The sequence below is a fragment of the Vibrio sp. TBV020 genome (genome assembly GCF_046056895.1).
In the GTDB taxonomy this organism is placed as follows: domain Bacteria; phylum Pseudomonadota; class Gammaproteobacteria; order Enterobacterales; family Vibrionaceae; genus Vibrio.
The window spans coordinates 57,672-115,342 of record NZ_JBEEAQ010000001.1 but is presented as its reverse complement, the minus strand read 5'-3'; the positions used below and the strand labels follow the sequence as shown (position 1 = coordinate 115,342).

General features: G+C 42.7%; 46 protein-coding genes (2 of these 46 cut by a window edge). 17 read left to right on the top strand and 29 right to left on the bottom strand.

Annotated features, from left to right (window positions below):
- From vxrA to AAFX28_RS00445, 5 genes are all read right to left on the bottom strand, one after another.
- Positions 1–1,118, bottom strand: the 5' portion of a protein-coding gene (gene vxrA / locus AAFX28_RS00465) for a sensor histidine kinase VxrA (protein WP_408686784.1). It extends 298 nt beyond the left edge of the window; only the first 1,118 of its 1,416 coding nucleotides appear in the window; the start codon lies at positions 1,116–1,118; the stop codon falls past the left edge of the window.
- 189 nt (positions 1,119–1,307) lie between these two features.
- Positions 1,308–2,702 (bottom strand): Re/Si-specific NAD(P)(+) transhydrogenase subunit beta, encoded by a 1,395-nt coding sequence (gene pntB / locus AAFX28_RS00460; RefSeq protein ID WP_408684648.1) that lies wholly within the window; start codon positions 2,700–2,702, stop codon positions 1,308–1,310.
- A 13-nt stretch (positions 2,703–2,715) separates the two neighbouring features.
- Positions 2,716–4,266 carry a Re/Si-specific NAD(P)(+) transhydrogenase subunit alpha gene (gene pntA / locus AAFX28_RS00455; protein ID WP_408684646.1) on the bottom strand — a complete coding sequence of 517 codons (1,551 nt, stop codon included), beginning with the start codon at positions 4,264–4,266 and terminating at the stop codon, positions 2,716–2,718.
- 297 nt (positions 4,267–4,563) lie between these two features.
- The gene (locus tag AAFX28_RS00450) at positions 4,564–4,842 is read right to left on the bottom strand and encodes an HlyU family transcriptional regulator (RefSeq protein WP_408684644.1); all 279 of its coding nucleotides are present in this window, start codon (positions 4,840–4,842) and stop codon (positions 4,564–4,566) included.
- A gap of 22 nt (positions 4,843–4,864) precedes the next feature.
- Positions 4,865–5,224 carry a late competence development ComFB family protein gene (locus AAFX28_RS00445; protein ID WP_408684643.1) on the bottom strand — a complete coding sequence of 120 codons (360 nt, stop codon included), beginning with the start codon at positions 5,222–5,224 and terminating at the stop codon, positions 4,865–4,867.
- Between the two features lie 220 nt (positions 5,225–5,444).
- Here AAFX28_RS00445 and AAFX28_RS00440 point away from each other — a divergent pair, with 220 nt between their 5' ends.
- The gene (locus tag AAFX28_RS00440; RefSeq protein ID WP_408684641.1) at positions 5,445–6,680 is read left to right on the top strand and encodes a GGDEF domain-containing protein; all 1,236 of its coding nucleotides are present in this window, start codon (positions 5,445–5,447) and stop codon (positions 6,678–6,680) included.
- Between the two features lie 2 nt (positions 6,681–6,682).
- Here AAFX28_RS00440 and AAFX28_RS00435 read toward each other — a convergent pair whose 3' ends face one another.
- Together AAFX28_RS00435 and AAFX28_RS00430 are read right to left on the bottom strand one after the other, a co-directional pair.
- Positions 6,683–7,672, bottom strand: a complete 990-nt coding sequence (locus AAFX28_RS00435; RefSeq protein ID WP_408684639.1) for a Solitary outer membrane autotransporter beta-barrel domain — start codon at positions 7,670–7,672, stop codon at positions 6,683–6,685.
- Positions 7,673–7,741: 69 nt separating this feature from the next.
- Positions 7,742–8,680 (bottom strand): diguanylate cyclase, encoded by a 939-nt coding sequence (locus AAFX28_RS00430; protein WP_408684637.1) that lies wholly within the window; start codon positions 8,678–8,680, stop codon positions 7,742–7,744.
- 208 nt (positions 8,681–8,888) lie between these two features.
- On the opposite strand from AAFX28_RS00430, the gene AAFX28_RS00425 reads away from it, so the two are divergent.
- On the top strand, positions 8,889–9,326 hold the full coding sequence (locus AAFX28_RS00425) for a DUF3069 domain-containing protein (protein ID WP_408684635.1): 438 nt from the start codon (positions 8,889–8,891) through the stop codon (positions 9,324–9,326).
- A gap of 58 nt (positions 9,327–9,384) precedes the next feature.
- Here the strand turns inward: AAFX28_RS00425 and modC are convergent, their stop codons facing one another.
- Genes modC through AAFX28_RS00405 form a run of 4 tightly spaced genes read right to left on the bottom strand, consistent with a single transcriptional unit; the run spans position 9,385 to position 13,414 of the window.
- A complete protein-coding gene (gene modC, locus AAFX28_RS00420; RefSeq protein WP_408684633.1) occupies positions 9,385–10,491 on the bottom strand; it encodes a molybdenum ABC transporter ATP-binding protein ModC in 1,107 nt (368 codons plus the stop codon).
- On the bottom strand, positions 10,488–11,186 hold the full coding sequence (modB, locus tag AAFX28_RS00415; protein ID WP_408684631.1) for a molybdate ABC transporter permease subunit: 699 nt from the start codon (positions 11,184–11,186) through the stop codon (positions 10,488–10,490). The genes modC and modB overlap by 4 nt, the downstream gene beginning before the upstream one ends.
- A gap of 6 nt (positions 11,187–11,192) precedes the next feature.
- Positions 11,193–11,894 carry a molybdate ABC transporter substrate-binding protein gene (gene modA, locus AAFX28_RS00410; RefSeq protein WP_408684630.1) on the bottom strand — a complete coding sequence of 234 codons (702 nt, stop codon included), beginning with the start codon at positions 11,892–11,894 and terminating at the stop codon, positions 11,193–11,195.
- Between the two features lie 50 nt (positions 11,895–11,944).
- On the bottom strand, positions 11,945–13,414 hold the full coding sequence (locus AAFX28_RS00405; protein WP_408684628.1) for a cobyric acid synthase: 1,470 nt from the start codon (positions 13,412–13,414) through the stop codon (positions 11,945–11,947).
- 173 nt (positions 13,415–13,587) lie between these two features.
- Here AAFX28_RS00405 and AAFX28_RS00400 point away from each other — a divergent pair, with 173 nt between their 5' ends.
- The 3 genes from AAFX28_RS00400 to AAFX28_RS00390 all read left to right on the top strand — a co-directional run bounded on the left by AAFX28_RS00400 (position 13,588) and on the right by AAFX28_RS00390 (position 16,619).
- Positions 13,588–13,962 carry a YgiW/YdeI family stress tolerance OB fold protein gene (locus tag AAFX28_RS00400; RefSeq protein ID WP_408684626.1) on the top strand — a complete coding sequence of 125 codons (375 nt, stop codon included), beginning with the start codon at positions 13,588–13,590 and terminating at the stop codon, positions 13,960–13,962.
- 94 nt (positions 13,963–14,056) lie between these two features.
- Positions 14,057–14,575 (top strand): hypothetical protein, encoded by a 519-nt coding sequence (locus AAFX28_RS00395; RefSeq protein WP_408684624.1) that lies wholly within the window; start codon positions 14,057–14,059, stop codon positions 14,573–14,575.
- A gap of 163 nt (positions 14,576–14,738) precedes the next feature.
- On the top strand, positions 14,739–16,619 hold the full coding sequence (locus AAFX28_RS00390) for a methyl-accepting chemotaxis protein (RefSeq protein WP_408684622.1): 1,881 nt from the start codon (positions 14,739–14,741) through the stop codon (positions 16,617–16,619).
- Between the two features lie 65 nt (positions 16,620–16,684).
- Here AAFX28_RS00390 and cra read toward each other — a convergent pair whose 3' ends face one another.
- The gene (cra, locus tag AAFX28_RS00385) at positions 16,685–17,662 is read right to left on the bottom strand and encodes a catabolite repressor/activator (protein WP_408684620.1); all 978 of its coding nucleotides are present in this window, start codon (positions 17,660–17,662) and stop codon (positions 16,685–16,687) included.
- Between the two features lie 304 nt (positions 17,663–17,966).
- Between cra and fruB the strand changes: the two genes are divergently transcribed.
- The 4 genes from fruB to AAFX28_RS00365 all read left to right on the top strand — a co-directional run bounded on the left by fruB (position 17,967) and on the right by AAFX28_RS00365 (position 23,924).
- Entirely contained in the window at positions 17,967–19,103 is a 1,137-nt protein-coding gene (gene fruB / locus AAFX28_RS00380) for a fused PTS fructose transporter subunit IIA/HPr protein (protein WP_408684618.1), read from the top strand.
- 9 nt (positions 19,104–19,112) lie between these two features.
- Positions 19,113–20,081 (top strand): 1-phosphofructokinase, encoded by a 969-nt coding sequence (gene pfkB / locus AAFX28_RS00375; protein WP_408684617.1) that lies wholly within the window; start codon positions 19,113–19,115, stop codon positions 20,079–20,081.
- 18 nt (positions 20,082–20,099) lie between these two features.
- Entirely contained in the window at positions 20,100–21,833 is a 1,734-nt protein-coding gene (gene fruA / locus AAFX28_RS00370; protein WP_408684615.1) for a PTS fructose transporter subunit IIBC, read from the top strand.
- Between the two features lie 189 nt (positions 21,834–22,022).
- A complete protein-coding gene (locus AAFX28_RS00365) occupies positions 22,023–23,924 on the top strand; it encodes a GGDEF domain-containing protein (RefSeq protein WP_408684613.1) in 1,902 nt (633 codons plus the stop codon).
- A 54-nt stretch (positions 23,925–23,978) separates the two neighbouring features.
- On the opposite strand, the gene AAFX28_RS00360 is transcribed toward AAFX28_RS00365, so the two are convergent.
- Positions 23,979–27,131: a chitinase C-terminal domain-containing protein gene (locus tag AAFX28_RS00360; RefSeq protein WP_408684612.1), complete on the bottom strand. Its 3,153-nt coding sequence runs from the start codon at positions 27,129–27,131 to the stop codon at positions 23,979–23,981.
- A gap of 406 nt (positions 27,132–27,537) precedes the next feature.
- Positions 27,538–28,419 carry an AraC family transcriptional regulator N-terminal domain-containing protein gene (locus AAFX28_RS00355; RefSeq protein WP_408684610.1) on the bottom strand — a complete coding sequence of 294 codons (882 nt, stop codon included), beginning with the start codon at positions 28,417–28,419 and terminating at the stop codon, positions 27,538–27,540.
- A gap of 131 nt (positions 28,420–28,550) precedes the next feature.
- Between AAFX28_RS00355 and AAFX28_RS00350 the strand changes: the two genes are divergently transcribed.
- Positions 28,551–29,699 (top strand): iron-containing alcohol dehydrogenase, encoded by a 1,149-nt coding sequence (locus AAFX28_RS00350; protein ID WP_408684608.1) that lies wholly within the window; start codon positions 28,551–28,553, stop codon positions 29,697–29,699.
- Positions 29,700–29,794: 95 nt separating this feature from the next.
- On the opposite strand, the gene AAFX28_RS00345 is transcribed toward AAFX28_RS00350, so the two are convergent.
- Entirely contained in the window at positions 29,795–30,322 is a 528-nt protein-coding gene (locus tag AAFX28_RS00345; protein WP_408684606.1) for a GNAT family N-acetyltransferase, read from the bottom strand.
- Between the two features lie 9 nt (positions 30,323–30,331).
- Complete coding sequence (gene torS / locus AAFX28_RS00340; protein WP_408684604.1) at positions 30,332–33,211, bottom strand: TMAO reductase system sensor histidine kinase/response regulator TorS; 2,880 nt, start codon at positions 33,209–33,211, stop codon at positions 30,332–30,334.
- Positions 33,212–33,291: 80 nt separating this feature from the next.
- On the opposite strand from torS, the gene torT reads away from it, so the two are divergent.
- Positions 33,292–34,302 carry a TMAO reductase system periplasmic protein TorT gene (gene torT, locus AAFX28_RS00335; RefSeq protein ID WP_408684602.1) on the top strand — a complete coding sequence of 337 codons (1,011 nt, stop codon included), beginning with the start codon at positions 33,292–33,294 and terminating at the stop codon, positions 34,300–34,302.
- 12 nt (positions 34,303–34,314) lie between these two features.
- Positions 34,315–34,770, top strand: coding sequence for a methylglyoxal synthase (locus AAFX28_RS00330; RefSeq protein ID WP_134834727.1), 456 nt, complete (start codon positions 34,315–34,317; stop codon positions 34,768–34,770).
- A 61-nt stretch (positions 34,771–34,831) separates the two neighbouring features.
- Here AAFX28_RS00330 and AAFX28_RS00325 read toward each other — a convergent pair whose 3' ends face one another.
- The 4 genes from AAFX28_RS00325 to AAFX28_RS00310 all read right to left on the bottom strand — a co-directional run bounded on the left by AAFX28_RS00325 (position 34,832) and on the right by AAFX28_RS00310 (position 40,739).
- Positions 34,832–37,891, bottom strand: coding sequence for an efflux RND transporter permease subunit (locus AAFX28_RS00325; RefSeq protein ID WP_408684600.1), 3,060 nt, complete (start codon positions 37,889–37,891; stop codon positions 34,832–34,834).
- An 11-nt stretch (positions 37,892–37,902) separates the two neighbouring features.
- The gene (locus AAFX28_RS00320; protein ID WP_408684598.1) at positions 37,903–39,000 is read right to left on the bottom strand and encodes an efflux RND transporter periplasmic adaptor subunit; all 1,098 of its coding nucleotides are present in this window, start codon (positions 38,998–39,000) and stop codon (positions 37,903–37,905) included.
- A gap of 440 nt (positions 39,001–39,440) precedes the next feature.
- The gene (locus AAFX28_RS00315; protein WP_408684597.1) at positions 39,441–40,094 is read right to left on the bottom strand and encodes an HAD-IA family hydrolase; all 654 of its coding nucleotides are present in this window, start codon (positions 40,092–40,094) and stop codon (positions 39,441–39,443) included.
- 138 nt (positions 40,095–40,232) lie between these two features.
- A complete protein-coding gene (locus AAFX28_RS00310; RefSeq protein ID WP_408684595.1) occupies positions 40,233–40,739 on the bottom strand; it encodes a flavodoxin in 507 nt (168 codons plus the stop codon).
- Between the two features lie 164 nt (positions 40,740–40,903).
- Here AAFX28_RS00310 and AAFX28_RS00305 point away from each other — a divergent pair, with 164 nt between their 5' ends.
- Complete coding sequence (locus AAFX28_RS00305) at positions 40,904–41,374, top strand: CreA family protein (RefSeq protein ID WP_408684593.1); 471 nt, start codon at positions 40,904–40,906, stop codon at positions 41,372–41,374.
- Positions 41,375–41,485: 111 nt separating this feature from the next.
- Positions 41,486–42,790 (top strand): inosine/guanosine kinase, encoded by a 1,305-nt coding sequence (locus tag AAFX28_RS00300; RefSeq protein WP_408684591.1) that lies wholly within the window; start codon positions 41,486–41,488, stop codon positions 42,788–42,790.
- Between the two features lie 40 nt (positions 42,791–42,830).
- On the opposite strand, the gene AAFX28_RS00295 is transcribed toward AAFX28_RS00300, so the two are convergent.
- A complete protein-coding gene (locus tag AAFX28_RS00295; protein WP_408684589.1) occupies positions 42,831–43,433 on the bottom strand; it encodes a beta-phosphoglucomutase family hydrolase in 603 nt (200 codons plus the stop codon).
- Positions 43,434–43,573: 140 nt separating this feature from the next.
- Between AAFX28_RS00295 and AAFX28_RS00290 the strand changes: the two genes are divergently transcribed.
- Entirely contained in the window at positions 43,574–45,334 is a 1,761-nt protein-coding gene (locus AAFX28_RS00290) for a methyl-accepting chemotaxis protein (protein WP_408684587.1), read from the top strand.
- 50 nt (positions 45,335–45,384) lie between these two features.
- Here AAFX28_RS00290 and AAFX28_RS00285 read toward each other — a convergent pair whose 3' ends face one another.
- From AAFX28_RS00285 to AAFX28_RS00275, 3 genes are all read right to left on the bottom strand, one after another.
- Complete coding sequence (locus AAFX28_RS00285; RefSeq protein WP_408684585.1) at positions 45,385–47,001, bottom strand: peptide ABC transporter substrate-binding protein; 1,617 nt, start codon at positions 46,999–47,001, stop codon at positions 45,385–45,387.
- A 124-nt stretch (positions 47,002–47,125) separates the two neighbouring features.
- A complete protein-coding gene (locus AAFX28_RS00280) occupies positions 47,126–48,163 on the bottom strand; it encodes a tetratricopeptide repeat protein (RefSeq protein ID WP_408684583.1) in 1,038 nt (345 codons plus the stop codon).
- 12 nt (positions 48,164–48,175) lie between these two features.
- A complete protein-coding gene (locus tag AAFX28_RS00275; RefSeq protein WP_408684582.1) occupies positions 48,176–49,492 on the bottom strand; it encodes an anaerobic sulfatase maturase in 1,317 nt (438 codons plus the stop codon).
- A 135-nt stretch (positions 49,493–49,627) separates the two neighbouring features.
- Here AAFX28_RS00275 and AAFX28_RS00270 point away from each other — a divergent pair, with 135 nt between their 5' ends.
- A complete protein-coding gene (locus AAFX28_RS00270) occupies positions 49,628–50,401 on the top strand; it encodes a formylglycine-generating enzyme family protein (protein WP_408684580.1) in 774 nt (257 codons plus the stop codon).
- Between the two features lie 113 nt (positions 50,402–50,514).
- Positions 50,515–52,146, top strand: a complete 1,632-nt coding sequence (locus AAFX28_RS00265; RefSeq protein ID WP_408686783.1) for an alkaline phosphatase family protein — start codon at positions 50,515–50,517, stop codon at positions 52,144–52,146.
- A gap of 53 nt (positions 52,147–52,199) precedes the next feature.
- Here the strand turns inward: AAFX28_RS00265 and AAFX28_RS00260 are convergent, their stop codons facing one another.
- From AAFX28_RS00260 to AAFX28_RS00240, 5 genes are all read right to left on the bottom strand, one after another.
- A complete protein-coding gene (locus AAFX28_RS00260) occupies positions 52,200–53,105 on the bottom strand; it encodes a LysR family transcriptional regulator (RefSeq protein WP_408684578.1) in 906 nt (301 codons plus the stop codon).
- A gap of 115 nt (positions 53,106–53,220) precedes the next feature.
- Positions 53,221–54,495 carry a hypothetical protein gene (locus AAFX28_RS00255; RefSeq protein WP_408684576.1) on the bottom strand — a complete coding sequence of 425 codons (1,275 nt, stop codon included), beginning with the start codon at positions 54,493–54,495 and terminating at the stop codon, positions 53,221–53,223.
- Positions 54,492–56,180 (bottom strand): vWA domain-containing protein, encoded by a 1,689-nt coding sequence (locus tag AAFX28_RS00250; protein WP_408686782.1) that lies wholly within the window; start codon positions 56,178–56,180, stop codon positions 54,492–54,494. The genes AAFX28_RS00255 and AAFX28_RS00250 overlap by 4 nt, the downstream gene beginning before the upstream one ends.
- On the bottom strand, positions 56,173–57,213 hold the full coding sequence (locus tag AAFX28_RS00245) for a vWA domain-containing protein (RefSeq protein WP_408684574.1): 1,041 nt from the start codon (positions 57,211–57,213) through the stop codon (positions 56,173–56,175). The genes AAFX28_RS00250 and AAFX28_RS00245 overlap by 8 nt, the downstream gene beginning before the upstream one ends.
- Positions 57,203–57,671 carry the 3' portion of a DUF4381 domain-containing protein gene (locus AAFX28_RS00240; RefSeq protein WP_408684572.1) on the bottom strand. 38 nt of this gene lie beyond the right edge of the window, so only the last 469 of its 507 coding nucleotides appear in the window; its start codon lies off the right edge, out of view; its stop codon occupies positions 57,203–57,205. Before AAFX28_RS00240 ends, AAFX28_RS00245 begins: the two co-directional genes overlap by 11 nt.

Here is a 57,671-nt window from a genome sequence, read left to right as displayed (position 1 = left end):
AACCAATATACATTAAGCTTGGCAGCAATATCTTCATTAATAACGAACTCGACATTGTTATTGAACTCTTCTTCAACCTTGAATTCTAACCATTCTTGAACGGAAGGAACCCAGTCGGTCGCTAGCGGCTTATTATCTGATTGAAGATAATCTTTGCTCGCTTCAGCAAGCTGTCGTAAACGTCTAGAATCTTCACACAAACGTCGGAATTCATCGTAAACTGTTTCAGGTAATTGCTCAAATTCACGTCTGAAGCCTTCTACCGTCAACGATAGACTTGCAATTGGCGTTCGTAGTTCGTGAGTCAGTATCTGCAAGATGAGCATTCTACTTTTCATCTCTTGGCGCTTCGTATTCCAGCGATATACTGACCAGCCTAACACCAGTAAGATGTTGGCAATCACAAGGGCTACCATGCTCATACGTAGAAGATCGGAATGGTCTTCTACGTCCCAACAAAGATTACCTCTTTGAACAAAACAACTATTGGACTCGCCGCGTAAGCTAAACGCGAGTCCCGCTGTTTCAATATTTTTTCTCCAGATATGCTCTGGAAATATTAAGTAGTTGTCACTCTGCCTTAGCCAAAGTTCATCGAGTTCTATGAACATACTTGAGCCAGAGATAAGTGCCACAATTGCGTCTTCGTTCATTCGTTGTAATCGACCTAGCAACGTCGAATCTGGCGCAAGTGACCTCTCTTTAATATGCATATATTGTTGCAAGTCATCTTTGCGTTCTGGGAACACCTCGACATAACGACTCGCGTAAGTGCCGCCACCAGGATGTATCAACGCGCTTCGAGCAAACCATTTATCGCTAAGTTTGTTCCCTTTACACATGGCTCGGGTGTAAACCAAAGGTTCGGTGATTAAGGGGCTTAGCGGCAGTTTACCGGTACAGTTTTTTGCCAGATGATAGAGCCTCTGAATATCACGTAGTGGATATGCGGAAGTTTGAGGCAACATTGATTCTGGAGTTAAAAGGCGCGTCGGATAATCTGATTGCAAGCTACGAATGTCATAGGACGCTGTAGCTTTTGCTTGATCAAAAAGATCGACAAACTGGTCAATACGCTCTGGTAATGACTCTGCATGCGCTTGACTACTTAGTAGCATCAACGAAATTGATAGCGTTTTTATCGTCGTTTTAATCAATGTAAAAATTCAATAAATCAGTGAGTTAGATTTAGAGTAAAACATTATGGCAAAAATATAAAATTGAAATGTGATATCAATGTCAGAAATGATAGCCAATAAACAAAAGAAGCCAGCGATTAAGCTGGCTTCTGAGTCGATATATAGAACTTATAACGCTTTAGAAATCGCGTCTACGCTCTCTTTGGCATCCCCGAAGAGCATTTGCGTGTTCTCTTTGAAGAATAATGGGTTTTGAACGCCCGCATAACCCGTATTCATTGAACGTTTGAATACGATGACATTTTTCGCATTCCAAACCTCAAGTACTGGCATACCAGCGATCGGGCTATTTGGATCTTCTAATGCTGCTGGGTTAACGGTATCGTTCGCACCGATTACCAAAACAGTATCCGTTTCACTAAAGTCATCATTGATTTCATCCATTTCAAGAACGATGTCATATGGGACTTTCGCTTCAGCAAGTAGTACGTTCATGTGCCCAGGCAAACGGCCAGCTACTGGGTGAATACCGAATCGAACCTCTACGCCTTGTGCTCGTAGTTTTTCAGTGATTTCGTGCACTGGATATTGAGCTTGAGCTACAGCCATGCCGTATCCAGGAGTGATGATCACTGATTTAGAGCCTTTTAGCATTTCTGCAACCTCATCAGCAGATGTTTCGCGATGCTCGCCCTGCTCTACATCATCAGAAATAATCACTTCCTGGCCAAAGCCACCTGCGATAACACTGATAAATGAGCGGTTCATTGCCTTACACATAATGTATGACAGAATCGCACCAGAAGAACCAACTAGAGCACCAGTTACGATGAGTAGATCGTTTGCAAGCATGAAACCTGCTGCCGCTGCTGCCCAACCCGAGTATGAGTTAAGCATTGAAACAACCACTGGCATATCTGCGCCGCCGATTGAAGCAACCAAGTGGTAACCAAAGGCAAATGCGATAAGCGTCATTACGATAAGGGCAAACATGCTACCGTCAGCTTTGACGAAGTAGATCATCAATAGCGTTGAAACTACGATGGCTGCTAAGTTCAACTTGTGTTTATGCGGTAGGTTTAGTGGTGATGATGAGATCACGCCACGTAACTTACCAAACGCAACAACTGAACCTGTAAATGTCACAGCACCGATGAATACACCTAGGAATACTTCCACTAAGTGAATCACGTGTGCAGCGTGCGCTTCTTGAGGGTTCAAAGCGGCTATCACTGGCGCATCGATATAGCTGTTGTAACCAACAAGTACTGCCGCCATACCAACAAAGCTGTGTAGAATAGCCACAAGCTCAGGCATTTCGGTCATTTCTACTTTTTTAGCGTAATGAATACCGATACCACCACCGATCACCATAGCGACAATGATCCAAACAAGGCCTTCTGAATCTGGACCAAAGATCGTAGCGATCAGTGCGATCGTCATACCAGCGATACCGTAATAGTTACCTGATCTCGCTGACTCTTGCTTAGACAATCCTGCTAAGCTCAAAATAAAGAATAATGCAGCAACAATATAAGCTGCTTGTACTAATCCTGCAGACATTCCCTGTTACTCCTTAGTCTTTACGGAACATTTCAAGCATACGCTTGGTCACGGTGAAACCACCGAATATGTTGATACTGGCGATAAGTACCGCGATGAAAGATAAGAATGAGACGACCCCATTTCCTTGACCTATTTGCAGTAATGCTCCAACCACGATAATGCCTGATATCGCATTTGTTACTGACATCAGCGGAGTATGCAAAGCATGAGTTACATTCCAAACAACGTAGTAACCAACAACACACGCAAGAACGAATACAGTGAAGTGAGATAAGAATGCTGCTGGAGCAACTGACGCGACCCAGCCGAAAGCGCTTAGACCAATAGCAAGTGCTGCAATTTTCTTGATTGGAGATACTGGCTCTTCAACTTTTGGCTCAGGTTTAACAGGTTGCGCTGCTGGCTTTTGTTCTGGCTGAGCGGATACTTGGATTGGAGGTGCAGGCCAAGTAACCTCACCTTCTTTAACTACTGTTACGCCGCGTAGAACGACATCTTCAAAGTCGATATTGATGTTTCCATCTTTTTCTTTGGTTAGTAGTTTTAGTAGGTTGACAATGTTTGTTGCGTAAAGCTGAGAGGATTGAGTCGGCAAACGACCAACCATATCTGTGTAGCCAACGATTTTAACGCCATTTTCCGTCGTGATAACCTGATCAGCTACCGTGTATTCGCAGTTACCACCGTTTGCGGCAGCAAGGTCAACAATAACACTGCCCGCTTTCATGCTATCTACCATCTCTTTGGTAATTAGCTTAGGTGCAGGTCGGCCCGGAATCAGCGCTGTGGTGATGATGATGTCGACATCTTTTGCTTGCTGTGCGTAAAGTTCAGCAGCCTTCTTGTTGAATTCGTCAGACATCTCTTTCGCGTAGCCGTCACCAGAACCTGAATCTTCTTTGAAGTCCACTTCTAAGAACTCAGCGCCCATTGATTGGACTTGCTCTTTTACTTCAGGGCGAACGTCGAATGCGCGAACAATAGCGCCTAAGCTACCCGCGGCACCAATAGCTGCGAGGCCTGCAACACCAGCACCTGCCACTAATACTTTTGCTGGTGGAACCTTACCAGCGGCAGTTATTTGACCCGTAAAGAATCGACCAAACTCGTGCGCAGCTTCAACAACAGCACGGTAACCCGCAATGTTCGCCATTGACGATAAAGCGTCTAAGGCTTGAGCTCGAGAAATACGTGGTACAGCATCCATCGCCATCACGTTAATGTTTTTGCTTGATAGCTGTTCCATCAACTCTGGGTTTTGTGCTGGCCAGATGAAACTGATAAGACTAGCCCCTTCTTTAATCAGAGAAATTTCATTACTCTCTTCAGAATACAAAGGCGCATTCACTTTTAAGATAAGATCGGATTGCCACACTTCATCAGTCGTTACAATCTTTGCTCCTGACGCTTCAAATGCTGAATTGTCAAAACTAGCTAGTTCCCCAGCCCCAGATTCGACTACTACGTCGAAACCCAACTTTAATAACTGCTCTACCGATTTTGGCGACGCAGCCACTCGCGTTTCTCCGGCGAGTATTTCTTTTGGCACACCAATTTGCATTAGCTATTCCTTGACTATTCGCAACAATGATTGTTCTGTTTTTATCCAACGGTTCGAGATACTTCAAGCATTTTGTAACAAAAACACAAAATATCATTACATATAACCATTGGTAATGAGTCAGCATGCTGATTATTCAGTTTTACTACAATGGATTACATATGTTGTAAGAGGTCTAACCAGAAGCGATAATTCATCATAAAAACAAAGAATTAGGTTCGTTAAATAAACAAAAGAGCCATCAGCATAACGACTAATGGCTCTTGAATTTATGATGTTTATCAAATTGAAAAGGATCTATTGAAAAATATTGTCGCCCATTTGGTCTATGAACATTTGTGCTTTTTTCAACATAAACTCATTGGCATCACTCTCACTTGGGAGAACGTCCGAGCGTATAAATCGGTGTGTCTTGGTTTCTTCACCGAACTGTTTAGTAATACGGCCGGCTATACGAAACTGCCCACCTTCAGCAAGAGCCTCTTGATAAATTAAGTATTCTTTATATTCCACAGGCTCAACTTCAACTTTTGGTTGCTCTTTTGCTCCACCGAACAAGCGTGAAAACAGTCCCACTAGGTACTCCTTGCTACTATTTTTATTTTTTAAGAATAGGTTTTTCGAACCATTCTAGTTCTATATCATCATCGAATTGTTGTTTACTAAATACAACAGGGATTTCATCTTTTCGATTTTTTCTTCGGTCTTCGATGATCATTCCTTTAGCTGCGATAACAGCACTTTCTGCATATTCTTTCAACGTGACTAAACGTTCTTCAGGCAGCGCTGATAGAAAGTCAATATCATGTCTTATATAGACAGGTCGCAGTTGACTGAGTGCTAGACAAGCAAGATCCGCTAACTGCTCATGATCGAAGTTTTCCACGAACTCTGGTTTTGCTAACACTTGCCCTACTAGAGTTTCCATGTAGTTATGCACATCTACACTTATTTGCATACGGCTCAGCTCCTTCTAAGAAAATGCGCTATCTTTACAGTATGGGTAAAATGTTCAATTGATACTATAGGTTGCGCACTCTATCATCAACTTTTGCACGCAATTTATTCATGCCCGCACTTTTCATACATAAGTTTAGTAAAAAGCTTGGAAATTCATCAAATAAAAGTATTCTTAACAAGCGTTCAATCAATAACTAATTCGTCTTAGGCTAGGTTTCATGTCGTTTTCTATCGTCACAACAAATTGGTTCCGTATAGCGTTGCCTCTTCTGCTGTTGACGTTCATCGCTTTTGGCATGAATAACGTTATCATGCTAACTCAGTCTAATCTTGGCATTGTATCTAAGCTGCCTTTTATCCTTTTTGCTATTGCGATTGTGCTAGCCAACGCTTTTAAACAAAGCCGCATAGCGATGGTCTCTAGTGCTTTAATGTTAGCCTATTGGGTTATTCAAGAAAGGCTACAATCCCCGCTCTCGTCAGGCACGACCATTTTAGAGCTTTCCCTACTCGCAGCGTTGTTACCTATCGCGCTATTGTTTGTCTTTAGCTATCGTGATTCCACACTCTTTTCTAGGTCGTTTGGATTATATTTAGTGACGCTGTCACTATTTATGTTTTGGTGCTACCTAATTTTGATGCACTTCTACGATGGTGGGTTCGACAATATTGATGAGACGTTCCTATTTGTATTGCCCGAAGTTTCGAAGCTGCCTTTTATTTTGGTCGTCTATTCTTTAGCGATGGTACTTATTTTTGCTATATGTGTATTGAGTAAGAATCGAATTGTTGATGTTGTTATTTACTCAGCTACCCTATTGGCTTCGACAACCTTTGTCTTTTTCCACATTACATTTATTTCAAGCACCATGTTCTCCCTCGCGGGTGTACTGCTTTTGATCTACTTGCTTTCTGCCAGCTATGAACTTGCTTTTACCGATTCATTAACAGAAATACCTGGACGTCTCGCATTAGAGTCAGACTTAAAACATTTAGGCCGTAAATACACTATCGCGATGCTCGATATTGACCATTTTAAATCGTTTAACGATACCTATGGCCATGACACTGGTGATGACGTATTAAAATTAGTTGCGTCAAAAATGCTGCTCGTTGGCGGACGAGCTAAGGTTTATCGCTATGGTGGAGAAGAGTTTACGGTGCTTTTCAAAGGTAAGTATGCGGATGAGGCTCAAGATCACTTAGAGTTGCTTCGTGCCTCTATCGAAAGTTACGACATGGTATTGCGAAACCAAGACTCCCGACCGAAAGATGATAAACTGGGCTCTAAAAAGCGTGGTTCGAAGAAAACCAGTAATACTGTTAATGTCACCATCAGTATCGGTGTCGCCGATAGTCAAGAGAGTTCAAAGGTGTCTGAAGTGATGAAATCTGCTGACAACGCTCTTTACAAGGCAAAGAAAGCAGGACGTAACCGTGTATGTATTGCGTAGCCCTAATCTACTTGATTAAAGAATAAGACAATACTGCCACCTTTTAAGTTGCTACCGTAGTTAATGTTAAGTCCAATACCTACGTTGTCTATCCATTCTGATTCAAATGGTGGCGTCATTAACCATCCAATAGAACCTTCATAATAGTATGGTGTGCCGAGAGGTGCGCTTGTGTCTCCGCCAATATCTATACGTCTAAAACTACTATAGAACGATTGAACAGAACGGCCCCACTTACTCACGTTATAGTAAGCCTCGATACCATTTGCCATGTACCAACCTTCAGGGTTGCCTACGTCTCCGTAGTTTGCTTCACCCCAGCCTTGGCCATAAAAATAGTGAAGTGAAGACGTTGCGTTCCAAGAGCCCCAATCAGTGGGTTTGTCGTATCTTAACTGCACGTGCGGTTCTAGTGACGCTGCCCATGCATCTGTATTGAAGATAACATTATCCAATACAGGCTTAACGTATTGATTCGAAAAGTCGCTACGATACTCATGTTCATTTTTGAAATATTGTAAATGCACGCCGATACCAGGCGTCAACGTCCAATGCTCTTCGAGTTGGTAGCGATACTGGTAAGCAGTAAAAGCGCCTAGAATGATCTCATTTTGATAATCTTTGGTATCCTTGGGTCGGATTTCAAGATCTTGGCGAGAACCTAATATAGAAAAGCGCGTGAACAATTGATGTTTATGAATGGCGTCTTCATCACTCAGATCGAATGTATAAGGAAGAGTTGAAACCGCAATTTGTTGTCTTAGGTTGATTGATTCTTGAGAGCCAATATCTTCGTTGTCGAGGTTAAACCATTCGTTTGGATCAAAGTCGTGCACACCAACGGTGAATACGTCACTGTCAGTTAGTACAATTGCTACTGAAAAGGCTTGTTCTAGGTAATCTTGAAAAACGGGATTACCTTTGGCCAAAGCGATAGGTGAAAAACACGCTAACGACAAGCCAAAGTAACGGTATGCTTTATTCGTTACCATCAATTCCGCATTCCAAATATATCTGTAATTAGAATAAGTTACTTTAAAAATTAACTAGAAACAATCGTTCTATTCTTGAAGGATACTAATGTACTGGTTACGGCCTGCTACTTTAGCTTGATACAGTTGCTTGTCGACGAGCTCATAAATTTGCTCGATACTTTCTTTTCCATTCGGTATTGTAGTCAACACCCCTTGTGACACTGTCACCGAGTCGGAGACATCACTGTACTCATGAGTAATGTTCGCTTCAGCTAAAGCCGATTGTATCCTCGCAGCGTCTTTCTGTGCTTTATCTTGGTCAGTGTGGCCGAGTATCACGACGAACTCTTCGCCACCGTAACGTCCCACCACTTCTCCGCTTCGCACAAACAAATTGGTAAGGATTTCTGCTAAGCCGATTAAGCACTTGTCTCCTTCGATGTGCCCATAATTGTCGTTGAATAGCTTGAACTTATCGACATCGAGTAGAATGATGCTGAGAGGAAGTTCATGGCGCCCATGAAGTAGGATCATCTCTTGAAGCTTTTGGTCGACAAACCGTCGGTTCTTCACTTTTGTCAGGCCATCTTCTTGAGCAAGTTTCTCTAGCTCTTGATTCGCTTTTGTTAACGCAGCAGATTTTTGCTTCAGTTCTCGTCGCATAAACGCGATTCTTTGCATAGCGATAAGTTTCGAATTAAGGACGATTTTATCAACGGGTTTAATTAAGTAATCATCGCCACCGGCTTCAATTGCACTTGCGATCATCGTTGGTTCGTCATGACTACTTAAGAATATTATAGGTACCCACTCTGGATAGAGTTTGCGTATCTGGGAAGAAACCTCAAAGCCATTCATATCTGGCATTGAGATGTCGAGTAAGATTAACTCTGGCTCAAAGTCAGGATAAAGTTCAAGTGCACGCTTGCCAGAATCGGCCATTTCAACGGTGTGCCCCAGCTGTTTTAGTCTAATAGCCAGTTGAATTCGTTCCATTTGAACGTCATCAACTAGGAGTATCTTCATAGAAGAACCACGTACATCCACTCTAGTTGCTCCGAGGTTTAATTGAAAGACTCATGAATATGAAGTAGGCATTCGATGAAAACCAATAAGAAATCACGTGCTTAGACTAAAAATACTACACAATTACATAATCCTCCATCCAAGGTTGACATTTAGCGCCAATTTTTTACGATAACGCCGTCATATACACATACAAGAGAAAATGAACATGTCTGACGTTAATCAATCAGAACAACCTAAAGTAGATTTAGCAGAAGTTTCTGCAGAACTGCGTCAAGTTATCGAATTTGACGAAGTACCAGAAGCAATGCACTACATGGTGACGTCAATCCATGACGTTTCAGAGGAAGCTGTTCGTGAAGCTTGGAATGAGCTACCAAATAGCGCACAAAACGTTTTAGACAACTTTGAGCAGTTCCATGCACTGATTTCAGTGAGCCAAGCGTTTGCTGGTTTGAACGTAATGGAAGAGTTCCCTACGTTGGATCTTCCAAAAGATATGACTGAAGAGCAAAAAGAAGAGTACCGTGCTCAGCTGCTTGACCAGGTTCTACACAATTGTGTGAAAGACATGGTTAAACAGATTAAGAAAGCACGTCGCGACCCTATTCTGAAGCGTGACTTCACTGACGTATTTGCTAAGTAATTAATTGCTAATTATTTGGTCGTACTAAAGAAAACGCCGCACATTTATGCGGCGTTTTTTAATGGGATAAAACGACATCTCGCTGCGTAACACTGACCCCTTTGATTTGCACGTAAACTGTCATTCCTTGCTCTAATTGCAATTCGTCTTTTGCCCACGCTGTAACGGTGGCATTTAGGCAACAATTTTGTGCTAGCTCTACTTGTACAGAAACGCTTTGTCTCTCGTGCCCATGAGATTGCGTTTCAATATGGCTTATCGTGCCTTGAAGTATATTTCGAATCGATGTTTGCTTTGGTTCTTCAAGCATCAGAGACACATCATTCGCTCTCACCTGAAGGCGTACGGCTGAGCCAATCTCACCTTCAATCCGTTGTACCCACAACGCGATACCTTTAGCTAGTTCGATTTGAGACAGCGCATACTCTTCATTGTGTCGAATTAGCTTGCCTTCAAACAACGTACTTTGCTCAGAGAATGATTGCCATGGGCGCATTGCTTTTGACGCCCAAACTTGTTCAATGGGTCCTGCTATTGCCACTTTTCCTTGTTCTATTATCACGAGATGGTCCGCCAATCTGAGAATCTCATTGAGGCTATGTGATACGTAGATGATTGGGATCTCAACTTGTTGGGCAAGCTGTTCAAGGAAAGGCATCACTTCGCGTTTCCTTGGTAAGTCGAGTGACGCTAACGGTTCATCCATTAGTAGAATGTCGGGTTTGGATAGAAGTGCACGCCCTATCGCTACCCTTTGCTTTTCACCGCCTGATAGTTGGTTTGGATAACGGTCAAGTAGTGGTATCAATGCGAGCAGTTCTGTTATTTCCTTAAAGTGATTTAGATCTGGGGTTCGTACCCCATATGTCAGGTTTCGTCTCACGTTGTAGTGTGGAAACAGACGGGCATCTTGAAACACATAGCCGACATTTCTTTTGTATGTCGGGATGTTAATCTTGTTCTCGGAATCATACAGCGTAGCGTTGTTAATTTTTATGCAGCCACGAGTGGGCTCTCTTAAACCTGCAATCACGTTGATCAGTGATGTTTTGCCGGCTCCAGAGCGGCCAAATATTGCAGTTATGCCCTTTTCTGGGAGTTGTAGGTCAATGTCGAATTCAATATTTCCAAGGTTCTGTTTATATTGGATCGTTAACTCGCTCATCGAACGCCTCCTAATCGACGTGTCGTCATTCGGCTTAGTTTTTCAGAAACGACTAAAGAACCGAGTGCGATAATGATTGAGATAATACACAAGCGCATTGCTTCAGCTTCCGATCCTGGAGTTTCTATAAAATTATACATAGCGAGTGGAATTGTTTGTGTTTCCCCCGGAATATTCGAAACAAAACTGATCGTTGCACCAAACTCGCCAAGGCTACGTGCAAATGCCAACATGGTACCGGTGATGATACCTGGAACAGTCAGCGGTAATGTTATGGTAAAAAAGATTTTAACTGGCGATGCGCCCAGTGTCGCGGCAGCTTGTTCTAGCTTTGTATCGACTGACTCAAGACTAAGACGGATTGAACGCACCATCAAAGGCAGAGCAACTACAATGCAGGCCAACACAGCGCCTTTCCAACTAAATGAGAACACGACACCAAAGTACTGGTACAGCCATTCACCGAAAAAACCTTGTCGTCCCATCGAGATAAGAAGTAAATAACCGACGACAACAGGCGGTAAAACCAGAGGTAAATGAATTAGGCTATCAATGAAGCTTTTACCAATAAACTGTTTGCGGGCTAACAACCAAGCGAGCCCAATCCCGATAGGAATAAGCCAAATAATCGCGTAGAAAGCCACTTTTAGGCTAAGTGACAACGCTTGGTACTCGTACTCAGTTAATATATCCATTGATAACTATAGACCTTGATTGAATCCGTATTTCCCCAAAATAGCTTGTCCTTCAGAAGAACGAACAAACTGAATGAATTGCGTAGTCGCTGAATGTGTATTCATCGCAGCTATGGGATAAACAATCGCTTGATGGCTTGCTCTTGGTAGACGAGCAACAACTTGTACCCTGTCTGTCAGTGCTGCATCAGTCTTGTAAACAATGCCAATTGGTGTCTCATTACGTTCAACTAACGCTAGTGCAATTCTGACATTTTTGGTTGGTGCTAAGTGCCCTTTTAAGTCGTTCCAAACGTTTAGGGATTCTAACGATTCTTGCGCGTATATACCTGCAGGAACTGCGTTCGGCTGACCAATGGCTATACGCTGTCCTTTGAGCACATCCAGCCAAGACGAGGCGCTGTTCACATCAAGCGTTAATTTACTCGTGCTTACAACGACGAGTTCATTAGTAGCAATATTAGTGACATTGTCACCCAATACCACATTCTTACTAACTAAATAGTTCATCCACTTTTTATTTGCTGCGATAAATACATCGACAGGCGCACCTTGTTCGACTTGGCGAGCTAATGAAGAGGTACCGCCATACACAGTGGTCACTTTTACACGATGAGATTGTTCAAATATCTCAACCATTTCGTCGACCGCATTGGTCATTGAAGAGGCTGCGTAGATACGTAGTTTGTCTTGAGCTATTACAGACATACTGAAAAACAAAGTAATCGCGGTGAGAACGGGTCGATATAGGTTAGTTTTCATGATTGCGTTTTTAATTCTGGCCAGAGGCAATTGAGATCTAAGTGTTGTTCAATGGCATCAGCAATACGATCAATGGCTTGTTGCTGATTTAACTTGTGATCGACTTGAGCGATGTTATCAACGCCAGCCCAGCGGCATATATGAGTAACAGCTTCAGGTGTGTCGAAGATACCATGTAAATAGGTGCCAAACACTTGATTACAATCACTAATTGCCCCATCTGCTTGCCCAGAAGCTAAACGCACTGGTGAATTCCCAGAAATTTCGGTTATCCCAGCATGGATCTCATAGCCACTAATCGCTGTGCTTATACCATCTAACGTTAGGGAAGCCACTACATTGGTGAGTGTTTTTTTAGGTTTTAGTTCAGTTTCAATGTTTAAGTATTTCAATCCATCAGTGGAACCAGCTTGACCTTCAATTCCGAGAGGATCATGTATCGCTTGCCCCAACATTTGGTAACCGCCACAAATGCCGATAAGTTTACCGCCATAACGTAGGTGGCGTTGAATATCTTTATCCCAATGTTGGCTGCGAAGATAGTCAAGATCGCTTCGCACAGCCTTAGAGCCTGGCAATATAATTAAGTCAGCGTTAGTTATGCGTTCCCCTTTACCGACATATTTTAAATCGATATCAGGATTAAGCCTCAATGCGTCGAAATCAGTGTGGTTACTAATGCGTGGAAAAACTGGTACAACAACTTTTAATTTGGTTTGGTCGCCTGTAAGTTGCTGTGCGTTGATAGCATCTTCAGCCTCTAGATCAAAGCCATGAAGGTAAGGTAGAACACCAATTACGGGTTTGCCTGTTTTCTCTTCTAACCAATCTAACCCCGGTTGCAACAATGAAATATCGCCTCTAAAGCGATTAATAACAAAGCCCTTAACCCGCTTTTGTTCACTTTCAGACAAAAGAGCTAAAGTGCCATAAAGGTGTGCGAATACACCTCCGCGATCAATATCGGCCACAATGATGACAGGCACGTCAGCTTCCTCAGCAAAGCCCATATTAGCGATATCATTTTCCCTGAGGTTTATTTCTGCTGGGCTTCCTGCTCCTTCGATCAATACGCTCTCATATTGTTGCTGTAATATGGAAAACGATTCCAGCACGACGGGCAATGCGACTTTTTTATAAGATTGGTAGCCGATAGCATCGACGGTTGATGTGGCTTTACCTTGAAATATAACTTGAGCACCCATGTCGGTGTGAGGTTTTAACAGCACAGGGTTCATATGAACTGAAGAGTCGATGTTGCACGCTAAGGCTTGGACCGCTTGTGCCCGACCAATTTCACCACTATCTGGTGTTACTGCACTATTCAATGCCATATTTTGTGGCTTAAACGGGGCGACTTTAATTCCCTTTCTCGCTAACACGCGGCATAAACCTGCCACCAATACACTTTTACCTGCGTCAGAAGTCGTTCCCTGAACCATTAAAGCTTTTAACGTCGACTGCATTAACTACAAACTCATTAATTATCTGTTCTTTTGCCCATAATAACGGCTTTTATCCCTAAGGCTCAATAAGATGAATCGAATATGAACTTACTCCTCAGTATCGATTCAACTTCACTCTGTTTTAATAGCACCATCAAAACAAACACTGCCTAACGAAACAGAGAGACATTACTATGAAAAAACTAATTTTAGCGACTGCTGCAACTATCGTACTAGCACCATCACTAGCAATGGCAAAAGATGGTCATAGAGATCACAATTCAACTATTCAGTACACAGGGCCAGTAGAGGTGGTAACGGTAGCATCTCTTCTTGAAGACACGAGCATGTTCACTGAAAAGAATGTTGTGGTTGAAGGAACGCTGGTTCGTCAACTAAAGGGCGATACATTCATCTTTTCAGACGGTCAAGGTGAGATACAAGTAGAACTTGATGACGACATCAATATGACACAAGCAATCGACCATACGACAAAATTACGTCTATTTGGAGAATATGAAGGCGGCAACACGCCAGAAATTGAAGTAGATCGTGTCCAGGTTCTATAATCTACCTGAATTAGTCCTTCGATTACGTTACTATTGGCTTGCTTATTGCAAGCCTTTTTTGTAACTACATTTTGATGTTAGTCGGAGACTACTTTTGAAAAAGATTATCTTGGCCAGTGCCTTAGCGATTGCAGGCATCAGCGGAAATGCTCAAGCAAACAATTTTAACTATAACTATTTTGAAGTGCGTACCGCCATTGGTCCAGAAATGACGGGGGCTGAGTTCAGTACACTTTTCACTGATAACTCCCACTTCATTGTTCGTATGGATACACAGTTTGACAGTGACTATGATATTGCCGGAGGGATCGGATTCAACGGCCCTGTAAATCAATTTGTCGATGTGTATGGGCAACTATTATTGCACCGTGTTAAATACACTGAAGAGTCTGGTGGTGACAGCAATACTCAAGCTGAATTCAACCTTGGTTTACGAGCTTGGTTAACCAATCAGGTTGAAGTAACAGGACGACTGGGCCGTAATGATGACTCCTCCGTTTTTCATGCCGGCGTTCGTTTCCATTCTACAGAGCAACTTTCTCTATCTGCAGAAACTCGTAACAACGGTTTGTATGGCCCACAGGTTACTATGTCTGTACGTTTTCAATACTAAATAAATCCTGGCTGTTCAGACCTGAGCAGCCACCTCTTTCAGTTTTTCCATTCTCGTAAAGAAATCTAGTCCTATCTCACGTCGCAGTATGACTTACGGTTTATTTGGTTGTGTATATACCGTATTATATGCGCATATGTAAACTCGTAGGACAATAAAAGAAATGAACTCCATTTCAATTAAGAACAAACTTACTATTGCGTTTGTAATTGCGATTTTAGTGATGACAGCGATTCAAACGTATATGACAGGACGTCAACTGCTAGATGAGACCTATCGCTCCGTAAAACAGTACGGGACGACCCTACTTGAAACCAATATTTCCGGGATGGATAAATGGATTCAAGGTCGAATTAATGTGGTCAATGCGGCAAAAGATGCGTTTAAATATACTGATAACCCAACAAGTTACTTTACTCAAAGTACTAATGCTGGCCAGTTTCAAATTGCGTATGCTGGGTTAAGCGACGGTACTTTTTTACAAGGTGTTGACCTTCCTGTTCCTGCAGGCTACGACCCTCGTCAACGCGATTGGTACAAAAAAGCGATGAGCAAAGGTACATTCTATGTCACTGAACCTTATATTGATGTCGCAACCAATGATCTTGTAGTCACTATCGCCACACCTTTCAATACGAATGGATATAGTGGTGTTATCGGAGCGGACATGAATATAAACGCTCTCGTCAACGACATTGTTAGTTTGGATGATACTGGCGTTTACGCTTTCTTAGTCAACAGCAACGGAAAAGTTGTTGCTCACAAAGATACGTCCCTATCACTTAAGCCAGTTAGCCAGATCTCAAATACACTTGATATTGGTTTGATTGAAAGCATCTCACAGAATCATGAAATTAAAGAGATGTTAGTTGGTGGTAATGAGGCTTTTGTTTCGTCCCGACATGTCCCAAACACGGATTGGTACTTCACGGTAGTGATCGATAAAGACAATGCGTTTGCTTCGTTCCGCTCTGTATTGCGTCAAGCTGCGTTCATGGGTGTACTGCAAACAATTGTTATTGCATTTATCGCACTGTTCTTTATTCAGAAAGCGTTAGCTCCGCTTCAAACGTTAAGTTCTTCAATGGAAGCACTCTCTAAAGGTGACGGCGATTTAACTCAGCGTATTAAAGTTGATACTAAGGATGAAATTGGACAGTTAGCGACACACGTTAATGCATTTATTGCCAAGCTCCAGGAAATTGTAAAAGACATTGCTCGCTCTTCTTCCGAACTCGATACTCAGTCTAAGGTGAGTACCGATGTTGCAAGACAAACAAGTGATGGCTTATCTGTTCAGCTAAACGAGATGTCACAGATTGCCACCGCTGTTCACGAGATGTCTGCTGCTGCTGAAGAAGTGGCAAATAACGCTCAATTAACAGCAAACTCTGCAATTGGTTCAACGGAGCACTGTAACGAAGGTAAACAAGTGATTATTCGTAACCAAGAGTCAATCACTAGCCTAGCGCAACAAGTTGAAAATGCGGCACATATTATTCGTGAGCTTGAAAAGAACGCCCTAGATATCAATATGATTCTTTCAACGATCAGTGACATTGCAGAGCAGACCAACCTACTCGCATTGAATGCGGCGATCGAAGCAGCACGTGCTGGTGAACAAGGTCGTGGATTTGCCGTTGTAGCAGACGAAGTACGTGTACTCTCTCAACGAACGCATAGCTCGACCAATGAAATTCGCGAAATGATTGAAAGCTTGCAGCAAAACAGTGTTGAAGCTGTAAATTCGATGCAGCGCAGCCAAGACCTTGCACAATCTAGCGTTGACGATGCAAGTAACGCGACTTCAGCATTAGAGAAAATCGCGGTATCTATCCAGGAAATCTCTGATATGGCATCGCATATTTCAAATGCAGCGTCAGAGCAGCGCACTGTTACTGGTGAAGTGAGCAAAAACATTCAACTTGCTAACGACGTGTCTGACCAGATGTCTGTTCAAGCAGATAGCTCTAGCCAGTTGTCTGAAGAACTAAGAAGTATTGCAAAGCAGTTGAACAAACAAGTTAAACTCTTCAAGTACTAGACGTTTTGTAATGAAAAAAAGCCCAGCCAATAAGTAGGCTGGGCTTTTTGCGTGAAGAAACCAAATTAACGAACGACGATTCTACGTGGTATCAGCTCTACGCCTGTCTGATACCTTTTAGATGCGGCATTCAGCGCTAGGGCCATCGCACTATCAGCAATTAATTCAAACTGTTGTGGTAGTGAGTTTATCTTCATCGGTAGAAAGTCTAGAAGTCGGTTATCACCAAACGTAGCGATTTTGAGCTTACTAGCGAGCTCTGGACGCTCTAACAATACATCCAGTACTCCTTCTAACAAAGTATAAGATGTTGTGACGATCGCGTCCGGAACCGTCCCTTTTTCAACCCAGTCGTCCAGCACTTTTTTGCCTTCAGAGCGATTGAAGTGATCACCATAGCCGATAATAGACTCGACAGAATGATTCTTTGCTGCTGAAGTAAAACCGAGCTCACGTTCTCTTGAAATATTCAGTTCAGCAAGTGCTCCAATTAACCCTATCGACGTGACATTGTCACTCAATACCGACGACGTCAATTCGAACGCACCTCCAAAGTCTTCACTAATAACACAACAAAAGTGCTCGTCATCCAACGGACGGTCTAAAGCGATTACTGGCGTGCCACTCTGTTGTAGGTTTACGTAAAACTCACTTGCTTCTGGAATGACACTCGCAACAAAAAGTGCATCCACTTTACGACTTACTAACGCACGTACAACGTTTTTCTCCGTCTCAGGATCGTCATCCGAACACGCGATTAGAATTTGATAGCCTGCTGAACGAGAGTTTTGTTCCAAAAGCTTCGCTAACCTCGCATAACTGGTGTTTTCTAAATCTGGAATTATCAAACCAAATGAACGGCTATGTCCGGCTCTTAATGTACTGGCAGCTAAGTCTGGCCGGTAGTTGTGTTCATCCACTACGGCCATTACTTTACGCTGTGTCTTCTCGCTAATCCGGTATTTTTGCGCCTTGCCGTTGATTACGTAACTCGCAGTCGTTTTAGAAACGCCTGCAAGTTGGGCAATCTCATCGAGTGTCATATCACTCACCTCTTAATTGTGCGCTGGATCATAATCCGCCATTAATGATCTTTTACTAAGTTGAATTATAAGCTGAAACGATTCAGTATAAAAGCTGAAAGGATTCAGCAAGATTAATTGAGTGACATGAATCACCCTTAAGTCACAGTTTCCTGTCCTGAACGATTAATTATTGTGAGGATAAATGCTGATTTCTTAATTTATTATCTATTTGCTGAATCGATTCAGTAGCATTCAGCAAAATTAGTTTGAAGTTTATTGCCGACAATTAGAGCGGTACGTTTTTTAAAAGCTGGAGAACACCATGCTTAAATTATCCACTAGCAACATCACACTTGCGCAGACTGCAAGCGATAAATACGAAGCAATCAAAAGTATTGCTCAAAGCCTTTCAAGTACTGGTCTTGTAGAGAACGGTTATGTCGAAGGCATGCTTAACCGTGAAAACCAAAACTCTACTTTTTTGGGGAACGGTATTGCCATTCCGCATGGCACAATTGAAACGCGACCATTAGTAAAAACTACCGGCGTTGCTGTTCACCACTTTCCTAACGGTGTTGATTGGGGCGACGGCAATATTGTTTATGTTGCGATCGGCATTGCTGCAAAGTCAGACGAACACTTAGGCATTTTGAAGCAGTTAACGAAAGTACTCTCTGCCGATGGTGTAGAACAAACACTAAAAGCCGCTCAATCAGAAGATGACATCATCGACCTACTACTTGGTAAAGTTCAGCTAGAAGCCGAGCTTGATGCTGCATTGGTACAAATTAAGTTTCCGGCAAGCGACATGGTTCAAATGAGTGCTGTAGCCTCTGGATTATTAAAAAATACAGGTTGTGTCGGCAGTGCTTTTGTCGCTGATATGGTTACAAAGACCCCTACTCACTTAGGTAAAGGTTTATGGCTTGTCGGTAGTGATAAAGATGTTACACGTACTGGTGTTTCATTTGTTTCAACGACTAATGAATGTAACTTCGAAGGCGCTCCGGTTCGTGCATTAGTTGCTTTTTCTGCGTGTAATAGTGCGCACCAAACTATCCTCTCAAACCTGACGAATCTAGTATTCCAAGGTAAGCAAGATCAACTAATAAGCGCTGCCACTGAAGAAGTCCTAGCTCTCTTAAAAGGTGAACCCGTTAGCAATACAACAGGTGAAGAAAGCGGAAATAGCGCCATCTTCAAGATAAAAAATGCTCACGGATTACATGCAAGACCTGGAGCGATGCTTGTTGCTGAAGCGAAAAAGTTTGAGGCAACAATACGCGTGTCAAATCTCGATGGTGATGGTAAAGAAGTGAATGCTAAGAGCTTAATGAAAGTCATCGCACTCGGTGTTAAACATGGCCATCAGCTTCAATTTGTAGCAGAGGGTCCAGATGCCGCAATCGCGCTAGAGTCAATCGGTAATGCTATCGCATCAGGTTTAGGTGAAAGCTAAGGATATTCTATGTCTAAGACTAATAAAGTTGTCACTGTAACGCTTAACCCAGCACTTGATTTAACAGGTTCTATCGACCTTCTCTCTTCAGGAACAGTTAATTTAGTTTCATCAAGCAGTCTACACGCTGCAGGTAAAGGCGTTAACGTCGCAAAAGTACTTAGTGAACTAGGTGCTGATGTCACCGTGACCGGTTTTCTAGGTTCGGAAAACCCAGAACTGTTTTACCAATTATTTGATCAGATCGGTGTGACTAATCGCTTTATCGAAGTGAAAGGTTCAACGCGTATCAATGTCAAACTTGTTGAGAAAGATGAAAGAGTCACTGACATTAATTTTCCTGGCGTGACCGTGTCACAAGCTGATGTTGATAAATTTGAAGCCGAGCTATTAGAGCTAGCTAACGAACATGAATACTTCGTGTTTGCTGGAAGCCTACCTGGTGGTGTCTCGCCATCGCAATGTGCTGCGTGGATTAAGAAGTTACGTAAGCTAGGTAAAAAAGTCCTTTTTGATAGTAGCAAAGCTGCACTGAAAGCTGGTATCGACGCGCAGCCATGGCTGATCAAACCCAATGATGAAGAGCTTAGCGACTATATAGGTTCTTCACTAACAACAGCGGAAGAATGCAAGTCTGTCGCTCAACAACTCACACATAAAGGAATCGATAACATCGTCGTATCCATGGGTAAAGACGGTGTTATGTGGCTCCATGACGGTGAGTGGCTGTCAGCTAAGCCGCCTCAAATGAAAGTTGTTAGCACAGTAGGTGCAGGTGACACCCTAGTTGCAGGGTTGTGTTGGGGCTACATGCAAGATTTTGAAAAAGAGTCATTAATTCGCTTCGCCACCGCACTTTCAGCGTTAGCTGTTAGTCAGGTTGGTGTCGGTTTAACCAGCCAGAAAGAGCTGGAAGAGATCAAGAATCAGACGCAAGTCCGAGTACTTGATTTAGCAATAACTCGTATCGAGAACTAAGGAACAAAGGTTACCATTATGAAATTAGCAATCATTACGGCGTGCCCTAGTGGCGTAGCTAACAGCATTCTTGCTGCTGGCTTACTAGAACAAGCTGCTAAATCACTAAGCTGGGACGCTAAAATAGAGTGTCAATCTTCAGTGATCGACACCCAAATACTAACAGCGCAAGAGATTGAACAGGCAGATGTTGTGATTATCGCCGCTGATAAAGTTATCGACACAACACGTTTTGTTGGTAAGAAAGTGTACTCAGCGCCAATTGGGTCTCTAACAGAAGATAGTCAGGCATTTTTGAAGCTTGCAGTGGAGCAATCCAGTGTTTTAGAGCAAGCTGACGTACCTACTGAAGTTGCAGCATCGACAATTAGCAAGAAGATTGTAGCGATTACAGCCTGCCCTACAGGCGTGGCACATACCTTCATGGCTGCAGAAGCGCTTGAAGAGGAAGGTAAACGCCGTGGACATCAAATCAAGGTTGAAACCCGTGGTTCAGTTGGTGCAAAAAACCAACTAACAGCTCAAGAAATTGCAGAAGCGGATCTGGTCATTATTGCTGCCGATATCGAAGTACCATTGGATCGATTCGACGGTAAGTTGATGTACCGAACCAAAACAGGTCCTGCTCTTAAGAAAACAGCACAAGAAATGGACAGCGCGTTTACCCAAGCGACGCCATACAAACACACTGGAGCTTCTACATCAAACGCTACTGAAGAGAAAAAAGGCGCATATAAACACCTTATGACAGGTGTATCTCACATGCTTCCAGTTGTTGTCGCAGGTGGTTTGATCATCGCCCTTTCATTTGTATTTGGTATTGAAGCGTTTAAAGAAGAAGGTACGTTAGCTGCTGCGTTGATGACCATTGGTGGCGGTTCAGCATTTGCGCTAATGATTCCTGTATTAGCAGGCTACATTGCATTCTCGATCGCTGACCGCCCTGGCCTAGCTCCTGGTCTAGTCGGTGGTATGTTAGCAAGCTCTACTGGTGCTGGTTTCTTAGGTGGTATAGCCGCAGGTTTTATTGCCGGTTACGCAGCTAAGTTTTTAGCAGATAAAGTATCACTTCCCCAGTCGATGGAAGCTCTTAAGCCGATTTTGATCATTCCGTTCGTTGCGACGTTATTTACTGGTCTAGTAATGATTTACATTGTTGGTGGCCCGGTATCTGGCATCATGAATGGTTTAACAGAGTTCCTGAATAACATGGGTTCTGACAGTGCTGTTCTATTGGGTGTTCTGTTGGGTGCAATGATGTGTTTCGACTTGGGTGGTCCTGTCAACAAAGCTGCATACGCATTTGGTGTTGGTCTGTTAGCATCACAAACTTATGCGCCTATGGCTGCAATCATGGCAGCGGGTATGGTACCGGCACTAGGTATGGGTTTAGCAACGTTCATTGCTAAGAACAAATTTGAAAAAAGTGAACAGGAAGCAGGTAAAGCATCGTTCGTACTTGGCCTGTGCTTTATCTCTGAAGGCGCAATCCCTTTCGCAGCTAAAGACCCTATGCGTGTAATCCCTGCGTGTATGGCCGGTGGCGCGCTAACAGGTGCGCTCTCAATGCTATTTGGCGCAAAACTGATGGCTCCTCACGGTGGTTTGTTTGTACTGCTTATTCCAAACGCGATTACTCCGGTAGTTATGTATCTAGTGGCGATTGCTGCGGGTACAGCGGTTACAGGTTTGAGCTATGCGTTCTTAAAGAGCAAAGCACAAACAACGCAAGCGGCATCCAACGCTGCTTAAGACAAAGTCTAAGTAATTTAAAGCACCTTTTTTAAGGTGCTTTTTTCGTCTAAAGCAATAATTGGTATGGCATTCTTTTAAGACATGGCGTACTAAATACGCATATACTCAACAAGGCTCACAGTAAATAGCGAAAAACCTAGGTATAGTAGGTGTACTACTGACTAATTTGAAATTTAATTGAGCCAAATGCGACAACGCAGTTCCAAATTTATACTTCAATCCATAGCTGTGTTCAGTGTACTGGCGTTTGTTCCGTTTTTGTACTTTTACAATCAGTACAGCCTCATTTCAGTCAAAACAGAACTGCATATAGAGCAACTCAATCGCAATAAGCTTGAATACGCGAAGGTCGAGCTACAAGCGTCCCTACAAAAGATGTCAGAATCTTTACGTTACCTTTCTCACAATAACATTCTAATACAAGCGGTAACTAATCCGACAAAACCGAATACCGAAGCATTACAGGACTTCTGGTTACTCATCGCTCGAACACAAGGGTATTACTCGCAACTTAGATTTATCGACAATAGTGGTATGGAGATTGTCCGGGTAAACAGCGGACAGAACTTCATCGAGCTTGTCGACAAAGAGCATTTACAAAATAAAAGTGGGCGAGATTACTTTGAATATGCCAAAACGCTTGGAGATAGGGATGTTGGAACATTTGGCATTGATCTTGAGCGTGAGAATGGCGAATTAGTGTCTCCATTGGTTCCAGCTTATCGAGTGATCTACCCTATTTCATTCAACGGTCAAAGGCTTGGTTACTTTGTTGCAAACCTCGACCTTGTCAGAATTTATAAGAACCTTGCCTATAAGAAACACATCACCAATTTACCTCATGTTGTTTCCCAAGAGGGTTATTACCTAATGACCCCTAATGGCAACGATATTATGGGTAATTTGGTACGGAAAAACGCAGACAGCAACCTTGCTAAACAGTACCCATTACTTTGGCGCAGTATTCAGCTTGCCGATTCTGGAACAGTTAAAGAGCAAAACGGTTGGTTCTCTTACACAAAAACTCAAATCGGTGGTGGCGACCAAATAAGTACCGTGATTATGTTCCTTAAAACCGACTTTTCTGCTGCCAGAGCATTTGGTGAAGATGCGAGAATGTCCCTTCATCAACAGGCGATATTTATACTGATTATTTTGGTACTCCTCACTTTTACATTCGTAACTTGGAATTATAACCACGAGAAAAATAGCTTAGATAGCAAAATTGCTCGTGCTGCAATGAATGGTATGTCGGCAATGGTTATTACCGATAGAAATAACCGCATTATTCAAGTAAATGAGGAGTTTACCCGTGTTAGTGGCTTTGAACTCGACGATGTTAAAGGTCAGCCGCCTTCCCTTTTCGCATCAGGTAAGCACTCTCAAGACTTCTACATTAATATGTGGAAGCATTTAGAAAAAGACGGTCTTTGGGAAGGTGAAGTCGTAAATAAGCGTAAAGATGGGTCTCAAATAACCGAGATTCTTCGTATCCAAACGGTCAAAGATAACCGAGGGACGATTCAGTTTTACGTTGCTTCATTTGTTGATATTTCTCATCGCAAGGAACTTGAAAACCGCCTTCGAGAACTTAGTGAAAAAGACCCACTTACTTCTCTTTGGAATCGCAGGAAGTTTGATTCTGAAATCCAAGCTCATTCGGCGCGTGCAAAACGTTATAAAAACCAAGAAGTGTCGACACTTGCCTTAATAGATATCGACCACTTTAAACGAGTTAACGATCAATATGGGCATGATCAAGGTGATGTTGTAATCAAAGAAGTCGCAGACTCATTAACCAAACAATTAAGAGAGACAGACCTTGTTGCTCGTATAGGCGGAGAAGAATTTGCTCTGATAATGCCCCATACAGATTTACGTGAAGCTGAAATGGTTCTAAACCGGATCAGAATTGCAGTAAACCTAGAAAGCGAATTGAATATAACGGTCAGCGTAGGTGTCACCGAGATTTGTGAAGTACAAGAAGAATCGTATAAACGCGCAGATATCGCACTTTATGAATCCAAGTCGCTGGGACGGAATCAAGTTTCAGTTCTATCGGTGAGTGAGAGCCACTCAATAGCATGATGTTATAAATATAAGGCCTTGGATATCACCAAGGCCTTATAATAATTGCCAGTTTTAAGGGCAGGTCACCTCATCCCAGAACCAGTTTGATTGTGTTGGAGACTCCCAAGTCCCAGGATTGTTTTTAGCAACAAAACATTTTCCATTGAAGCTGTATGTTTCGCCATTTTGCGCTTGTGTTGAACCAGGTTCCCAAGGAGTAACCGTGCCTGAACCTGTGTTTCCACCGGTATCACCGCCATTGCTACCGCCAGTGTCACCACCGTTACCAGTCGTTAAGTCAGCCAGAGGTAAGTCTGGTTGTTCAAACTTAAACGCATAGTCTACCCCATTAATGTTTACGGTGTAGTTTGCAGGACCAGAGATTGGTAGGTAGTAAACCATGTCTAGCTCATAGGTACCACCAGCAGGAAGTTCTTTCCATGCAGGCAAGCTAAATGCCACGCGGTGCATTGTTCCGTCTAAACCACCAATGTTGTTTGCACGTGTATGACCCGAAGCAATTACAGCGAGACCACCACCAGATTGGTCTTTAGCGTTATCCGGTGCAGAGACTGGAATATCAAACTGGAACTCAGTACCACCCGGAATTGCTTGGCCTGTATTGTTTGTAAACGTTACTTTCGGGTTGATTGGGTAGTTTTGGTCTCCTACTTTGAACCCACCAATTGACACCGAAATATCAACCGCTTCAGCTGGTATCGCTCCCGTAGCAATCTTATTACCGTAAGGTGTCGCTGACTTGAACTTGTCGTAAATGGCTTTAGTCATAGTGTTACCCATGTGGTATTCACCATTACCAGATTTACATGCTTGTTCAGTTACATCGATAGCACCACGCTGTCCGTTAGCGTCTAACTCGTAACAGTTGTAGTCACCCGCGAGTTCCCAGAACATGATACCGCCGATTTCTTTATCAATCACGTAGTCCGCTTTTACGTTTACAGAAGCTTCATCTTCAGTTGATAAGAACACACCTTTCTCTGCATTCCATAGCCATGGAGCTACTGCAACACTGTCGTAGTTACGCTCGTATGTTCCTACCAATTGATCTGTAGGATCATTCACAGGATCGAGCTTATAAGCGTCAGTGTATGTACCCCAAATACCATTTTCTAGGTTCTTCGCGTGCCACATTGGACCTGAACCCGCTCCCATTTCGTTGCCTTTCGGGTCCGTATCGTGCCACATGTTGTCGATACCAACGGCACCATTACCACAATTGTTTTTCTCCCCTTCTCCAGTGCCTTCTGGACATTGAGATTGGTTAGGTAGCGCTGCTCTTCCCCATAAACCATTAGTACCACCAGTAACGCCTTGCCAACCACGGGTATAGTAAGGAACACCAATATTAATTCGACCCGCAGGCATTGAACCTCTGAAGTAATGATATGCCCAGTCGGTGTTTAAGTAACCAATGCCACCATATGCTGCTGTGCCGTAAACATTCCATTGTGCAAGTTCAGAATCTTCACCAGTATCAAACAACGCAGCGTTATGACCCACGTGGTCGTTCCAAGCTCCGTGAAGGTCATACGACATAATGTTTACGTAATCTAGGTATTTGGTCACATCAAAGGTTTCCATACCACGCAGTAGATAACCAGATGAAGGAGCCGCGATAGTTAACATGTAATGTATGCCGTCTTGAGCAGATGCGGCATCAAGTTTTTCACGTAATACTTTCATCAACTCTTGGTAAGAGGCCCATAAATAAGGACGACGCGGTTCCATGAATGCTTTGTCGTATGGATTACCTGCTCCAGCCATAGATGTCGGATACTCATAGTCGATATCGAGACCATCGAACTTATAGGTACGCATCATTTCAACAGCGGATGTGGCGAACTTTTCAATACCGGCATGGTTAATAGAGCCATCAGCGTTGGTAGTCATAGTATAAAAACCACCATCGGCAACACGGTTACCATCAGCGCCGAAGTGGCCACCTGTTTCTGCCCAACCACCAATCGAGATGAGAGTTTTAACGCCATATCGTTCTTTGTATGTGGCTAGTGCGCCAAAGTGCCCTTTGAAGCCCAAAGTAGGATCAATATCTACCCCAGCCCATTCTTTACCCGTGGCCGCGTTATTAGGGTCGTTAACATCACCTAGGTTTACTTTCCCGTCAGAGCCTATACCAACAAAAGCATAATTAATGTGCGTCAATTGCTCCCAAGGGATGTCTTTTACAAGGTATGCAGCTTGAGGGTCATCACCTGCTCGCCAACTTGTGAAGTAACCAATCACACGTCGAGGGTGATCTGCGCCCATTAATTCACGACCTTCTTCGTCATAGGTCGTACAGTAAGGAACGTTTACTCCCTCAGTTTGGTACAGTCCATCTGGTCGACATGTAGCTACGGTTGGAGCGCTATTGACTTGCAGTGATGAAGAGGCTGAGTTGGTCGTTGCCCCAAGGTTGTCCGTTGCTTTTGCGTATACGGAAAGATTACCTGATTGCGTTGTCGTGTATTCTAACGTGTATGGTGAAGTTGAAACTGTTCCTACGAGAGAGCCCGCTACATAGAAATCTACTTTATCAACCGTGCCGTCTGTGTCGCTAGCTGTCGCTGAAAGAGTAACAACACTTCCTAACTCGACGCTTGCAGAGGATAGTGTCATCTCAATAGACGGGGCGACATTGTCAGGATTTGCAGAGGTAACAACGATGCTCACGTTACTATCAGTACTTTGAGCCCCTTTGTCATCGTAAGCAACCGCCGTAATTTGATGATTACCCGCAGTCGCAGTCCAAATGGCGGAATAAGGCGACGTTAAGCTTTCGGCGATAACGGCACCATTTAACTTAAACTCGACCTTACTAATTGAACCATCTGAATCAACGGCATCCGCTGATAGAGTAATGACATCACCTTCAACAATATTGTCGGTAGATGTTGGCGAGGTAATAGATGCAGTAGGAAGTTCGTTACCTCCCGACGCATCACAGCTTCCTAACTCTTTCCAATGGCCCCATTCTCCTGCTGTTTGAACTGGGTCATTGCCTTGGGTCCAATAGTTAGCTTGATAACCCTGTCCAAGATGTTCAACCTGATCACCAGTATTGTAGATGGCTGTTGAATCCCAACTGTTTAATGTGGTGCAGTCAACAGCAGCGTAGCTATTAAAAGCCATCAAACACGATGCGCTAAGAGTACTCAGCGTAAAAACGCTCTTTACCGCATTCCTTTTTGATAAGTGCATATCGCTCTATCCTTAAGTTATTGTTTACACGTATAAAAAGTGACGAACATTTCGCCACAAACTTAAATCATTACGTGAAATAACCTTAGATTAGAGCCAATAAAATACACGTTCAAAATAGTTATACTTCAAATTAACTCGCAATTCCCGATGTCTACTTTGTAACATCAACATACTTATTTTGTATCAATAACTAAATTTTGATTTATTTCAGCTGATAAAAAATAAGCCTCTTCATTAATCTAATGAAGAGGCTTTTAGTAGAAGATTGACTAGATCTCCTATAGGGGGTTGCGAGAATAATTCTCTTTCTGTCTATAGTATTACTCAAACAAGGCTGTAAAAACACTGCAAATTTGTAAAATGCAATTTCCTCTTTTAACGCATCTGAGTTAATTAATTCAAATCAAGCATCTATCGCTGTCGGTGTTTGGTTAAAGTGGCGCTTATATTCTCGTGAAAATTGCGACGTACTGCTGTACCCCACTTTCCTTGCTGCAACGCCCACTTTAATGCCTTCTAACTGAATCAACTCGCGAGCCTTGTTCAAACGGACTTTTTTGATGTACTGAATTGGTGTTTCCAACGTGACATCTCTGAATGCTTGGTGAAACGCTGAAATACTCATATTAGCTTGCTGAGCCAGGTCTTGAACTGTGACACTTTCATGATAATTCTTGTGCAGATAGTCTAAGGCTTTCGCAACCCGCGCATAGTGTCCGTCGTGACGAGCGAGATCGAATAAAACATGTCCTTCACTGCTCATGAGTGCTCGATAAGCAAGTTCTTCCATTAAGCTCTCGCCCAATATTTTTCTATCAATAGGACAACACAAGGCTTTGATTAACCTTTTACATACGTCGAGCATTCCATCATCCATTGTCACAGACTTTAAGCCTGCCCCCCTATTTCTATCATCAATTGGTTTATAGCAATTAAGGGTTTCCAATTTATTCACCAAGCGATGGAGAACTTGAGAATCTATACTGAGACTTAACCCAAGCAAAGGTTCACCGTTTTCGACAAATGATTCACACTCAAGAGGCATGGGAACACCCACGACCAAGTATTGGTCAGGTCCATATTTTACGGGGGTATTACCCAAATAAATGTTTTTGTGTCCTTGACCTAATACAATTACGCCTGATTGATAAACGAAGGGCTGACGGCTGTTTCCTTGACTGCTTCGATAGAAGTAAACACCTTCAATGTCTGTCTCGGCGATTCCTTCTAAGTCATGTAGCTTTTTGTAGTCGACATACTGTTGCATTAATTGAGCTAAAGACATTCAGTCCTCTCATGAGAATTGTAGGAATAGGCAATATTATTGGAGAATTTGACCTTTATCAGTATCAAAGTCAATATTATTATGCATACAACAACAAAAACATGTAACAACATGAACGCTAGAGGCAAACTATGCAATTTACATACGTAAACCCTACTCAAATCCAATTTGGCCAAGGTCAAATCCAAAGCATTAAATCTATTATTCCACACGACAGTAAAGTTATCGTTATCTACGGTGGCGGCTCTATTAAGCGTAATGGTGTCTATGACCAAGTCGTTGAAGCTCTTGAAGGCTTCGAATGGGTTGAATTCTCTGGCGTTGAGCCAAACCCAACAAAAGAGACGCTAGATAAAGCTGTCGCAATGGTTAAAGAGCAAGGCGTTGATTTTATCTTAGCCGTTGGTGGTGGTTCTGTTATCGATGGTTCTAAATATGTTGCAGCGGCATCGCATTATGACGGTGATGGTTGGGACATCATGGTAGGTAAACATGCTGTTGAGTCGGCAGTACCACTTGGCGCGATATTAACGCTTCCGGCAACGGGTTCTGAGTCAAATATGGGCGCAGTGATTACTAAAGCGGAGACGCACGACAAACTTCCGTTCATGACACCACATGTTCAACCAAAGTTTGCTGTAATGGATCCTGACGTAATGAAAACTCTGCCAGAACGTCAACTTATCAATGGTATTGTTGATGCGTGGGTACACGTATGTGAGCAATATTTGACGAACACTCATGGCGCTATGGTTCAAGATGGCTATGCTGAAGCACTACTTAAGAACCTAAAGCAATTGGGCGAAGAGTTCGAACAGCGTGATAACGATGTATGGCGTGCAAACCTAATGTGGAATGCCAACCAAGCATTAAATGGCTTGATTGGCTCGGGTGTTCCTCATGACTGGGCAACGCACATGATCGGGCACGAATTCACAGCACTTTGGGGTGTTGACCACGCACGTTCACTTGCGATTGTTCAACCATCATTACTTCGTAATCAGATGATTGCGAAGAAAGCTAAACTAGAGCAAATGGGTAGAAACGTATTTGGCCTAAGCGATTCTGAAAACCTAGCTGAAGAGACAATCAGCGCAATTGAAGCGTTCTATCAGTCTCTAGGTGTAAGCACACAATTCAGCGAATACGAAAGTTCTAAAGATGAGGCTATTGACGCAGTAGTCGCTCAACTAGAACAACACGGAATGGTAGCTCTTGGTGAGAGCCAAGCGATCGACCTAACGCAAAGCCGCAATATCTTATCGGCTGCTATTGCTTAAGCATCTCTAGTGACTAATCTAAAAAAGCAGCGGTTAGCTGCTTTTTTTTTTCGTCACCGGTTACATTACAAGCCGCTTTCTTATGCTTAAGATTGTCATTCCTTAACATGATAGCGATAGATGAGATCGTCGTAGTAACGACCGCCAATTACATAGGCATCTTTTTCTCTTTCAGCGAGATTAAATCCAGCCTTTTCTAGCACCTTGCATGAAGCAATATTGCCATCGGTTACAATTGCGTTAACCGTATCAATAGGGAAATTCCCCGTCATATAGTCAATTAACCCAATCAACGATTCCGTGCCATAGCCTTTTCCATGAAACTCTGGAAGTAGCAGGTAACCGACTTCGACATGTTGTTCATTATCTTCAGAGATACACAATCCGGTCACACCTATTGCCTTTTGGCTCGATTTTTCACGAATAACTAAACATAACCAGTGCGAGCTTGGCCAAGACCATTGCGGTAATCGTGAATCAAAACGTTCACGTATCTCTTCTACAGACGGCTTGTCAAAAGCATAGCGGATAACTTCATCATCTTGATTGAGACGTTCAAATAGAGCCCAGTCGGTTTCTTTAATTTGGGACATGGTCAATTGTTTAGTTTCAATGAAATACATTTAAGCTCTCTAATCTAGCAGTTCTTTTAAAGCTTGTTTTGACTCTTCTACAAGCTGCGTAAGCGTCTGTTGGTGACTGATATAGCATTGATGTGGGCTAGGATCTTTTTCGATAGTTAAGCACATATCAAACAACGCATTTAAACCCAAACTGCCCGCTGAGCCCTTTAATTTATGAGCGAGCTGTTTTACACCACTATTATCTTGTGAATTTTCTAATAAGTTAAGAATCTCATCAGCACCCTGATTAAACAAGTGGCAGATGTCGCGCATTTTGTCTTTGCCCAGCACTTCCATATCAGCATTAATAATTTTGCTATCTATGACCAGTCTTTCTTCCATATCATCGCTTTCCATTACACACTCAGTTTGCTCAAGTATAAGGTCGTGCCCCTCTAGGCTGTTCTGGACCATTACACATAGTGCATCTTTATCCAAAGGTTTAGGTAAGTAACCATCAAAGCCAGCGGAAATGTAACTCTGTACTTCTTCATTGTACACATGAGCGGATACAGCAATTATAGGTGTGGGTGCATGGTTCAAATCGTTTTCAACTTGTTTCAAGTCGGCAATAAGTTCTACGCCGTCACAGTCGGGTAAGTTTATATCCATCAGTACGATGTCAAAACGTTGATCTCTAAACAGTTCTCTCGCCTGCTTACCGTCAATCGCGGTAAAGGTCTTGTGTCCCATGCTTTCGAGGAAGCCTTCTGCAACCATACAGTTCACTGGGTTATCTTCTATCAGTAGAACTTTAGCTTTAACTCTACATTCAGAGATGCCCTCTGTCTCTTCGACTTCTTGACCTAAAGCGAGAGGAATTGAGAACCAAAAACGACTGCCTTCGCCCACGCTTGAGTCTACCAATAAGTCGCCATTCATCGCTTCAACGATACGTTTACTTATTGCTAAACCAAGCCCAGTGCCCCCTTTCGAGCTTAGCCCTCCCGACGCTTGAGTGAAGGCATCAAACAACGTGACTTGTTCTTCTTCGCTGATGCCAACTCCGGTGTCGGAGACTTCGAAGAGAACATTGCCTTCGAAATCTGGATCGAGAGAAACATAAATGTCGACATGGCCTTGGTCGGTAAACTTAATCGCGTTACCTACCAAGTTATTTAATACTTGGCTAATTCGAGTCACATCGCCATGCCAAAACTTACCGACATCACTTTCGATAATGCAATCTAGCTGGAGAGATTTTTCTTTAGCGCGACCATCTAGTAAATGTTTAGTATCGTCCACCATTGAATACAAGTTAAAATCAACCGGGCGGATCTCTAAATGCCCTGCTTCAATTTTAGAGTAATCAAGGACATCATTTAAAATCGCGAGTAGCGTTGTCCCACTACGGTTGATGACATCGACGTAGTATCCTTGTTTACTATCAAGCCCTGCATCTTTGAGCAGTCGTGCTGTCCCCAATACGCCATTCATAGGAGTTCGAATTTCATGACTCATGGTTGCAAGGAATGCTGACTTCGCTCGGCTTGCTTGCTCTGCTTGAGCACGCGCTCTTGCATGGTTTTCTACTTCTTCGTTGAGGCGTACGTTTGCCTCTTGAAGTTGATGCGTACGTTCGGTGACAAGTTCTTCCAAATGTTCTTTGTGTTCTTGTAATTCCCGCTTTGCTTTCGCTTCACTTTCTGCCACCACTTTTAAAGCATGCGCAGTATTTCGTGCAGTAATGATCGCCTGCCCCATATGGGCTAGCTCGTCATTACCTTTAACAGTGACATCTACCTGTAATTGACCTTTAGCGATAGACAATAGCGCAGACGAGTATTCTGCCAAGCGCTTAAGCACTGAAACATAGACCACTTTCCAAACGATCAACACCACAATAACCATACCTAGAACGGTTATAATGGTTAGGGTTAATTGTGCATAATCGAGTGTAGTTTTAAGCTCAGAAACAGCAACGGTGGTTGCGGAATTGGATTCATCGACTAGTTTGTTTACTGTGGTGTTCAGTGTTGAAAATTGATCCAGCGTGTTTTGCATTAATTGCTGCGCTAAGCCTTCATTTTCATAGCGCTGTAGCAATACGTCGAAAACCACTTCTCTGTCTTCTAGTTGCTTTAGTAAATCGACCATTTGCACAGAACGAGTTGGGTCTTCTACTGCTTGTACTCGCCTTTTCATTATCGATAAGTTGTTTACAAATTCCTGACGAATAGTTTTTATTCGATCGATATTTGAGATGGTACGCGTTTCTTCAATGTGATTGAGTAGCTTAAAGGCAAGTAAGTGAAGCTCATGAAGACGTTCTGATAAGTCGAGGTCGACTTCCACTAAAGTGTCGAGCGCTTTATAGGCTTGTTGAGTCTTTTGTTTATCCAAAAGGTCGTATATGTGCGTTACATTAGCGACGGCAATTGTAGACGTGTTCGATACTTGCGTTCGTGTAAGCTGCTCTAATTCTTGCGCTAGTTTTCTTAGTTCCTCAGTACGAACCATTAGTTCCTTATCAAGGAACAAGCGCTTTTCGACAGTAATCCCTAGTTTGGCAAGTGTATCGATAACGATCTGTAAATCCGTTTCTAGCTTTGTTAACAAGCTAGAATCAAAGGAGTCAGAGCCCAGTTGTTTAATGTGAGTTAACAAAGATTCTAACTGAGAGAACAGCTCTTTCCCTGCTTGCTGTCGTTCCTGCTCTGTCTTTGCGTTAGAAAGGACCTGAACAGAGGAAATAATGCGAGAGCTGAGTACAGAAACTTGCCTAGCTTCGATCATTGAAGGTATGGCTGAGTTAACTACGTTGCGTTCAGTTTTAGCGACAAAACTAAAACCGAATACACCGATAAGAGCTGAAATCAAAACCAGTAAGGCCATAGCTAAGAAGGCAAACAGCAATTTACGCCCAATACTGGCTTTAGCGAGTAACACGATGAATCTTCACTTCTTTAGTCATCTAGAATGCGGTATATTTTGCAGTGTTTATTCAGCCTTTACCAATGAAATACTGCATGTCTTTGATCTCCGCGATTAAAAAGCGAGCCACAACGTTAAGCGCACTGCTACTGGTTGCTTTTGCAAGCCAAGCATACGCTAATGATCCGCTTAGGGTCTGTGCGATCTACCCTCACCTTAAAGATTCATACTGGCTGTCTGTAAACTATGGAATGATCGATGAAGCTAAAAAACAAAACGTCGATCTGCGAGTCCTTGAAGCTGGCGGTTATCTAAATTTAGAGAAGCAGAGAGAACATTTATCCCTTTGTGTGCGCTGGAATGCTGATGCCATCATTGTCGGTACTGTTGCTCCGGATCTTTTTTATAATTCTCTGCGTCAGTATGTGGGTAGTACGCCGATTTTTGCCAACGTTAATAAGCTGATTTTTGATGATGAGAATAGCACCAACCTTAAGGGGGAAGTTGGTGTCGATTGGTATTGGATGGGTTACTACACGGGGGAATATCTTAAATCTAAACACCCGAAAGGTTCTGGTGTTGCTAATGTTGTACTTTTGCCCGGCCCTAACTCTAGTGGTGGTACGAAGCCAGTGATAAAAGGCTTTTACTCTGCTATTGAAAACAGTGATATAGATATTATCGATACTCTGTGGGCAGATAATGACAAAGAGTTACAGCGTAACTTGGTGCAAGCTGCTATCGACAACCCTAAGGTTGATTATATCGTCGGTAGCGCGGTTGCTATTGAAGCCGCTATCAGCGAACTACGCAGCGCAGGCAAAACGGACCAAATTGGCTTAGTTTCAACTTATCTTAGTCATGGTGTTTATCGCGGTTTGTTACGTAATCGCGTCGAATTTGCACCTACCGACAAAATGGTTCTTCAAGGACGCCTATCTATTCAACAAGCCGTAAGCTACTTACGTGGCGAGCAGTATGACAAAGTACAAGCTCCAATCATTGAGCCCCTTACGCCAAACAAATTAAATTCAAAGGTGATTGAGCAATCATTATCACCTTCAGAATATCGCCCTACTTTTTACGTCTATAAAGAAAACAAATAATTGGGAAGTCTAATGGAAAAAACGACTCGTACTCTACCGGAAAACAAACACATCGCTTTAGTTGCACACGATAACTGCAAGCCTGAGCTGCTCCGCTGGGTTAAAGAAAACAAAGAGAAACTTCAAGGCCACTTCCTTTACGCTACTGGCACGACTGGCTCTATGCTAAGTAAAGAAACCGGCCTAGCGATTAAAAGCATGATCAGTGGCCCAATGGGCGGCGATCAACAACTTGGTGCATTGATTTCTGAAGGAAAAATTGATGTGCTTATCTTCTTCTGGGACCCACTTAATGCTGTACCACATGACCCAGATGTAAAAGCGCTACTACGTATCGCGAGTGTTTGGAATATTCCAGTGGCGACCAACCGAGCTACAGCTAAATTTATTATTGAGTCAGAATTGATTGAACAGAAAGTGGATATCGAGATTCCTGACTACGAAGCCTATTTAGCAAACAGGACTTAACTCGAACAAACAAAGAAAAGCCTGCTAAAACGCAGGCTTTTTTCTAACTATCAAACAACCATTATGCTGTTTGAGCTGCCAGATTTCGTTGTTTATCCCTAAAGAATAAACTGTATAACACTGGTACGACTCCTAACGTCAACACAGTACCTACTGCCATACCAAAAATCATTACTATAGCCATCGAATACCAGAACTCACCACCGGAAATCGCCAATGGAATTAGCCCAAGTATCGTGGTTAGTGTCGTCATAACGATAGGTCTAAATCGAGTCACGCACGCTTCGATAATCGCTTGCTTAACAGAAAGCCCCGCTTCTCTTTCTTGTTCAATACAGTCAATCAGTACAATACCATTGTTAATGATAATACCGGCTAAACTGAAGATGCCTAACATAGCTGGGAAAGTAAAATACGCATTCATAATCAACAGCCCCGCAGACGCCCCGATTAATGATAATGGGATGGTCATTAGAATGATCGCAGGTCTACGAATAGAGTTAAACTGAAGTAACAAGAGCAGCACCATCACGGCAAAACATTGTGGAAGGTATCCAAACAATGCGCCATTTGCTTTGCTCGCCCCTTTTAATTCACCACCTAGTAAGATTTTATATCCCGTTGGTAAATTGATATCTGCGATAGCTGGCTGAACCAGTTTGTTCAATTCGCTCGCCTGCAACGTGTCGTGCTTAACGCTGATTGTAACTGTTCGCTCTAAGTTGAAGCGTCGGATTACAGAGGGCTCGCTATGGGCTTCAATCTTCGCAAATTGTATTAGTGGTAGTGACGCTCCAGTACCGCTCGATACGATTTGAGCTGAAAACAGTTGTTCGATTTTCTTGTCTTCGTCTCCACCACTGACGATAACTGGAATAACGTCTTCATCGTTTCTAAAACTCGTAATTTCACGCCCTCGTAAGTAGCTGTCCAAGCTTTGTGCAATGTCTCTGCTCGATACACCAGCTCTGAGAGCAAGTGCTTGATCAATATTAACTACGAGTTTTGGAACATTGTTTTCCCAGTCATTTCGAACCCCGACAGCTCCAGGGATTTGACGAAGTTCTTTCTCAATCTGTCCTGCGATATGCTGCAGCGTTTGGATGTCTTCGCCAACGACTTGATACTCAACCAATCCAAGTTCTGTTCCGCCAAGCCACATTTGCTTCGCTTGACCACTGGCTTCGGGTAGATCGGTAATGAAGAATTGGTTGGTCTTTTCAACCATTTTTAGCGCGCTATCTGAATCACTAGTATTGACGACAATAAATGAACGATTCGGCTGTCGATCGATTGGTGATAACGCTAAGAAGAATCGTGGTCCGCCATCTCCAACGTACGCGACTGTGCTTGTTACGTCAGGGTTTTCATTTTTATCTAACAGCCAGCTGTTAAGTCGACCTGTTACCGCTTCTGTCTCACTGACTTTTGTTCCCGCAGGCAAGTCAACAAATACTAAGTACTGATTACGTTCAGAACCAGGCATAAACTGAACCGTGACGTATTTAAAGCCATAGATAGCTAGCGCGAATGTCGCCAGTACAACAACCACGAAGCTCAAGCGAAAGTTAAGTATGGTCGAAATGGCCTGTCGGTAACCAGAATGAAAGCGTGTTTCTTTTGGTTTTTTAGTAGTTGGCGCTTTGTCGCTCATAAACCATACACACATTACCGGTGTTGCAAATAAGCATAAGAACCAAGAACTCAGCAATGAAATTGTGATCACTTGAGAAAGCGAACGTAAATATTCGCCAGTAACGTCCTGTGCAAGTAACAATGGCATAAATGCGAGGATCGTTGTTAAAGAGGATGTCAACAAAGGAAGAGCCATAGTCTTTGATGCACTAATCGCAGCTTCTTTACGCTCAACACCTTCTGATATTTTTCTCTTTATGAATTCAGCGATTACGATCCCGTTATCGACTAATAAACCGAGCGCGATAATGATCGCAGCAATCGACATTCGTTGCAGCTCTACTCCCCAAAGAGTCATACCGATAACGGTCATCAAGATAGTTAAAGGGACGATGCTGCCGACGATTAAGCCCATTCGTAGCCCTAAGAAAACCATGACTACGGCAAGTACAACAGCGATAGTCTGCAATAAGTTACTCGTTGCTGAGCTTACTGCTACATCCACTTTTTCAGGTTGAAACGTTGCGAGCTCAAGGTTCATACCGACAGGTAAGCGGCCTTGTTCGACTGACAAAAAGCTTTCTATCTCTGCGCCAAATTGGTCACTCTGTGCTCCATCAACCATTGCAGCAGCAATAATGACTGCTCGGTTGTTGTTAAAGTAAACTGGGGTGTTAAATGGCTCTTCATAACCTCGATACACTTCAGCTAGATCACGTAGAAATACCGTGTTTCCAAGTTCACGAATGTAAAGGTCTAGGTTGAGGATATCTTCTACTGACTGGAAGTTACCAGTTGGCTCAATCTCAACTTCTAACGTACCAGCTTCGATCACTCCACCAGGTAAAACCACATTACGCGCTTGTAAAGTTTGAACAACTTGTTTGAACTGGAACTTTTCGTTTTCTAATGCGTCAGGTTTCGCCTTTATCCAGATTCGCTCTTCGTTAACACCGTAGAGTTCTACTTGTGATACCGACGGTGAACTATTTAGCCTGTCTTGGATTTTTTCAGCTACTTTATTAAGCTCGTTCTGGCTAAAACCTTCCCCATAAAGAGCAATCGTTGCCGAATATACTTGTCCAAACTCATCATTAACAAAAGGGCCCTGTGTACCTTCAGGTAGTTGAGAGCGCATAGCGTCCATTCGATTTCTTAAGTTGTCCCAAATTGGCTGCAAATCGAAATAGCGATCATCAACTGTCACATTTATCTGTGTCATGCCCGTTCGCGAGAACGACTTGATATCCGTTACTTCTGGGATCTGTTTAATTTCGCGCTCTAATGGCTTAGTAATGAAATTTTCAATACGCTCTGGCGACATACCAGGGAACTGTGCAACCACGACAGCATTGCGAATGAGAATCTCTGGGTCTTCTTTACTCGGAGCCCCCATAAAAGTCTTGTAGCCTATAAAGACCAACATGATTAGGAAGACTTGTGTAAAGCGATGATAATTTAACGCTAACTGAGTAAGCTTATGCATAAGTCGATTCCTTAAATACCAGCCCAAAGAGCCACTTTTTGCCCTTCGTACAGGTATGGGACTCCAGCTACAACAACTTTCTCGCCTTCATTAAGGTTGCTTAAAACCACCACTTCGCTGTTTATGTTACGTCTTACTTGGACATACCGTTTTTCAATCATCAGTTCGTCATTTACAATGAAAATAGCCGCATTTTCTTGCTCATTACGTGCGTCATAATCACTAAAGTTAAATGCAGTAAGCGGTAATAGAACCACTTGTTCGTGCTTTTGACCCACTTTGAATTCGACATTTGCAGTCATGCCGTTACGAAGTAGTTTGTCTGCACTATCTAGCATTAGCGTGACACTGTATGCGTTTCCTTTTTCAACCACAGCACCAATCTCACTCACTGAACTTGAAAGCACTAGTCCGTTTAATGCCGGTATAGAAACATTAATTTGTTCTCCAAAGTCTACTTCTTGGATGAGTGATTCAGGCACTAAGAAATCTACTTGGTAAGCATTTGAATTGATTAACTCTACGATGGTTGTACCAGAACTGGTTTTGGTAAACTCGTCAAGGAAGACCGCACTTACTTGACCAGAAAACGGCGCATATAAAGTAGCACGAGCAAGATTTAACGCAGCATTATTCACGTCCGTCATAGCGACATTTACTTGCTGGGCTTTAGCATCGAGATCCGCTTTGATAGTAAGAAGCTCAGAGTCTGATACGAAACCTTTGTCCTTCAGTTTACTCGCTCTCTCGTACTGATCTTTTGCTTGAAAATGGGCTGCGTTTGCTGAACCCAATGCAGCGTTAGCTTTATCTAGAGCAAGCTTAAAGTCTTCTTTATCAAGTTCAGCAATGAGTTCACCCTTCTCTACTCGCTGCCCTTTCTTTACATGGATGACTTCAACCGTCCCACTAACTTTGAAGCTAAGTGGTGAAGTTGTTGCACTTTTGACTTCACCACCAAACTCACGCGACTGCTGATGGTTTTCGAATTGCGCCTCAACAAACTTTACGCTTTTGATGGGAAGTTCAGATTCGACAGATTCGTTGTTGGTTCGATCGCCACACGCTGTTAAGAAAAATAACAAAGGCAGTATAATAAAACGTTTCACAGCAGAGATCTCTTTATGGCATTTCATACCATTATATACAAAACGGTGTTTTTTTAAAGTTCTTGTAAAACGGATTATATGAATTGCTTCTCAAAGTTTTGTAATTCATCCTCGGGATAGGCGTTGAGAAGGTGAATTAGACTAAAATAGAATTGTAACCAGTCAGGTATCTCGCTAACCTGTCAACATAATAAAAAAGAAGTAAAAGTCACTTTCGCTGCTAGGAGAATATTTATGAAATCAGAACATACCGAGCATGATGTGCTCTGCTGTCCATTGTGCGGTAGCGAAGAATATTTATTGTCTAGTAACGACAAATTACTTTGTGCTGAGTGTGGTTCTTTCTTTGAAGATATTAAATCTGTAGTTATAACGCAGCCCTGTGTTCCTCACATCTCTGCGTGTAACAAGGTAAGCTCTGCGTTATTGTTATCAATGCATTAAGAATCTAATACCGCTTCTAATTCTCTGAGGTTTTTTATTTTGGTTAATTCGAGTGAGTGGCTTTTATTGTTAAGTCCCGCTAGATGAATCGTCTTAACCCCAGCTCTCACCCCTGCCTCTAAGCCTTTCGGAGTGTCATCAATATAGATGCACTCTTGGAGCTTAAACCCCATATTCATTGCACTATAAAGAATCAAGTCAGGTTCAGGTTTCCAGCTGTTGGTATCAAATGCAGAGAAAATCTTGCCTTTGAAAAATGGCAACAGACCCGTTAGCTCTAAACACTTTTCAATCTTGTCGCTAGGACCATTAGAAGCGACACAGTACTCTACCCCCGACTCTGTCAGAAACTGCAAGGTTTCAAACACACCGTCCATAGGTTGTAGCTGGCGTTCAAAAAGAGAATCAAGAATGTTGCGATAAACGGGCTCCAACTTATCAATAGAGACATTGATACCAAGTCGGTGTTTGGTTGACGCTAATATGTCCGCTAGCTTCCCACCTTCAAAGTGACTTACCGCTTCTTCCATTGAAAGCGTAGCACCAAAGCGATTAAAGGTTTCGCACAATGCCTGGCAGCAAAGTTTCTCACTATCAACGAGTGTGCCGTCACAATCAAAGATTACACATTGAGCTTTTGTCTTTGTCATTGAAATTACCTTCTTATTTCGCTTTAAGAAATAATAGAAAAAAACATGGCAATTAAAATGATGGACTTAACAGTTTATTAGTTATATTAGCAATTAAGTTCAGAACTTTAGAGTACATCACCCTTTTTCATAGTGACGTTATTTTTCAATAATAATCTCTATATCACTTGTTAACTGAGGTCGTAGCTTAACGAGTAGTGATTGGGCAAAATCATCAGGTGATGTAAGTTGCTCACTATTTTTAATGGCGACGTCTGAGATAAGTAGTGTTTCTTCATGCTGAGTTACTATAGCTGCGGCAACAGGCTCACCTGAGCTAAACCCTAAATATAGAGAGCATGGTTCTGAGTAGATGATCTGGGTAAGAAACTCGACGATCATTTCTTGATCGACTTCATTCGTCCACTGAGACGACTGAATGAGCGCAAACATGACAGTCAGCCGATGGAAATCAACTAGAAAAATATCATCTGTATCGAACGCTAGGTCCGCTTTATTTGTGTCATTAAATGGGGCGTACTGCCGAGTAGCGACAGCTTGTTTATACAAGTCTAACCCCTTGAGGCTTTCCTTTGTCGGAAACTGCACATCAACTTGCTGATAGAGCCACGAATTTTTCACTTCGGCAATTTTCGGAATCAACATCGTTAGGGTTAAACCTGTTTTTGTACTATAAGTGATTGAAGCTTACTCGATAACACATTGAGGCCTCAAGTCTTTTAAAGAGTTATTCAGCAGACAGAGGCGAAAGCTGATATGCTACTGATGTTTTAGGTTATTCTAAATATTCTTAGCTAAGGATTAGTACCATGATTAAAAAATTAGCAGTGGCGGGTTTGCTAACCCTAGGGTTGACCGCATGTGATAGTGGAGAAGTTGGTGACGTTAGTCTTGGTCTATTCACAATGAAAGACATCAAACTCAACCACATGCAGGATCCAGTTGTGACTGGTGTTACCTGTCATGTTGCTTCTATTGAGGCTGATTTCAGTCTTGCTGACCCAAGTGATAGCTCTATTTCATGCCGTCAAACAGGTGAAATTACGCCTGAGATGATTGCGCAGATCGATAAATCTAACGATGGCGAAGTGGTCTTCAAGAAATCAAAAAGTATCTTCTTCAAGAGTATGAAAATTCGCCGTATTCTAGATGTTGAAAACCAAACGTTGATGTATTTGTCATATTCAACGAAAGAGACTTCAGGTAGCTTTAAGCACAGCCTCTCTACAGTGCCACTTTGGGGTACAAAAGCGTATGGCGCTTACCAAGGCGAAAAATAGGTTATTTAAGGGGCAAACAGTTAGTTTTGCCCCTTTTTTATGTAATAAATATGAAAGCAATCTTTCACATATGTGATATTATGCGGGAAAATTTCCAACTCCACTTTTAACATGAAGTTTCCCGGACAGCGCAAATCTAAGCACTACTTTCCAACTCACGCTCGTGATCCACTCATCAATCAAATGAAGCAAACACCAAAGCTATTTCGCCCTATTGTGGTCGGTGTTGGTCAGACTATTGTTGATATCGAAGCGCGCGTAGACGACGAGTTCCTCGAAAAATACGAACTGAGTAAGGGACACTCATTAGTTTTAGAAGAAAGCCAAGCGGATGCTCTTTATGAAGAGTTGGTTGAACGTGAATTAATCACACACCAATACCCAGGTGATACGATCGGTAATACGCTTCATAACTACTCTGTACTTGCAGACAGCAAATCAGTATTGCTTGGCGTTATGTCGCGTAACATCGAAGTTGGTTCTTTTGCCTACCGCTATCTATGTCGCACATCATCACGCATGAACTTAAACCACCTACAAATGGTCGAAGGTTCTATTGGTCGTTGCTACACGTTGATTTCTGAAAATGGTGAGCGCACCTTTGCCATTAACGAAGGGCATATGAACAAGCTTCGTCCAGATAGCATTCCTGAAGAAGTGTTCGATAAAGCTTCTGCGCTTGTCGTTTCTTCTTACTTGATGCGTGGTAAGCCTGAAGATCCTATGCCACAAGCGGTTGCTCGCGCTATCGAAATTGCGAAAGAGAAGAACGTTCCTGTTGTGTTAACGCTTGGTACTAAGTGGGTTATCGAAGGTAACGCGAAGTGGTGGCAAGATTACATCAAAGAAAACATCTCTATCGTCGCAATGAACGAGGAAGAAGGTGAAGCTCTTACTGGTGAGAAAGATCCGCTACTTGCAGCAGATAAAGCACTAGAATGGGTTGATGTTGTTCTTTGTACTGCAGGCCCTGTTGGTCTATACATGGCAGGTTATACAGATGAGTCTGTACAGCGAGAGACTGAGTTGCCATTGTTACCGGGTAACATTCCTGAATTCAACAAATATGAATTTAGCCGTGCAATGCGTCGTTCTGACTGTGCTAAACCCGTAAAAGTCTACTCTCACATTGGGCCTTATCTTGGCGGTCCACTAGAGATTAAGAATACAAATGGCGCTGGCGATGCGGCACTCTCTGCATTACTTCATGATATGGCAGCAAATAGCCATCACCAAATGAATGTACCTAACTCATCTAAGCATGATCAGCCGTACCTTACTTATTCATCACTATCGCAGATTTGTAAATACGCCAACCGCGTTAGTTATGAGGTCTTAACTCAGCATTCTCCTCGTCTGGCTCGCGCTCTTCCTGAACGTGAAGATAGCCTTGAAGAAGCGTACTGGGATAGATAATTACAAAGCCGCTATGGATATAGCGGCTTTTTTACATCTATTAACGACTACAAGGGTAATACTTTAACCCACCCTGATCGACCAAAATACAATCCATTCTCGCCGCATGTGCTGCCTTTAATCCCAGTTCGGTGTCTTCAAATACGACGCAGTTTTCCGGGAGGATATCTATTAGTTGTGCCGCTTTAAGAAAAGTGTCCGGATTCGGTTTGTGGTTTTCTACATCGGTTGCAGTTATCACTGCGTCTAGTCGTTCAATCAGGCCTGCATTGGTCAATAAACGCATAGCACTTTCGCGCTGACTCCCCGTACCTACCGCCAGTTTTTTATGACCATAGTAGTGGTTGAGTACTTCATTGGTACACTCAATTTTTTCACCATGCTCTTCTAATGCTGCAAATGCATCCATTTTAAAACGCGAAACTTCAAATGGCTCCAAATTCAATCCAAACTTAGAGTTCACTTCTGCGGCAATTTTATAGCTAGGCATTCCACCCAAACTATGTAGCCACTCTTGAGTAAATGGAAACCCAAAATGTTCTGCAGTTTTCTTCCAAGCAATAAGGTGTGCAGGCATGGTATCGATAAGTGTTCCGTCCATATCAAAGATAATACCTTGATATTTTTCTAAAATTTTAAACATGTAGGTCTTTTCCACGGTGGCTTGACTAGAAATGCTGGTTATAATTTACCTATAGTTGCTCAATTGATATATATGTTATTAGCAACTAACATCACTGTAACTACTAATAAATCGCTTACTTAACGGATTAAGGTAATCTCATGAATATCAAGAATAAACTGTATTCATTGGGTGTTGTAGCCATTTTTGGGGTTGCGGTAGTGCTTTTCACTACAACTCATTTTACCCAAACGACCTCTCAGCTCAATCACGCCAGCTTACTTGTTGCAAAGTTAGAAATTCGACTATTGAATTTACGTAGAAATGAGAAGGATTTCTTGCTCCGTAAGGACATGAAATATCTAGATAAGTTTAACAAGAACATGGATACCTTTCTTCAGCTTGAAGGCGAACTTTCGGGTATTCTACTTGATCACTCACTTCCCTCTAGCGCCCAACTAAAACGCGATATTCTCAACTATCAAGATGGTTTCAACAAACTTGTACGGGCCTATGAGCAGTTAGGGTTAAAACCAACCGACAAATTGTCCGGCCAATATCTTGCTGATTTGACCGCTATTAAGTCATCGCTATCAAGTGAGCAATTGGTCAAGTTATTTGAGTTTAACAAGCAGGTACTAGCGGGTAACTTCGCCTCAGAATATTTACCACCAAATGCCACCAACTTAACATCATCGGCTAAGGCTTATATTGAGCAAAACACTCGTATTGGCCTCAAGTACAATCAAGGGTTACTCGGTGACACGCGAGCTTTGTCTCACACGGTTGAAAAGCAGTTTAAAGAATTTGTCGCCACACTAGATGAACAAGCAATTGCAACCAAAGACCAACTTGCGTTTCTAAAGATGATTGTGACTACGATTGTCGTATTAGTGATCTTCGGATTCATCTTCCAGATTTCACGCTCAATTAACCTTCAAGTTGCCTCATTACTCGCTGCGATCCAAGAAATAGCACGGACCAATAACGTATCTCTTCGAGCCAACTTAACGCGCAACGATGAACTTTCAGAAATTGGTAGCTACTTTAATATGTTGCTAGATAAGTTTGAGCAGTTGATCTCAGGCACGCAAAACAAATCATCAAAATTGTCAGATAGCACATCAAGCATGCACCAAGAGTTGCAAAACGTGATGGAACAGTTTCACGTTCAAGCAAGCCACACCAATATGATGGCAACATCAGTGCAAGAAATGGTTTCTACCATAAACGAGATTTCAGAGAGTACCTCGGTTGCAGTAGAAGGTGTTCAACAAGCATCTGTTAATGCTCAGAATGGCCGTAAAGTCGTTGAAACAACAGTGAATAACATAGATCAACTCTCTTCGATTTTAGGTAGCAGCCAAGAATCCATTAATTCACTCAACAATCATGTAGACAAAATCGGTGATGCAGTAAATATCATTCAAGAGATTGCGGAACAAACAAACCTACTCGCTCTCAACGCGGCTATAGAAGCCGCTCGTGCGGGTGAGCAAGGCCGTGGCTTCGCTGTTGTTGCTGATGAGGTCCGTGCTTTGGCGAGTCGCACACATCAATCAACGGAAGAAATCACTAAGGTCGTAACTGCGATTCAAAGCCAAATGTCAGAGGTTGTTTCAAATATTGACCAATGTAATGTGCAAGGTGAACAAACACTTGAAGCCTCTCAAACACTCGATAGTAGCTTATCGCAGATCATTGATGATATGACCAATATTCAAGCAAATTCCGAACGTATTGCTTCAGCCATTGAAGAGCAAGGGATAGTTATGAATCAAGTTAGCGAGTCAATTACAGAATTAAACAGCATCTCAGAAGGCAATATGAGTTCAGCGCAACAATGTTTGACTGAAGTTGATGATATCGCTCTACAAGCAAATGATATGGATAGTGCCGTCGCTGAGTTTAAGACTTCCTAACCTACTCTGTTATCAAAGACAAGCCCGCGAAATGCGGGCTTTTTTTGTTGCTATTTTTCGGCGATAAAGTACAAGTCTTTCGCGTAAATGTTTCCTTTCGGGTTGTTCTTCGGCAGGCCTTTAAGTGCCGTCTTAACCAATCGAGTATGATTGTATTGGTATAGAGGAATGATTGGCGCCTGAGAAGATAGAACCGATTCTGCCTGAGCGTATAGCTTGCTACGTTCATCCGCGTTAGCCTCTAAAGCCGCCTTTGACATGAGCTCGTCAAACTCAGAATTACAGAAGCCACTCTCGTTTTCTGTGTGGTTACAAGTAAACGGGGTTAATACGGAGGAAGGTTCCGCGTAATCACCAAAAGCGTATGAACGCGCCATCTGATAATCACCTGTCGATTTTGCTGACAAGTACGCTTTCCATTCCATATTCTCAAGATTTACTTTTACGCCAAGGGGTTTCCACATAGAAGCAATCGCGACTGCAATCTTCTTATGGTTTTCACTGGTGTTATACGTCAAAGTGAACTCAAGTGGATTATCTTTATCATAGCCCGCTTTTTCTAATAGAACTTTCGCTTGCTCTATTCTCTCCTTCTGACTCAGTGGAGCGTAGCCAGGAAGTGGAGCTTGATAATCAGGGATAGTCGTTGGTACTGGCCCATACGCTTTGGGTTCGCCCTGCGCTGTTATACGCTCAACCAAAATATCACGGTCAACAGACATAGTTAACGCGTTTCGTACATCGGTATTGTCAAACGGTGCTTGCTTTGTATTGAAGGAATAAACGTAAGCGCCTAGGAGTGGTTGCGAGTTAATTTGCTCTGGATGATTTTTAAGGTAACGTTGATATTGTTCGAGCTGAACACGGTTGGTCATATCAATCTCACCAGCCTGATAACGCATTAATTCAGCATTTTGCGAACCCAGAGCTAGATAAGTGACCTTATTCAAAACAGTATTTGCGTCGTTCCAATAGCGGGGATTTCGCGTAACATCAACAAATTCATTCGCTACCCATTTACTTAGAATGTATGCACCATTTGTGGCGATGTTTTCAGGCTTGGTCCAGTTGTCACCGTGCTTTTCGATTACACTTTGTGGCAGTGGTGCAAATACAGGCATGCTCATTAAACTAATGAAATAAGGTGTTTTCTTTTCTAGTGTTACCTCAACAGTGCGGTCATTTAGCGCTTTGATTCCAAGTGAGTTAACAGGTTGATCACCAGACTGAATAGCAGCCGCATTCTTAATGTTTGCCGTGCTAAAGTAAAACGCATTATTACTGCCAATTGCTGGATCTATGGCACGCTTCCACGCATAGACAAATTCGCCTGCAGCCAGAGCCTTACCGTTTGACCACTTTAGACCTTCTCTTAAGTTAAACACATAAGTCAGGCCATCTGGGGATACACTCCAGCTTTCCGCCTGCCCTGGAACAGGCTTACCGAGACTATCTTCAACAACGAAACCTTCAAACATATCGATTGCAATCGGACCATCTGCCGAACCTGGGTTTACGAAAGTTGGGTCTACAGAGCTTGGTTCGACTTGGTTGCCGCGAACTAGATGTTGTTCGTCAGCAAGTGTGACATTAGAGGGTACTTGAGCAGCAAAAGTAGGTGCAGAAATGACACCCGCGATCATTAAAGCGAGAGTAGCTTTTTTCATTATTTGTATTTCCTATACAACGACGACCGTACCGTGGTCAAAATTAGAATACCCCGCTTATTTGCGGGGTATTAATATAATCATGTGTTTAATCCGAATGCAATCAGATAAATTGATAAACTAATCAGCTATCAATTTTCTCTTTTAACTGATCAATTACGTATGTTGGAGCAACTTTACCCAGTTCATCCAAACATTGTTGTGATTTTGGATGATCGTACCGAACATAAATGTCACACACAGCGTAAAGTTGTTCAGGTGCTCCCGAAATGAGATAAGCTTTTTCAAACGATTTGGTCGACTTATCGATGTCTAGCTCTTCTTGAAGTACACCGTTTAAATACCAGTAGTAACTGTTATTCATCGCCATATTTGCCGCAGTTTCTATCTCTTTAGCTGCGCCCTTATGTTTTTCTAGTCTTACTAACGTTAAAGATTTCGAGTAATGCAGTGCTGCACTGTTCGGGTTGTGTTTAATTGCTTCATCTAACGTTTCAATCGCTTTTTCATCCAAGTTTTGTGCGCGATAGTTATCCGCCAAACTCAACCATGCGACATCATTGTTTTTGTCATTTTCGAGTAATTGATTATAGATACGATCTGCTTTTGTCCACTCATTGTGCCAACGATGTACGTCAGCCAACAACAATCTTGATTCGTCGTCAGTTTTCGTATTTAGATGGCTAATCAGTTCTGCGACAGGTGCTTCAAGCTGTTCACGTTGCTCTGTACTTAGGTTGCTATAATCTCTGACTAAGTTGGTAGCCGCAGTTACTCGCACCATTTCTTCGTTGTCAGAAAGCAAAGGAGACACCATGCGCCAACGATGCTCAATACCGTATGGCTCCGCACCAATTGCTGCCGCCTGCCTGATTTCAGGATCACCATCTTTTAATGCCCTAGCTACAGCCACTAAAGCGTTTTGGCTAGGGTAATGAGACAAGGCCTTAAGTGCAGTCGCCCTTTCAGTCGCAGAAAGACGTGTATCTTGCGCTCGGTAAGCCAACTGTCCCGGCTGTATATTCGTTTCTGTTATTTTCGTAGACGCTATTTGTTCTGGTTTAAGCAACGCATCTTGTTCAATTTCCGCATGAGCCGAGATAGACCCAAGAGATCCCACAACAATTGCTAGAGTTAGAAATGTTTTATTGACCTTTTTCATCTTGAATCCACTTTACTTAAATGAGACTGAACGTTGTTTCACCAAATCTAATGCGACTTGGTCACTAAATCGTCCATGAGCGACAGGATTCCTCGTAGCACGCAAAATGTAAGCAATACTCTTATCAGCATGTGCAAAAAACTTTTTCCAACCAGCACACAAGTAGTTGAGTCCCGGCTCCCCTTGTTGGGTACGAATGAATCGATTTTTAGGGCACTCTCCAAAGCAAGCAAATTTGTATTCACACTGTTCACATTGAGATGTCAAAGTTCTAGATTTTGCAAAGCCAAATCTTTGCTGTTCAGCGCCATAAGCCATGTCATCTAGTTTTTGATGATGAATATTGCCGACTTTGTATTCTGGATAGACGTAATGGTCACAAGTGTACACATCTCCATTGGGTTCCATGGCTAGGCCCTTGCCGCATATCTCTCCCAATGTACATAAGGGGTTCTTTCTCCCCATCCACGCTTCAACACTTGCTTCGAAATACTGGACAAATACACGTCCAAGGTCATGTTTTACCCATTCATCAAATATCGCGATTAAAAAGTTACCCCATGCCTGGTCTGATACACACCAAGGCTCCATAATCGACTCTTTATGACCCGGAATAAGTCGTTTATCGCCCTGCTTTAGCTGTTCATTTGACTGCCATGTTTGAGGTGCTGTTGTTCTAAATGTTTTTTGTTCTACTATCGGAATAAACTGCATTTGCGGGGACTTAACCACGTCACGTAAGAAACGGTAGATCTCTAACGGGTTTTGACTGGTTAAGTTATTCACACAAGTCAAGGTAGCGAACTTAACGTTGTGCTTATGAAGTAATTCAACAGCATTCATCACTTGTTTAAATGTTCCACGGCCAGCTCGATTGGTTCGATACGCATTGTGTAAGAGCTCAGGACCATCGATGCTTAATCCAACTAAGAAGTTGTTTTCGCTTAAAAACTCGCACCATTCATCATTTAACAACGTCCCATTAGTTTGGAGGTCGTTAGAAATCGTCACATTCTCTGGTTTATATTTGGCTTGGAATTCTACGATCTTTTCGAAGTACGCTAATCCCAGCATTGTGGGTTCACCACCTTGCCAAGAAAAGATGATCTCTGGAGTATTCTGAGCTTCAATATATTGCTTAATATAGAGCTCTAGAACTGTTTCATCCATTTGCGGTGAGCAGCTTTTTTTATACTCAAGCAAGTCCTGTTTGCTAAGGTAGTAACAATATTTGCAATCGATATTACAAGCAGCACCAATTGGCTTTGCCATAACGTGTAAACGCTTTGATGCTTTGCCTTGAAACTGTGGACCTTGAGAAATGTGCATATTTCACCTTGAGCTTATTTCGACCCTTTGAGTCTACTTCAAGCCCCGCAGAGACTCATGTTATACCCGTTATAACCAATACTTATGTGTTTCGTTGCTATGGTTGTTACTCCTCCTCATTGAGAGCACACACCTATGATGAATACACTCAAACTCGCTTCCATATCAATCGCCAGCACTCTTGTGCTCTCAGGATGTGCGATTCAGCAAACGCATCCAATCTCTGCGCAAATCGATAGCGATATGGTATGGGTAGACGGAGGTTCATTCACGATGGGTTCGGATGAATCTATCGCCTCAAAAGCAGAAAAGCCTTCTCGAACCGTCACTGTTGACGGTTTCTACATATCTAAGTTCGAAGTTACTCAATCCTTATTCGAGTCAGTTATGGGATCATCACGGAGCTTCTTCCAAGGCGATGATATTCCGGTGAATAATCTGAGTTGGGAGCAGGCAAACTATTTCATAGATAAACTGAATGAACTAACCGGAGAGTCATATCGACTACCTACTGAAGCTGAATGGGAGTTTGCAGCGAATGGCGGAAACCTTAGCCAAGGCTTTACATATTCCGGGTCAAATAACATCGAAGACGTCGCTTGGTATGCTGGGAATGCGAACAACCAAGCTCACCCTGTAGGATTGAAACAGCCGAATAAGTTAGGCCTTTATGATATGACCGGAAACGTCGGTGAGTTTGTCAGCGATGCCTTTGATGATACGTACTACCGTTATGGGGAAACCAATAACCCAAACAACGCACAAGATACAGATATCGGTTTGGCACACAAGTCTGTCCGTGGTGGAAGCTTTGCGTATTCCCCTGATGAATCGCAAAACTTTCGCAGAGATTTCGCGAGCCAATCAATAACAATGTCAGATATGGGACTAAGGCTAGTTAAAGACTAACACTACACATCAACTCAACGACGAATCTTAAATTCTCTACAGTAAGGGGCAATATGAAAACAGTTTGGTTAGCTAGCGCAGCCGCACTCTTGGTAGCAGCTTCACCGTCAGTTATGGCCAAAGAGCCAAAACCAAAGCTTGTGTTACAGATTACGGTTGATGGCTTGCGCGCGGATCTTATTGAACGCTACAAGCACAACTTTGGTAAAGACGGATTTAAGTTTTTGATGGATGACGGGGCTTATTATACCAACGCCCATTTTAAGCATGGGAATACCGAAACTATTGTCGGGCACGTATCTCTCGCTACTGGTGCTCCGCCATCTGTCCACGGTATGGTTGGTAATGTTTGGTATGATCGTTCGCTAGAAAGATTGGTTTATAATGTGGAAGATGCGGATTATCATATGCTTTCCACTGGTGCTGGTGTTGATAAATCGACCGAAATCGACCCAACTCAAAAAACAGCACTACAAGATGGTCGCTCACCCTCACCTATTTTATCAACTACATTTAGTGACGAGCTTGCTATCTCATCCAACGGACAGTCAAAGATTTACTCAGTCTCTGTCAAAGACCGAGGTGCAATTTCTCTCGCTGGTCACTCAGGGAAAGCATTTTGGTTCTCTAAAGCGCAAGGAGAGTTCACAACCAGCAATTACTACTATGATGAGTTTCCTAGTTGGGTAAATCGCTGGAACGAGAAAAAACTTATTGACCAATATTCGGGCAAGCGTTGGGAGTTATCGCTTCCTCGTGAAGAATATACTCTAAAAGAGATTGATAAGGCTCATAAAGTCGATCTAGCTGGCTTTGCACGAACCTTCCCTCACCCTTACGGTCCTTCAAGCTTTAAGTACTTTTCAACAATGTTAACGCTAAGTCCAGCCGGTGATGAATTAACCGCTGACTTCGCAAAAACACTGATGTTACAGGAGAAACTTGGACAAAATGATTTCACCGACTATTTAGCCGTAAGTTTTTCGTCCAATGACTATGTTGTACATATGTACGGACCAGAGAGCCTTGAAACTGAGGACAATTTAATTAGATTGGATCGCACGATTGCTAAACTATTGAAGAGCGTTGACCAACATGTAGGCATTGACAATACACTTATCGTATTATCAGCCGACCATGGTGTTCCCGAAGCATCGCCTATTGCTAATAGACTCGGTTTGAAAAGTGCTAATTATTTTGATGTAGAGACACTATTATCTGAGCAAGTATTAGCTAGGTTAAAAAATGAATTTGGGTTAGGTAAAGAAGCGATTCGTCTTTACGCTCAACCTTATATCTACCTAAATCATGATGTAATCGCAAAAGCTCAGGTTAAGCTGGAAGATGTTCAGAGAGCTCTAGCCCAAGAGGTCTCGAAGATTAACGGCATTGCTTACGCTATCACGAGCTCTGATGTTCAAAACAATCGCTTACCTAACGAACGTGTTATGGAATTGGTCAAGAATAACTACCACCCTCAACGTTCGGGTGATGTATATCTCGTATTCAATCCACGCTCATACGTAAACGATATGGATGGTTTAACCATTGCATCTACTCATGGCTCACCATGGCGTTACGATACTCATGTTCCGGTAATTTTCGCTGGATACAATGTGGAAAGTGAAAAAATCAGCAGAGAAGTCACCCCTTATGACATCGCGCCAACACTCTCTAATTTGTTAGGCATTACTCAACCAAGCGGGGCAACTGGCCAGGTATTAAACGAAGTTGTCAGCGATTGATTCGTTATTAACTCAAAAACTAAAACGCTCTCTGAAATCAGGGAGCGTTTTTGTTATACACCAAGCTCTTTGACTGCTTGCTTAAACTGTTTACGAAGCCACTTGTGCCCACTTTCATTTGAACGACTCGGGTGCCAAATAGAGGCCAAGTGATGAATCTCTCCGGAGAATGGTAGTGGAACCCCTTTTACATTGTACATACTGGCAAAATTTTGAATTGTAGAATCGGGTAACATGCCGATAAAGTCGCTGCCGCTAATCACTGGTAACATTTCCATTGCTCCCGAAGCGCGATAAACAATTTTGCGTTTCGCTAATTCGGCAATATCATCAGCGCCGAGCAAACTCGCCCTGCTCTGCCAACGAGAAACCACCACATGTTTTTCTGAAATAAACTCTTCGCTTGAGATAGTCTCTTTTATACGTGGGTGGTCGTTGCTCATTACAACCATTAATCGCTCCGAGTAAAGCCTTTCGAAGCGTAAATTGGTATGACTTTTCGGCTCCATATCGATGATCAAGTCATACCGTTGTAGCCTCAAATCACTTTCGTAGTCTTCTGTAAACAACGGGTGTACTTCAAGAGCTATGCTCGGCGCTTGGGTAGCGATCACTTCCATTACTTTGGGAAGTAGCACATAACTCGCTACTGATACACATGCAATTGAGAAAATACGATTAGACACCTTAGGATCGAATTCACGTGACGCTGTTAACGTTGAGCTGTAATTCTTTAACGCTGCAGACAAGGCTGGATATATGTCACTTGCGAAGCTCGTCGGTTCAACGCCAGAAGGAGTTCGGTGGAACAGTGGCTCATCATAGATATCTCGCAAACGAGCCAATGCTTTACTGACTGCTGGTTGACTGATATCAAGCCTAACGGCTGCTTTGGATAGATTCTGCTCTTCAAAGATCGCGACGAAAATCGGGATCAAGTTAAGCTCAGTACTTTTCATAATGCTCCAGACACAAAAAAGTTAACCATGATGACCATCTCAATAGATACTTTCATCATAGTTAACTAACAGATTATATTCGACAAATTCACGTTAAAGCTGCGGGATAAGACACTTATTTGGGTTTACTTAAACGGTCTAACTGGGGTAACGCTTTTGGGACAAGGCTTGTTTTCTTGCGTCTTAGCGCTTGTCTAATACTCTTACGGGCCGAATAAGCAGCAGACGACGTTATCTCTTCGCTCTGAACAGAATCACTTACATTCTGCCATGTTGAAGTCTGGTGCAGTTTTGATAACTCCAATTTCACATTCTTTCGTCTTAATGTGCGATATAAGGCTAAGCGGACTTCTCCCCATCGGCCTCCCCTTACCGCTTTGTGGAATGTAAGCCATTCAGGTGGCGGATTGGTTTTATAATACTTGTGCAAGCTAACACTCACAGTAGCTACCAATGTTATGAAGGTTGCTGTCAATACGATTGCCAGGTAATACGTTTTAATAAATGAATTCAACGTATGCTTTACCTGATAGGATGCCCCTTCAACCTCGATAATTTCTAACTTTTTAGTCTTACTGTTCCACCAGGAAAGCGTCAACTTAGGAAAAGATACCTCTCCCCCTTGCTGCAGCACATAGATGCTTTGTTCGGTACGACTAGAACGATAGTTCCCTCGTGCTTGAGTATCTTTCAATACATTAGGTTGTAAGTAGGTTTGATAGTCTTTCGTCGAACTATCGTTAAATAGTTCAGGTAACAACACCGATAGTGAGTCGTCTGCGTTAACCGTTATGGTACGTGTTATCGAATCCCCAACCTTTAAGTCTTGGCTAGATGCTTCCCACTCTTGATTCACGTCTACATTTGTTGCTGTAAACCACCGAGTAGTGTCTGCAAGCTTTCCGGACGGCAGACTTGCTGAAAACGAGAGAGGTTTTGTGTATAAAGTTCCTTTAACATTGCTTCCATCTGATGCTGATACTTGAACAGTTACAGCAACTGGCGAAATAAAAAATTGCCCAGATTCTTGAGGATGGAGCGTAATTTCCCATCGCTGTTTTGACCACGTTTGCCCATCAATTCGCTCGGTAAAGTTTGTCGCTAGCTGGTTTCTTTGCTTTGCAATTACATTGGGTATCTCAATCGAGCCAATACGTGTCCCACCAGTAAACCAACGGGGCGTTGCCACTTCGATTGTTAGAATCACCTGTTCATTTATACTGAAGCGCGGTTTCTCTTGAGTATCTGGTTGGCTTCCAATCCAAGCGCGAATTTCAACACCACCTTCGCGCTCCAGTTCGTTAATATCTGTTGCGAAAGTACAAGATGAAAGTAGCAGTAACATTAGTCCAATCAGCAAATACAAATAGTCTTTTACTTGTGGGTTCATTGTGTATCCTTAGCAGCCCCGTTTGATTGTGCGTGAAGCTGTATTTGAAACTTTGCTCTCAAAAAATACTTTGGGTTTGCTTCAACGCGTCGAAGCCATTTATCAGCTAATTCGTCACTCCCAAGGATCTCATTCGCATTCAAGGTTTCTTTAAGCATCAGTTCAGCGATTGTTTCTTCTTCTGCGCCATCTGCGGTGCGAGGCTTATCATCAAGCTCGAACGATTCTTCCGGCCCATCCGTCGTCCCTGCTTGGCTTTCACTGACCCGATTGATCTCTTCGACGATACTATTCAAAACGGCTAAATTATGGTCAACATTTCCTTTTAGCTCACTATCAAGATCAGTTTCTAGAAGCAATTGTTTCAATAAGTCTCGTGCAGCTAAGTATTCTCGCTGCCTTGCTAGTGCGCTCGCGGCATTGTAGTAACCTAGCGGGCTTTCCATTTCTAAAAATGCACCATGTGCTAGTTTGAATTCTGAGGCGTAGTAGTAAGCAGTACCTTTATACAAAGGGCTTTGGTAATGTTGAGCTGCTTTCAGGTATTCATGCTTGTCAAACCAACGCTGCCCTTGTTGATCAGGAGTCAACCATAGATCCCACCAGAATTGACTAGCGTGATCAGCCCAAGTTAACTCGGTAGACTCACTTTGCACCTCGGCTTTGTAATAGACATTTTCGGCTTGCGAACTTGGTGACAGTGTAACACTGGTAAATATTAACCCTGTTAAACACCATTGAACCAACCAACCTTTGCGGAACCACAGCAACATAATCACGATAATCGGAAATAATAGACCGTAACCCATATCTTTCCACGGCATGGAAGATTCTCCATTGAGCTGCATATTACGCTCAACATAGCTGTCCAACTTCTTGACATCTGAGTCATCAACACTCAATTCAATCAGGTGTCCGCCTGTTCGATTTGCGAGTTCCTTTAAAGAAGCGATATCTACTGGGTTATTGCTTTGTACGCTTTGATTGCCCGCCGCTAAAATCAGCAATTGATATGGGGAGTCTATAAAGAACTTTTCATATGCATCGATTGTAAAAGGCGTTACTCCGTCAGTAACAAGCAAAACACTAGAACCTAATTCGTGGTTTAGTTGCTGTTCTATAAGCGGAAGCGCTGATTGTGCGGATTTCCCTTCAACGGGCATGATTTCCGGTGTTATGGCAGCGAGGAAAGGGTTAAATACCTTTATGTCTTGGGTTACTGGCATCGCAATATGAGCGGAACCCGCATAGACGATAAGGCCAGTACTTCCCCCTTTTCGCAACTCCAGTAAATCTCTGATCTTGTGTTTTGCACGTTCTAAACGGTTTGGTGCTAAGTCGGTTTGTAGCATAGTGTCACTATTATCCAATACAACAAGCATCGATGCTTTGTCCTCACCAAACGGAGACGCCTCTCGTTGCCAACTTGGTCCTGCACAAATAATGATCGCGAGCGTCACGATGACCATTAATAACTTCAATGGGAGTTGCTTCTTCCAACCGTGCTCACCAATAGTTAACGCATCTCTAAGGTGCGCTGGTAATACGTCGCGCCAGCCTGGTTTTGACTCAAACCTGAACCTCAGCCATAACAACCCCGCCATAGGTATTAATGCGATTAACCACAATGGACGGATAAAATGGAATTGAGTAAACAATTGCTCAAGAGACATAAAATCAAACATCATTATCTCCTGAAGTTTTTCGTTGTTCTCGCGCTGTTCTAGTTATTGTTGCCATCGAGAATGCGGTTAGATAAAGGATAACGACAACCGCAATGAAGTAGTGATGAATACTCTGTTTAGGCCTATATATCGTGCTATCAAATAACTGAGGTTCTAGCTCACCAATAGTTTTATAGGCACGTGATAACTCATCTCTATTTAATGCTTGAAAGGCTTCGCCACCTGATTCGTTTGCGATTCTACGAATGGTTTCAACATCTAACGCAGATTCACCCACTGTAGTCGGGTCCCCCATCGCAATCACATGAACTCTAACCCCTTTCGCCTTTGCTACTTTCGCTGCATCGATTGGTTCCACAAAACTCCCGGTATCATTTCCATCTGTCAGAACGATTGCTACTTTTTCTCTATCTGAATTGAGGGTTGGCTTCGATTCACTTTGATCAAACACTTTAATCGCTAAACCAATAGCATCTCCAAGGTGTGTGCTTTGTCCTGCCATGGCCACGTCAGTTTGATTTAGTAGCTCTAACCAAACATCTTGGTCAGGCGTAAATGGTGTCTGCACAAATGCTGCATCGCCGAAAAGAATCAAACCAAGCCGATCACCTTGACGACTTTTAACAAACTCTTGCAGCACTTCTTTAGCAGCAACTAGACGACTAATAGTTTTTCCACTTTTTGATGTAAAGTCCTGTTCAGCCATCGAACCAGAAAGGTCAACCAACACCATAACATCACGACCAAAGCTTTCGCGTACTTGAGGAGCACCCATGATTGTCGGTTTGGCTAAAGCACATACTACTAGCAGCCAAGACACAACCAAACACATACGTTGCCACCAACTTGGAGTCAACTGACTGGCGCCCTCTTTAGGCGTTTCACCAATAGCATCGATTAACTGGTTAAAGAACGGAACCTTTACCGCAATCTGTTTAGTTCTGTACGCTGGTAATGCAAAGTAGATGACTACCGGAAGTGGTAGCAACAAAAACCACATGGGAGATTCGAAAGTAAAGCTTTCAACGATCATTGCTCTGCTCCGCGTTTAACGTATGGCACTTCACCCACGACTTAGCTTTTACAAGTAGAGTTTGGCGTTGTTTGGTAGACAGCGGTGTCATTGGTACGATCAAAGACTTCATCCACAACTTTCCTAACGGATCGGTAAACATTACCTCGCCATCGCCATACGCCTCTACTTCTTTTAAGAAGTCATCACCATAGAGCTTGGCATTTGATGCACCCAAATAGGTCATTACAATCTTCACTATTGAGAACAGTTCGTGAGGCATTGCCTCGCTCTCTATATCAAGGTTTTCAATTGCTCTTAGTGCTTCGTTTCTATAACGGTTGACCCAGCATGAATGCACGTAGAGATAACCCAGGTAGAGCAGCGCTAATAAGAAAATTATGCCAAGCACCTTCCACCCAATCGTTTGAGGAAACCAACTCACACTATGTGGAACAGTCACGTCATTGAGCTCACGA

Coding starts and splice junctions, on each gene's coding strand:
- pntB (WP_408684648.1), bottom strand. CDS start 2,702: ATGTCTGCAGGATTAGTACAAGCAGCTTATATTGTTGCTGCATTATTC.
- pntA (WP_408684646.1), bottom strand. CDS start 4,266: ATGCAAATTGGTGTGCCAAAAGAAATACTCGCCGGAGAAACGCGAGTG.
- AAFX28_RS00445 (WP_408684643.1), bottom strand. CDS start 5,224: ATGCAAATAAGTGTAGATGTGCATAACTACATGGAAACTCTAGTAGGG.
- AAFX28_RS00440 (WP_408684641.1), top strand. CDS start 5,445: ATGTCGTTTTCTATCGTCACAACAAATTGGTTCCGTATAGCGTTGCCT.
- AAFX28_RS00435 (WP_408684639.1), bottom strand. CDS start 7,672: ATGGTAACGAATAAAGCATACCGTTACTTTGGCTTGTCGTTAGCGTGT.
- AAFX28_RS00430 (WP_408684637.1), bottom strand. CDS start 8,680: ATGAAGATACTCCTAGTTGATGACGTTCAAATGGAACGAATTCAACTG.
- AAFX28_RS00425 (WP_408684635.1), top strand. CDS start 8,889: ATGTCTGACGTTAATCAATCAGAACAACCTAAAGTAGATTTAGCAGAA.
- modC (WP_408684633.1), bottom strand. CDS start 10,491: ATGAGCGAGTTAACGATCCAATATAAACAGAACCTTGGAAATATTGAA.
- modB (WP_408684631.1), bottom strand. CDS start 11,186: ATGGATATATTAACTGAGTACGAGTACCAAGCGTTGTCACTTAGCCTA.
- modA (WP_408684630.1), bottom strand. CDS start 11,894: ATGTCTGTAATAGCTCAAGACAAACTACGTATCTACGCAGCCTCTTCA.
- AAFX28_RS00405 (WP_408684628.1), bottom strand. CDS start 13,414: ATGCAGTCGACGTTAAAAGCTTTAATGGTTCAGGGAACGACTTCTGAC.
- AAFX28_RS00400 (WP_408684626.1), top strand. CDS start 13,588: ATGAAAAAACTAATTTTAGCGACTGCTGCAACTATCGTACTAGCACCA.
- AAFX28_RS00390 (WP_408684622.1), top strand. CDS start 14,739: ATGAACTCCATTTCAATTAAGAACAAACTTACTATTGCGTTTGTAATT.
- cra (WP_408684620.1), bottom strand. CDS start 17,662: ATGACACTCGATGAGATTGCCCAACTTGCAGGCGTTTCTAAAACGACT.
- fruB (WP_408684618.1), top strand. CDS start 17,967: ATGCTTAAATTATCCACTAGCAACATCACACTTGCGCAGACTGCAAGC.
- pfkB (WP_408684617.1), top strand. CDS start 19,113: ATGTCTAAGACTAATAAAGTTGTCACTGTAACGCTTAACCCAGCACTT.
- fruA (WP_408684615.1), top strand. CDS start 20,100: ATGAAATTAGCAATCATTACGGCGTGCCCTAGTGGCGTAGCTAACAGC.
- AAFX28_RS00365 (WP_408684613.1), top strand. CDS start 22,023: ATGCGACAACGCAGTTCCAAATTTATACTTCAATCCATAGCTGTGTTC.
- AAFX28_RS00360 (WP_408684612.1), bottom strand. CDS start 27,131: ATGCACTTATCAAAAAGGAATGCGGTAAAGAGCGTTTTTACGCTGAGT.
- AAFX28_RS00355 (WP_408684610.1), bottom strand. CDS start 28,419: ATGTCTTTAGCTCAATTAATGCAACAGTATGTCGACTACAAAAAGCTA.
- AAFX28_RS00350 (WP_408684608.1), top strand. CDS start 28,551: ATGCAATTTACATACGTAAACCCTACTCAAATCCAATTTGGCCAAGGT.
- AAFX28_RS00345 (WP_408684606.1), bottom strand. CDS start 30,322: ATGTATTTCATTGAAACTAAACAATTGACCATGTCCCAAATTAAAGAA.
- torT (WP_408684602.1), top strand. CDS start 33,292: ATGTCTTTGATCTCCGCGATTAAAAAGCGAGCCACAACGTTAAGCGCA.
- AAFX28_RS00330 (WP_134834727.1), top strand. CDS start 34,315: ATGGAAAAAACGACTCGTACTCTACCGGAAAACAAACACATCGCTTTA.
- AAFX28_RS00325 (WP_408684600.1), bottom strand. CDS start 37,891: ATGCATAAGCTTACTCAGTTAGCGTTAAATTATCATCGCTTTACACAA.
- AAFX28_RS00315 (WP_408684597.1), bottom strand. CDS start 40,094: ATGACAAAGACAAAAGCTCAATGTGTAATCTTTGATTGTGACGGCACA.
- AAFX28_RS00310 (WP_408684595.1), bottom strand. CDS start 40,739: ATGTTGATTCCGAAAATTGCCGAAGTGAAAAATTCGTGGCTCTATCAG.
- AAFX28_RS00305 (WP_408684593.1), top strand. CDS start 40,904: ATGATTAAAAAATTAGCAGTGGCGGGTTTGCTAACCCTAGGGTTGACC.
- AAFX28_RS00300 (WP_408684591.1), top strand. CDS start 41,486: ATGAAGTTTCCCGGACAGCGCAAATCTAAGCACTACTTTCCAACTCAC.
- AAFX28_RS00295 (WP_408684589.1), bottom strand. CDS start 43,433: ATGTTTAAAATTTTAGAAAAATATCAAGGTATTATCTTTGATATGGAC.
- AAFX28_RS00290 (WP_408684587.1), top strand. CDS start 43,574: ATGAATATCAAGAATAAACTGTATTCATTGGGTGTTGTAGCCATTTTT.
- AAFX28_RS00285 (WP_408684585.1), bottom strand. CDS start 47,001: ATGAAAAAAGCTACTCTCGCTTTAATGATCGCGGGTGTCATTTCTGCA.
- AAFX28_RS00280 (WP_408684583.1), bottom strand. CDS start 48,163: ATGAAAAAGGTCAATAAAACATTTCTAACTCTAGCAATTGTTGTGGGA.
- AAFX28_RS00275 (WP_408684582.1), bottom strand. CDS start 49,492: ATGCACATTTCTCAAGGTCCACAGTTTCAAGGCAAAGCATCAAAGCGT.
- AAFX28_RS00270 (WP_408684580.1), top strand. CDS start 49,628: ATGATGAATACACTCAAACTCGCTTCCATATCAATCGCCAGCACTCTT.
- AAFX28_RS00265 (WP_408686783.1), top strand. CDS start 50,515: ATGGCCAAAGAGCCAAAACCAAAGCTTGTGTTACAGATTACGGTTGAT.
- AAFX28_RS00260 (WP_408684578.1), bottom strand. CDS start 53,105: ATGAAAAGTACTGAGCTTAACTTGATCCCGATTTTCGTCGCGATCTTT.
- AAFX28_RS00255 (WP_408684576.1), bottom strand. CDS start 54,495: ATGAACCCACAAGTAAAAGACTATTTGTATTTGCTGATTGGACTAATG.
- AAFX28_RS00250 (WP_408686782.1), bottom strand. CDS start 56,180: ATGTTTGATTTTATGTCTCTTGAGCAATTGTTTACTCAATTCCATTTT.
- AAFX28_RS00245 (WP_408684574.1), bottom strand. CDS start 57,213: ATGATCGTTGAAAGCTTTACTTTCGAATCTCCCATGTGGTTTTTGTTG.